Annotated in this window: 53 protein-coding genes (1 of these 53 running past the window's edge); 15 read left to right on the forward strand and 38 right to left on the reverse strand. The window is 67.7% G+C overall.

What is annotated here, in order from left to right:
* Positions 1–779 (reverse strand): RDD family protein (locus tag E3O49_RS08680; RefSeq protein ID WP_174235694.1); only part of this gene is annotated, 779 nt, incomplete at its 3' end.
* 22 nt (positions 780–801) lie between these two features.
* Positions 802–1290, reverse strand: a complete 489-nt coding sequence (locus E3O49_RS08685; RefSeq protein ID WP_134403189.1) for a DUF6121 family protein — start codon at positions 1288–1290, stop codon at positions 802–804.
* Positions 1291–1443: 153 nt separating this feature from the next.
* On the opposite strand from E3O49_RS08685, the gene E3O49_RS08690 reads away from it, so the two are divergent.
* Entirely contained in the window at positions 1444–2652 is a 1209-nt protein-coding gene (locus E3O49_RS08690; RefSeq protein WP_134403188.1) for a type IIL restriction-modification enzyme MmeI, read from the forward strand.
* A 66-nt stretch (positions 2653–2718) separates the two neighbouring features.
* Here the strand turns inward: E3O49_RS08690 and E3O49_RS08695 are convergent, their stop codons facing one another.
* From E3O49_RS08695 to rpoB, 18 genes are all read right to left on the reverse strand, one after another.
* Positions 2719–3693, reverse strand: a complete 975-nt coding sequence (locus E3O49_RS08695) for a tripartite tricarboxylate transporter TctB family protein (RefSeq protein WP_134403187.1) — start codon at positions 3691–3693, stop codon at positions 2719–2721.
* A 138-nt stretch (positions 3694–3831) separates the two neighbouring features.
* Positions 3832–4578, reverse strand: a complete 747-nt coding sequence (pilO, locus tag E3O49_RS08700; protein WP_134410427.1) for a type 4a pilus biogenesis protein PilO — start codon at positions 4576–4578, stop codon at positions 3832–3834.
* Positions 4579–4580: 2 nt separating this feature from the next.
* Positions 4581–5255, reverse strand: coding sequence for a hypothetical protein (locus E3O49_RS08705; RefSeq protein ID WP_134410425.1), 675 nt, complete (start codon positions 5253–5255; stop codon positions 4581–4583).
* Positions 5252–6301 carry a type IV pilus assembly protein PilM gene (gene pilM / locus E3O49_RS08710; protein ID WP_134451387.1) on the reverse strand — a complete coding sequence of 350 codons (1050 nt, stop codon included), beginning with the start codon at positions 6299–6301 and terminating at the stop codon, positions 5252–5254. The genes E3O49_RS08705 and pilM overlap by 4 nt, the downstream gene beginning before the upstream one ends.
* Positions 6302–6326: 25 nt before the next feature.
* Entirely contained in the window at positions 6327–7154 is an 828-nt protein-coding gene (locus tag E3O49_RS08715) for a prepilin peptidase (protein ID WP_134451389.1), read from the reverse strand.
* Complete coding sequence (locus E3O49_RS08720; protein ID WP_160141066.1) at positions 7154–8806, reverse strand: bactofilin family protein; 1653 nt, start codon at positions 8804–8806, stop codon at positions 7154–7156. Before E3O49_RS08720 ends, E3O49_RS08715 begins: the two co-directional genes overlap by 1 nt.
* Positions 8797–9384, reverse strand: coding sequence for a PilW family protein (locus tag E3O49_RS08725; RefSeq protein WP_160141067.1), 588 nt, complete (start codon positions 9382–9384; stop codon positions 8797–8799). Before E3O49_RS08725 ends, E3O49_RS08720 begins: the two co-directional genes overlap by 10 nt.
* Positions 9385–9392: 8 nt before the next feature.
* Positions 9393–9917, reverse strand: coding sequence for a type IV pilus modification PilV family protein (locus E3O49_RS16560; protein ID WP_160141068.1), 525 nt, complete (start codon positions 9915–9917; stop codon positions 9393–9395).
* A gap of 12 nt (positions 9918–9929) precedes the next feature.
* Positions 9930–10373: a competence type IV pilus major pilin ComGC gene (locus tag E3O49_RS08730; RefSeq protein ID WP_134451395.1), complete on the reverse strand. Its 444-nt coding sequence runs from the start codon at positions 10371–10373 to the stop codon at positions 9930–9932.
* A 134-nt stretch (positions 10374–10507) separates the two neighbouring features.
* Entirely contained in the window at positions 10508–11683 is a 1176-nt protein-coding gene (locus E3O49_RS08735) for a type II secretion system F family protein (protein ID WP_244285275.1), read from the reverse strand.
* Between the two features lie 54 nt (positions 11684–11737).
* Positions 11738–13114, reverse strand: coding sequence for a type IV pilus twitching motility protein PilT (locus tag E3O49_RS08740; protein ID WP_134451397.1), 1377 nt, complete (start codon positions 13112–13114; stop codon positions 11738–11740).
* Between the two features lie 19 nt (positions 13115–13133).
* A complete protein-coding gene (locus E3O49_RS08745; protein WP_134451399.1) occupies positions 13134–14804 on the reverse strand; it encodes a GspE/PulE family protein in 1671 nt (556 codons plus the stop codon).
* A 115-nt stretch (positions 14805–14919) separates the two neighbouring features.
* On the reverse strand, positions 14920–16347 hold the full coding sequence (locus E3O49_RS18810; RefSeq protein ID WP_255573539.1) for a sensor domain-containing diguanylate cyclase: 1428 nt from the start codon (positions 16345–16347) through the stop codon (positions 14920–14922).
* Complete coding sequence (locus tag E3O49_RS17100) at positions 16241–16873, reverse strand: FIST N-terminal domain-containing protein (protein ID WP_134451400.1); 633 nt, start codon at positions 16871–16873, stop codon at positions 16241–16243. The genes E3O49_RS18810 and E3O49_RS17100 overlap by 107 nt, the downstream gene beginning before the upstream one ends.
* A gap of 329 nt (positions 16874–17202) precedes the next feature.
* The gene (locus tag E3O49_RS08760) at positions 17203–20118 is read right to left on the reverse strand and encodes an EAL domain-containing protein (RefSeq protein ID WP_134402683.1); all 2916 of its coding nucleotides are present in this window, start codon (positions 20116–20118) and stop codon (positions 17203–17205) included.
* A 97-nt stretch (positions 20119–20215) separates the two neighbouring features.
* The gene (locus tag E3O49_RS08765) at positions 20216–20890 is read right to left on the reverse strand and encodes a hypothetical protein (RefSeq protein ID WP_134402684.1); all 675 of its coding nucleotides are present in this window, start codon (positions 20888–20890) and stop codon (positions 20216–20218) included.
* Positions 20891–21019: 129 nt separating this feature from the next.
* Complete coding sequence (locus E3O49_RS08770; RefSeq protein ID WP_134368344.1) at positions 21020–24916, reverse strand: DNA-directed RNA polymerase subunit beta'; 3897 nt, start codon at positions 24914–24916, stop codon at positions 21020–21022.
* 45 nt (positions 24917–24961) lie between these two features.
* Positions 24962–28456: a DNA-directed RNA polymerase subunit beta gene (rpoB, locus tag E3O49_RS08775; RefSeq protein WP_134368343.1), complete on the reverse strand. Its 3495-nt coding sequence runs from the start codon at positions 28454–28456 to the stop codon at positions 24962–24964.
* Positions 28457–28785: 329 nt separating this feature from the next.
* Here rpoB and E3O49_RS08780 point away from each other — a divergent pair, with 329 nt between their 5' ends.
* From E3O49_RS08780 to E3O49_RS08795, 4 genes are all read left to right on the forward strand, one after another.
* Positions 28786–29655 carry a spermidine synthase gene (locus E3O49_RS08780; protein WP_134368342.1) on the forward strand — a complete coding sequence of 290 codons (870 nt, stop codon included), beginning with the start codon at positions 28786–28788 and terminating at the stop codon, positions 29653–29655.
* Between the two features lie 383 nt (positions 29656–30038).
* A complete protein-coding gene (locus tag E3O49_RS08785; protein WP_241975878.1) occupies positions 30039–30623 on the forward strand; it encodes a hypothetical protein in 585 nt (194 codons plus the stop codon).
* A gap of 458 nt (positions 30624–31081) precedes the next feature.
* Positions 31082–32053 carry a PQQ-dependent sugar dehydrogenase gene (locus E3O49_RS08790; protein ID WP_244285276.1) on the forward strand — a complete coding sequence of 324 codons (972 nt, stop codon included), beginning with the start codon at positions 31082–31084 and terminating at the stop codon, positions 32051–32053.
* Positions 32053–32547, forward strand: coding sequence for a SprT-like domain-containing protein (locus E3O49_RS08795; protein ID WP_134368341.1), 495 nt, complete (start codon positions 32053–32055; stop codon positions 32545–32547). The genes E3O49_RS08790 and E3O49_RS08795 overlap by 1 nt, the downstream gene beginning before the upstream one ends.
* Positions 32548–32684: 137 nt before the next feature.
* Here E3O49_RS08795 and E3O49_RS08800 read toward each other — a convergent pair whose 3' ends face one another.
* From E3O49_RS08800 to E3O49_RS08815, 4 genes are all read right to left on the reverse strand, one after another.
* Positions 32685–32987, reverse strand: coding sequence for a DUF427 domain-containing protein (locus tag E3O49_RS08800; protein WP_134368340.1), 303 nt, complete (start codon positions 32985–32987; stop codon positions 32685–32687).
* 77 nt (positions 32988–33064) lie between these two features.
* Positions 33065–33643, reverse strand: coding sequence for a 2-phosphosulfolactate phosphatase (locus E3O49_RS08805; RefSeq protein WP_134402685.1), 579 nt, complete (start codon positions 33641–33643; stop codon positions 33065–33067).
* Between the two features lie 134 nt (positions 33644–33777).
* The gene (locus E3O49_RS08810; RefSeq protein WP_134368338.1) at positions 33778–35043 is read right to left on the reverse strand and encodes a hypothetical protein; all 1266 of its coding nucleotides are present in this window, start codon (positions 35041–35043) and stop codon (positions 33778–33780) included.
* 505 nt (positions 35044–35548) lie between these two features.
* Complete coding sequence (locus E3O49_RS08815; RefSeq protein WP_241975916.1) at positions 35549–35977, reverse strand: EVE domain-containing protein; 429 nt, start codon at positions 35975–35977, stop codon at positions 35549–35551.
* A gap of 43 nt (positions 35978–36020) precedes the next feature.
* Between E3O49_RS08815 and E3O49_RS08820 the strand changes: the two genes are divergently transcribed.
* The 4 genes from E3O49_RS08820 to E3O49_RS08835 all read left to right on the forward strand — a co-directional run bounded on the left by E3O49_RS08820 (position 36021) and on the right by E3O49_RS08835 (position 40212).
* Complete coding sequence (locus tag E3O49_RS08820; protein ID WP_179954739.1) at positions 36021–36719, forward strand: hypothetical protein; 699 nt, start codon at positions 36021–36023, stop codon at positions 36717–36719.
* Positions 36716–37396 carry a DUF1684 domain-containing protein gene (locus E3O49_RS08825; protein WP_134368336.1) on the forward strand — a complete coding sequence of 227 codons (681 nt, stop codon included), beginning with the start codon at positions 36716–36718 and terminating at the stop codon, positions 37394–37396. The genes E3O49_RS08820 and E3O49_RS08825 overlap by 4 nt, the downstream gene beginning before the upstream one ends.
* A 236-nt stretch (positions 37397–37632) precedes the next feature.
* Positions 37633–39348: a DEAD/DEAH box helicase gene (locus E3O49_RS08830; protein ID WP_134451402.1), complete on the forward strand. Its 1716-nt coding sequence runs from the start codon at positions 37633–37635 to the stop codon at positions 39346–39348.
* Between the two features lie 330 nt (positions 39349–39678).
* Positions 39679–40212, forward strand: a complete 534-nt coding sequence (locus E3O49_RS08835) for a GNAT family N-acetyltransferase (RefSeq protein ID WP_134366782.1) — start codon at positions 39679–39681, stop codon at positions 40210–40212.
* A 104-nt stretch (positions 40213–40316) separates the two neighbouring features.
* Here the strand turns inward: E3O49_RS08835 and E3O49_RS08840 are convergent, their stop codons facing one another.
* Positions 40317–40904, reverse strand: coding sequence for an NUDIX hydrolase family protein (locus tag E3O49_RS08840; RefSeq protein WP_134366783.1), 588 nt, complete (start codon positions 40902–40904; stop codon positions 40317–40319).
* A 69-nt stretch (positions 40905–40973) separates the two neighbouring features.
* Entirely contained in the window at positions 40974–41099 is a 126-nt protein-coding gene (locus tag E3O49_RS18815) for a hypothetical protein (protein ID WP_255572818.1), read from the reverse strand.
* On the opposite strand from E3O49_RS18815, the gene E3O49_RS08845 reads away from it, so the two are divergent.
* Positions 41098–41859: an alpha/beta hydrolase gene (locus E3O49_RS08845; RefSeq protein ID WP_134366784.1), complete on the forward strand. Its 762-nt coding sequence runs from the start codon at positions 41098–41100 to the stop codon at positions 41857–41859. The two genes, E3O49_RS18815 and E3O49_RS08845, sit on opposite strands and share 2 nt — an antisense overlap.
* 169 nt (positions 41860–42028) lie before the next feature.
* Here E3O49_RS08845 and E3O49_RS08850 read toward each other — a convergent pair whose 3' ends face one another.
* Positions 42029–42466 carry a DUF5997 family protein gene (locus E3O49_RS08850; RefSeq protein WP_134366785.1) on the reverse strand — a complete coding sequence of 146 codons (438 nt, stop codon included), beginning with the start codon at positions 42464–42466 and terminating at the stop codon, positions 42029–42031.
* Between the two features lie 97 nt (positions 42467–42563).
* Between E3O49_RS08850 and E3O49_RS08855 the strand changes: the two genes are divergently transcribed.
* Together E3O49_RS08855 and E3O49_RS08860 are read left to right on the forward strand one after the other, a co-directional pair.
* Positions 42564–43355, forward strand: a complete 792-nt coding sequence (locus E3O49_RS08855; RefSeq protein ID WP_160141070.1) for a LysR substrate-binding domain-containing protein — start codon at positions 42564–42566, stop codon at positions 43353–43355.
* A 130-nt stretch (positions 43356–43485) separates the two neighbouring features.
* The gene (locus E3O49_RS08860) at positions 43486–44712 is read left to right on the forward strand and encodes a GAF domain-containing protein (RefSeq protein WP_134366787.1); all 1227 of its coding nucleotides are present in this window, start codon (positions 43486–43488) and stop codon (positions 44710–44712) included.
* Between the two features lie 5 nt (positions 44713–44717).
* Here the strand turns inward: E3O49_RS08860 and E3O49_RS08865 are convergent, their stop codons facing one another.
* From E3O49_RS08865 to E3O49_RS08880, 4 genes are read right to left on the reverse strand one after another with little or no spacing between them, the layout of a single operon-like run.
* On the reverse strand, positions 44718–45413 hold the full coding sequence (locus E3O49_RS08865) for a GyrI-like domain-containing protein (protein ID WP_134366788.1): 696 nt from the start codon (positions 45411–45413) through the stop codon (positions 44718–44720).
* Positions 45410–45841, reverse strand: coding sequence for a VOC family protein (locus tag E3O49_RS08870; protein WP_134366789.1), 432 nt, complete (start codon positions 45839–45841; stop codon positions 45410–45412). The genes E3O49_RS08865 and E3O49_RS08870 overlap by 4 nt, the downstream gene beginning before the upstream one ends.
* 49 nt (positions 45842–45890) lie before the next feature.
* Positions 45891–46718, reverse strand: a complete 828-nt coding sequence (locus E3O49_RS08875; RefSeq protein ID WP_134366790.1) for an ABC transporter permease — start codon at positions 46716–46718, stop codon at positions 45891–45893.
* Positions 46715–47710 carry an ATP-binding cassette domain-containing protein gene (locus E3O49_RS08880; RefSeq protein WP_134366791.1) on the reverse strand — a complete coding sequence of 332 codons (996 nt, stop codon included), beginning with the start codon at positions 47708–47710 and terminating at the stop codon, positions 46715–46717. Before E3O49_RS08880 ends, E3O49_RS08875 begins: the two co-directional genes overlap by 4 nt.
* A 174-nt stretch (positions 47711–47884) precedes the next feature.
* Between E3O49_RS08880 and E3O49_RS08885 the strand changes: the two genes are divergently transcribed.
* Complete coding sequence (locus E3O49_RS08885) at positions 47885–48535, forward strand: potassium channel family protein (protein WP_134366792.1); 651 nt, start codon at positions 47885–47887, stop codon at positions 48533–48535.
* A gap of 132 nt (positions 48536–48667) precedes the next feature.
* On the opposite strand, the gene E3O49_RS08890 is transcribed toward E3O49_RS08885, so the two are convergent.
* Positions 48668–49528, reverse strand: a complete 861-nt coding sequence (locus tag E3O49_RS08890) for a transglutaminase-like domain-containing protein (protein WP_134366793.1) — start codon at positions 49526–49528, stop codon at positions 48668–48670.
* Positions 49529–49617: 89 nt separating this feature from the next.
* Here E3O49_RS08890 and E3O49_RS08895 point away from each other — a divergent pair, with 89 nt between their 5' ends.
* Positions 49618–50166, forward strand: coding sequence for a pyridoxamine 5'-phosphate oxidase family protein (locus tag E3O49_RS08895; protein ID WP_134366794.1), 549 nt, complete (start codon positions 49618–49620; stop codon positions 50164–50166).
* Positions 50167–50202: 36 nt separating this feature from the next.
* Here E3O49_RS08895 and E3O49_RS08900 read toward each other — a convergent pair whose 3' ends face one another.
* Entirely contained in the window at positions 50203–51177 is a 975-nt protein-coding gene (locus E3O49_RS08900; protein WP_134366795.1) for an FKBP-type peptidyl-prolyl cis-trans isomerase, read from the reverse strand.
* A gap of 120 nt (positions 51178–51297) precedes the next feature.
* Complete coding sequence (locus E3O49_RS08905; RefSeq protein ID WP_134366796.1) at positions 51298–53103, reverse strand: MinD/ParA family ATP-binding protein; 1806 nt, start codon at positions 53101–53103, stop codon at positions 51298–51300.
* Positions 53104–53338: 235 nt separating this feature from the next.
* Here E3O49_RS08905 and E3O49_RS08910 point away from each other — a divergent pair, with 235 nt between their 5' ends.
* Positions 53339–53551, forward strand: coding sequence for a hypothetical protein (locus tag E3O49_RS08910; protein WP_134366797.1), 213 nt, complete (start codon positions 53339–53341; stop codon positions 53549–53551).
* Between the two features lie 55 nt (positions 53552–53606).
* Here E3O49_RS08910 and E3O49_RS08915 read toward each other — a convergent pair whose 3' ends face one another.
* The 4 genes from E3O49_RS08915 to E3O49_RS08930 form a co-directional block, all read right to left on the reverse strand.
* Entirely contained in the window at positions 53607–53804 is a 198-nt protein-coding gene (locus E3O49_RS08915; protein WP_134366798.1) for a hypothetical protein, read from the reverse strand.
* Between the two features lie 248 nt (positions 53805–54052).
* On the reverse strand, positions 54053–55702 hold the full coding sequence (locus E3O49_RS08920) for an AMP-binding protein (RefSeq protein ID WP_241978605.1): 1650 nt from the start codon (positions 55700–55702) through the stop codon (positions 54053–54055).
* A 120-nt stretch (positions 55703–55822) separates the two neighbouring features.
* Positions 55823–56983 (reverse strand): acyl-CoA dehydrogenase family protein, encoded by a 1161-nt coding sequence (locus E3O49_RS08925; protein WP_134366852.1) that lies wholly within the window; start codon positions 56981–56983, stop codon positions 55823–55825.
* Positions 56984–57036: 53 nt separating this feature from the next.
* Positions 57037–57671, reverse strand: partial view of a 3-hydroxyacyl-CoA dehydrogenase NAD-binding domain-containing protein gene (locus E3O49_RS08930; protein WP_134366799.1) — the end only. Its footprint extends 1555 nt past the window's final position; only the last 635 of its 2190 coding nucleotides appear in the window; its start codon lies beyond the right edge, outside the window; it ends in the stop codon at positions 57037–57039.

Consider the following 57671-nt stretch of genomic DNA (forward strand, 5'->3'; position numbering starts at 1 on the left):
GGGGCCGGCGCCACGGGAGCGGACGGCTCGGCGGCGGGCCCCGCGACGACTCCCGACCGGGAGCGCTGGCCGGGCACGAAGGCCGCAGCGGCGCCCGCGGCGTCGTCCGTGCGGGTGGCGAGCGAGGGCATCCGTGTGTGGGCCGCGGCCGGGGCGGCGGTGACGGCCTTGCGGGCGTGGCGCAGCTGCTTGGTATTGACCGGGTCGAGGCCCGCGCGCACGTCGAGGAGCCAGGTGCCGCCGATGACGTCGAGCCAGCCCCGGCCGCGGCGCTCCTTGTCCCAGAGCGGGGAGAGCAGGAGCGGCACGGCGCCCAGCACCGGGATCACGAGGGCGGCGGCCAGGAACACGGCGGCGCGCAGCACGATGCGCCGGAAGCCGGGGCGGCCGAAGCCGGCGACGCTGACCGAGCGGAGGCCGAAGATGGCCTTGCCGACGGTGATGCCTTTTCTGCCGTGCAGGATGAGCTGCACCAGCACAGAAGCAAGTACCAGCCCCTGGCTGACCCCGAACCCGACGGCGGCGGCGCCGAAGGCCGGGTGGTCCCGGAGCCAGTAAGTGGTCAGGCCCAGGGGCAGCCGGCTCCAGACCGGAACCGTGGCTAGCACGCCCGGAACGAAGAGCGCGAGCCAGATGGCGAAGTCGATGGCGAACGCGAGGGACCGGCGCATCGGCGACGCGGGGATCAGCCCGAGTGCGGCCGCGTACTCCTGGTCGGGGCGTCCGTCGGGGCGGAGCCCGACGGCATCCGTTTCGTCATTGTCGAGGGTGACGCTCACAGCTACCCCCCCCGGTGCGGCTTCAGTCATCGCGGCGCTCCCACGGCCACAGCGGGCGGCCGCGTTCAGGCATCCGTGAGGCCAGGACCATCGAATAGACCAGAGTGACGATGAATCCGATAATGCCGGCGGTCGCCGCGAACGGGCCGAGCAGCACGGAGCCCGCGAAGGCGATGCTGTCGGCCGGGAGCCCGGCGTTCAGGGCGAAGAGAATGGTGCCGACGAGCACGAAAGCGGCGAACGCGGCGAACCCGGTGCCGAGGGCGTAGCCGACGGCGATGCGCTGGTTCTCGGGCCGGCTGCGGAGGCCGAGCAGGAGCATGAGGAGGAACACCACCAGCGACGCGGCGGCGGTCATGCTGGGGCCGACGAGAAGCCCGGCATTCGGGTCGGTGATGACGTCGCGGTTGGTGAGCAGGCTGATCATGCCGAAGGCGGCGACGACGAGCGCAGCGTAGAGTACCGCCGCGAAGACCGCGACGACCGTCGCATACTTCTGGTAATCCCGCATTGCTCCCCCTGCCTGCGCCTTGTGCGAGTTTAGTGGGACGGCGCGGATCGCGTGTGCGTTTTGGTGCAGACGCGCGCGGTTGCCGCGGCGTAGTCTTTCCCCTGATGGCACCGCGGTCGTTGCGGGTGCCCCTGGCCGGGCGGAGAACAAGACGTGAACCTGTTCCGTCGGGCGAAAGCCCTGCTCAGCACCGATGAACCCTCGGCCGCGACGATTACCGTCGCCCAGCCTCCGACCATCGCGCAGCCTCAGGCGCCCGACGCAGCACCGCGCCATCTGCTGGTGCCCGCGGAGGCGGCCGGCGATGCCGAGTCTGACGCGTTGCGGCACCGGGCCGCCAACGCTCTGGTCGGCAAGCACCTCAAGCGGCCCGAACCTGCGGCGGTCGATCCGACCCCACCGGCGCCCGCGGCCGAGCCCTCGCTCGAGTCCACGCTCACGCCCGAGCCCGAGCCCGAGTGGCGTCCCGTCGCCCTGGCCGCCAACCGCGGCAAGTTCTTCCAGAGCCCGACTCCGGTCGGCAAGGGATTCATCCTCGAGCGCGAGGAAGCCAAGGCAGTCCTGAACGATTGGTCCATTCCGTATTCCGACGTGGTGCGGCCCTACCTGACCAGCGAAGACCTGGCCGAGGATCCCCGCCAGCAGTCGGGGCGATGGATCATCGACTTCGGTCAGCGCGAACTGGACGAGGCAGGGCGCTATCCGCGCGCGCTCGAGATCGTTGAGCAACGGGTAAAACCCGAGCGCGACACGAACGCAGACGAGAGCTTCCGAACCCGCTGGTGGCTTTTCGGCCGCCCCCGACTGCCCATGCGGGCCGCGCTCGATCCGCTGAAACGCTACGCGGTGCTCGGATCACTCGGCAGACGGATGATCGTGGCGTGGGCGCATCCGTGGATCGTGGCCAGCAACTCGACCATGATCTTCGCCGGGGACGACGACTACAGCATGGGCATTCTGCTCTCGGGCGCCTACGACACCTGGGCCCGCGCCGGCACGCTGGAGGGCGACCTGCGCAACACGCCGACGGCGGCCCTGGCGACGTTCCCCTGGCCCGACCCGGTCGATGCCCGCCAGCGGGAGGCCGTCTCGACGGCCTGCGTCACGCTGTACCGGCGGCGGAGTGAGCTCTGCCGGGAACGCGAGGTCGGCCTAACCAGGCTGTACAGCCTGGGCTGGCCCGAGGCCAACCCGGATCTCGCGAAGTTGCACCGACGCCTCGACGAAGCGGTGGCCGACGCCTATGGCTGGGATCCGTCGATCGCGGCCGACCAGGCTCGGATTCTGGAGCGCCTGCTGGAGCTGAATCGCGAAGTGGCGGAGGGGCGACGCCCCTACTCGCCCTTCCCCGCGGCCGGCTGACACGGCCTTTTAAAAGCGTGCGGCGCTCCCCCTGACGGTGGAGCGCCGCACACTGCGAGGCCTGAGTTAGTTGGAGCGGATGCCCTGCGGTCCCTCGGCGAGAACGCGGTCGTACTCTGCCTTGGTGGCGGCGTTGCGGGTGGTGACACTGCGGCCGTTACGGGCGATCCAGGCGCCGGCCCAGATCGGCACCTCGCGGGCGACTACGGCGGCGGCGATGGCGCCCGGGTTCAGCCACTGCTGGCTGATGAAGCGCGCGGCCTCGTCGGGGGTGAAGAGCCAGGCCTGCACGCTCAGCAGCGCTGCGCCGATGTAGGAGAAGTAGACGACGACGGCCACGAGGAAACCGAAGAGCACGTAGGCCCACCAGCCGCCGCGGTTGACCAGCAGCACCAGCAGCGCGAAGGCCACGAAGAAGAAGATGACCGGAACGTAGAAGATGGGCAGCACGATGAAGTCGGTGAACTTCGCGGCGGTGTCGGAGAGGGAAAGGCTGCCGATGCCGGACAGTGCGAACGCGATCAGCGAGTACAGCACGGCGAAGATGCCGGTGGAGAGCAGCGCGATCAACAGGCCGACGCCGCGGTTGCTCTTGTATTTCGGGGGCGTAGGAGCCTGGATGTAGACGGGCGGCGTAACGGTCGTGTTCGCGGGCGCGTAAGTCGCGTTGGCGGTCTCGCTCCGGTTCGCGACCGGCTCGAGCCGCTGGGTCTCGGCGGTGGTGTTGGCCGCCGGGGCCACCGTGGCGGCGGGCACGTAGGCGTCGCGCTTGTCGGCTTCGCGCTTCTCGGCGTCGTTGAGCTCGTTCGGCTCGCGGGCATCCTGTGCTGCGGGGGCGTCGTAGGAGATCGGCTCGCCAACGGGCCGTGCGGGGAAGGATGCTGTCGGCTCGGCAGAGTCGGAGTAGTCGGCCGACCCGGCGTGGGAGCCGGTGCCGGTGTAGTCCGGGGCATCCGTTCGCTCGGTGTGGTCGGTGTGATCGACCGAGTCAGGCTCGTGGTCGGGCTTGCGGTTGCCCTCAGGGGACGTTGTGTCGCTCATGGTGCGCTCCTTGTGGTTGGCCGTGTCGATCAGCCACAACCTTAGCAATGCAGGGCCCCCGGTCGAGGGAGGCTCGACTCAAGACATATGAAATGGGTCGAGCTTCCCGCCTCCTGGTGCGGCGGCGGCCGGGGCGCACTACCCCGCAGGAGTCTGAGTGGCAGCAGTCGCTGTGTCAGTGGTTGGATTCAGTAGCACGTAGATGAAGGCGGTGATGTTGCCCGTCACCTTGCCGGAATCCGCTGGCGTCGACGTATTGAACGTGGTCACCATGACCAGGCGCTTGCCCTTCTGGAGGCCATCAACGAAACTCACAACGTCGTCATAGGCGCCATCGACGGAGAGAGAAATCGGAACAGCAACGAAGTTCTCAGCGGTTACCAGAGGATTGACCACGGGCGCGGGCACTGCGGAAGCAATGGCGGCCTCGGCCGCCGCACTTGCGGCCGCCGCCGCGTCAACCGGAGCAGGCGTCGCTGTGCCGCCTGACGGCGCGTCGGCGGCCGGGGCCGCCTCCACGGCCGGTGCGACCACCATCGGCACATAAGGCTGCGCGTCGCTCACGGTGATCGAGGAGAGCGTGACACCATGCACCCCAGCGATGGTGTCCAGTTGCCCCACGAAGTCGGGCATATCCGGGCCGTTCGGCACGGCCTGTCGGAGACTGGACAGCTCTGACCGCAGCTCGTCGATGCTCTCGTACTGCTTCTTGAGGGTGACCAGCTGCGCTTCGAAGGCGGTGTTCTGTGCCTCCACCGCGACCCGATCAGCCCGGGCAGCCCGGGCCTCACCGATTTTGGGAGAGATACCGAGCATCCAGCCCAGTGCCGCTACAACGCCGATCGCGAGCGCCGCCCCGAGGAGCCACAGCCTGTTCGTATTCACGGCTACTTCTCCTCTGTGGTGGTGCTATCGGCGAAACGGTTCGAGTACGCGCCTTCGTTGATGTGAAGGGTGAGGTCCACCTGATAGGTGCCCGTTTCTGAGCGTTTGATCGAGCCGGGGGAACCATCGGCATAGCCTGGAAGCGACTTCAATTCCGTGAGCCATTCAGGCACTGTGGGCAGGCTCGGGCTTGTCATCGTGAGCATAATCGTGGCAATCCGCGCTGCCTGCAGGGGCGCCGTAGGCTGCTCGAACAGCACGAGCGGCGATGCGGCTTTGATGTCCACCGTGTCGATGGTCACATCAGACGGCAGCACAGCACGGATCTCCTCCAGATAGGTCTTCCAGTCGACTTCCGTCGAGGCCCCAACCTGGCGTGCGGCGATGGACAAGTCGACATCATCCTGAATCTGTCGCACTTCGATGTATTGCGTCTGTTCGGCCAGCAACCCGGTCGTGCGCTGTTGGGCCTCCGCAAGTTGCTCCTGTCCGATGGTTGCCTGCCAGGAGGCCAGCGCCACGCCGGCACTCACCAGCACGACGGCCGCGACGACCCCCAGGCCGAGGGCCCTGCGGAGCGCCTTGCTTTTCTGCCTGGACTTGACCACCGGAGGCAGTAGGTCGACCCGAGGTTCCCCCCCGAGGATCAGTTCTTCGCTAGCGGGCGTGCGGCTCATGCTTTGCTCCCCAGGGCCAGTCCAAGCGCGACCAGGAATGCGCCCTTCGTTTGTTTCAGTGCGCTTGCGTCGACGCCACGCGCGAGTTCGGCAGACCCTGTAGATTCTGGCGCCACGATCGGCAGCCGCGTCATCTCACCGAGCGCGTCGGAGAACCCGACCAATTGGGAGCCTCCCCCGGTGAGGATGATTCTTGTCACCGTCTGGTGATTTCGCGTGTTGACGAAGTAGTTGACCGTGTTTCGCAGGCTGTTCAGTAGTTCGGTGGTGACTTCGCGGATGATGGTGACTGCGGCGTGGTCCTCCGGAGGTGCCCCCGTGGGGGACAAACCGAGGCGGACTTTGAGCTCCTTGGCCTCTTCCGCAGCGACGGCAAGGCGGACGGAAAGCGCTTGGGTGAGGTCGTCACCGCCGGTCGGGATGAGACGGACGAATTGGGGCACACCGGCAATCGAGATGACGACGCTCGTGGTGCCCGCACCAACGTCGATTTGCACGACTGCGCCCTCCGTGTTCACACCGCGGCCTATGGCGCGGGTGAGGGCGAACGGGATCAGGTCCACCTCGACCGGCGTCAGCCCAGCCAGTTCGGCGGCCAGCACATTCCCCAGGACTGCTTCCTTGACCGCTGCGATGAGCAGACCGTTGATCTGAGGGCCGTTTCCTCCCTCACTCTCGGAGATCGGGTAGAAGTCGAGCAGGGCGTCACCCACCGGTACGGGCAGCATGTCCTGCACCTGGAACGGCAGCGCTTCCCTGATGAGTTTCATCGAAGCCTTGGGCACGGTGAGATCTCGAGCGAGAACTCGGTGGTTACCCATGCCGAGGACGACATTCTTGCTCTTGAAACCGCCACTTGCCCAGAGCTGCTTGATAGCGGCGGCCACGGTGTTCGGTTCGACAACCTCACCGCGACTGACCGCTCCTTCAGGGAGCACCACCTCGTGGAAGCGCACGAGAGTGGGCTTTGCTTTACCAGAGTCGCTCACCTCAACTGCACGCACGGCGGCGCTTCCGATGTCGATTCCTACGACGCTGGTCGCCATGTGCTCTCTCCCGCTAGTTGTATCGTCATGCCAAGCCGAACAGGGACAGATACCAGGCGGCAATCGTGCCCCCAAGAAAAATACCCAACCACGCTCCGGCCAGCATCCACGGACCGAACGGTATTCCGCTCTTCCGGGTTGCCCTGCGGGTCACGACCAGACCCAGACTAAACAGTCCGCCCAGCACGAACGCGCTGAACGCGCCGACGGAGAGCGGAGCCCATCCGAGCCACCCGAGGTACATGCCCAGGAGGCCCGCCAGTTTGACGTCGCCGAGTCCCATGCCTCCGGGGTAGGCAAGCGCGAGCAGGAGGTAGACGATGAACAGTGCCACCGCGCCGATGAGTGAAGGTAGCAAACGCTCCGGAGTTCCCCCGAGCAGGGAGCTCCCAGTGAGCAGCACGGCCCCAACCACATAGGCCGGCAAGATTATCCGGTTGGGCAGCGTGTGGGTATCCATGTCGATCAAGGCCAGCGCCACACTGACCGCAGCGAGGTAAAGATACGCCACCAGCGCGACCATGAGGCCCGAGGTCTTCGCTGACGAGCTTGTTGCATCCGGAGCCGACAATATCCACCAAGCGACAATCGCGAAGAATACAGCCGTGCCCAGTTCAACCAGCGGATAGCGCACAGAGATCGCAGCAGCACAATCGCGGCATTTTCCTCGCAACAACAGCCAGGAAAGCACCGGAACGTTGTCCCACGGCCGGATCCGTGCACCGCAGGTGCCGCACGCACTCGGCGGCGCGACGATCGATCGCCCTGCGGGCAGACGGAAGATGACCACGTTCAGGAACGACCCGATCAGGGACCCGAAGACGCCCGTGAGTCCGGCCAATACACCAACCATCAGCTCAGGTCTCGAAAGCTCAGCCTGCTGCCCAGATGCGCTGGAATCGGCGGGATCGGGACCAGCCCACCAAGGTTCATCCCCGGCATTCCCACCGGGGCGAAGTTCATCTGCGCCTGTTGGTTGAATTGAACCTGAGCGCCATACAACTGGCCGCGCCAGTTGTTGCGGTCGATCACGATGTTGCACGGTGTGTAAACCATCACCGACATGCTCGCAACGGTGTCCGTCTCATTGTTGAGCCGGATGTCGCCCAGAGTGGGTTTGCCCGCCGGCCGGACGCACGTCGGGTCGGAGTTGACAAGGTCATCCGGCACGATGAGCCAGAATTTGCGATTCCCTCCCACACCCGTCAACTTCAGCTTGTCAATGTTGAATCCTTTGCCGATGATGGCCACGTTCGCGTTCAGGTCGATCGGGTTCACGTTGTTCTCAGTGGTGATGCCATCAGGGCAGTTGAGGGCATTCACAACGGTTGGCACGACGATGGATGATAGCCAGGCGGCTTCGCTGTTCTTCACTGAGCAGCTGGCGGGGGCGCCGGCCCATTCCATTTGCGCATATCCCTGGGCCTTCCAGGTCGATGTCTGAAACCAGGCGGTCGACGCCGCGTAAGCGTAGGGGTACGGCACGTCGACCCAGTGCGGGATCACCGGGGCCGGCGGTGGAGTGAGCCCGCCGACACCGGTTCGCACTACGCCCTGAACAGCACCCGTAGCCACCGAGGCGGTACCGCTGGAGAGCAGGTCCCCCAAGATCGTTGACCCTGCACTGATTGTTGCACTAGTCGTTCCCGTCCCAGCAACGATGATCGACTTCTTGACGGTGCTGCTCGACACGGCGGTGTTTCCGCCTGCCCAAATGCTGCCGTTGACGGTTCCGCCGGCCGTGACAGTCCCGGCAGCGATCACGTCACCGGAGACTGTACCTCCGGTGAGCTTGACATTGCCCGAGGCATGCACGGACCCGGCGACGTCGCAATTGTTGAGGATGATGTTTCCGTTACCGGCGATCACGCTGCCGGCGATTCCCCCGTTGGTCTTGCAGTCGATGTCAATGTCGCCCGTGCCGATCTGGACATCCGCCAGAATACTGTCAGTGATGATCGGATCGACGAGCCCGAACTGGTTATGCGTCGCCGCGAAGGTTTCCGCGTAGATCGCGGCTCCGGTGGAGACAATCTCCGGAACCCCGGGGTAGGCGGGGATGTACTGGTACACGGCCTCGACCTGCCTCGAGTTCCCCGAGGTGGCTCCGGCAATTCCCTGCGCCTGCGCGTCGCCTGTCGACTTGATCTTCACCTGCGATGTCGTAGGCGACGGGCAACCTCGCACCCAATTGGTCCCGGACGGTAACCAGATCGTGGCGGTGTATTTCGGGATGTCTCCAGGCAGCGACTGGTACAGGTTGCCGACGGCCTGACAGCTCCCCGAGGTGAGGAGGCCCACGGCGGCCATGTCGACTCCAGCTTCCGCCGCCGCCCTTGCCTGCACAGAAGCTTTGCTGGCCGTGGTCACACCGAGCGCATTGATGGTGGCTGCGGTGATGGTTAGCCCGATCACTAGAGTGACTGCCATTACGCCGATCACGGCCATCAGTGCACTGCCGCGATCGTCGGGGTAACTTGTGCGTGTTTGTGGCGTCAGAAGCATGGGAGGCTCACATCCGGTCCGGACGCCGGCAAGGGCTGCCGACTGGTTGAGGAGGTGCTTATGCGCACTGGTTTCTTACCCGGGCCTGTGCTTACATCGAGACCGAGGTCCACTCTGCGGCCGTTCAGGGGATTCTTTCTGAACACCGGTGAGCCAGAAACGGGGGCCATGCCGTCTCCGAGCAGCGTCCAGGTTGCGATGTCTCCGGCGGCAGTCGGAATGATCCCTGCCGAGGTCGTCGTGCGAACCTGACCGTCCTTGTACGACCAAGCCTGGCAGCGCCAAGTTTGCTCCGCCCCCGACCCGGCCGTCCGCACTATGAGCAGCTCCGGGATTGCGTTGAGCGGGCTGGTCCAGATGGCACTTGCATTGCGCACGCCCTGCCCGACAGATCTGGAGACAAGTTGGCCGGAGTTGCTCGCCTGGGTTGCGTCACTCACCGTCCGCTCGGTCGCCAAGGAATTAATGAGCAGCCCTCCCACAATCAGGAGCACGATGACCGCGAGCACCATGTAGATGAGCAGCTCGATCAGGGTGAAGCCGGCATTGAAGGCCCTAGTGCGCGTGTACTTGTTCACCGGGACGGTCACGGCGCTGTCACGAGGATTCGTGTCGATGCGGAGATTGGCGGGATCGACGATCCGACCACAGAGACGGACACGCTTACGGCTACCGTCCCGGGATAGGTCGACGCGGGGCAGTCCACCGAGCGGCCGGGCGCATAGGTCACGCCTCGAGCGTCGGTGACAGTCCCCAGCGGAGACTCGTCCTCGTAGATATTGAGAGCTGCGCATGTGCTGCCCGCCGCGCGGGCCAGCTCCATCTGCTTGTTGACTAGCTGGGTCGCTGTGGCGATTGTCGAATTGCGGACGGTCGTCTTCATCGAGGTAACAAGGAGAGGCAGGAAAGCAACGGACAGGAGGCCCAGAAGCAGCATCGAGATCACGATTTCGATCAAGCCAAATCCGCTTTCGCTCAGATTGGACTCCTGCAGATTGGACTCCTGTCGTCGGGTAGTCGTCTTCATACGCCCGGCTTCCTTCTGCTGTCCTTGCACGTGAATTGGATGCGGCGATGGAGCACCGGACTCCGGTGCTCCATCGCCCTTCATGCGGCGAACGTATTAAGGGGCAGCAACGATCGCGCCAGCGGAACTACAGGTCTTCTTGGCCACGGCCGCACCTGTGTCAGTGATGGCCGCCCAGTGGCCCTTCGTGGCTGCGTTGTCGGAGCCAGAAATGCAGAACGACTTCTTGTCTGAGGTCCACGTGAGCTCGACCGGGATATCAGCGCTGGCCGTGAAATCGACGGCGGCGGTCATCGCAAATCCGGGGGCCGTGCCGGTTACGAGCTGGGCCACAACGGCTGTCTTGGCGTTGGTGATCTGCGCCAGGGTCGCCTTGTCCTTGGCGGTGTCCTGCTGGCCGAGGAAGATCGGGATGGCGACCGCGGCGAGGACGCCGATGATGAGGACGACGACGAGAAGCTCGATCAGGGTGAAGCCCTTTTCCTTCTGGCCGAGTTCTGAGCGCTTGCGGGCAAGCGCCGCCGTGATGCTTTTGATCATGTGAGAGTCCTTTGCTGGGGGTGTGCTGGGAAAGGCTTTTGCGTTGCCTGCATTGAGCCTATGGTTCGCGACATAGGCCTGTAGCCCACATATGGGGGGATTTCCCGACCCGCGCACCCCCAATGTGAGGGTCGTCACTTGATGTATTGGAAGATGCTGAACATCGGCATGTAGAGCGCGACGATCATCCCGCCCACCACCACGCCGATGAAAGCAATCATCAGCGGTTCGATCAGGGCGGTCAGTTGCTCCGCCGTGGCCTGCACTTCTTGATCGTAGAAGTCAGCGATCTTGCTGAGCATCGTCTCCAGGGCGCCGGCGTCCTCGCCCACAGCGATCATTTGCGTCACCATTGCTGGGAAGATGGGTTCGAGGCTGAGCGGGCCTGCGATCGACTTGCCCTGGCGCACTGATTCCTGCACCTTGCGCAGGGCCGATTCGATCACCCAGTTGCCTGAGGTCTCGCCAACGATGTTGAGCGACTGGAGAATCGGAACGCCGGCCCCGATCATCGTCGCGAAGTTGCGAGTGAAACGAGCGATCGCCAGTTTCGTCATGAGCGGGCCGAACACCGGTAGCTTCAGCTTGAGCGGGTCGACGACCTTACGCACGCGTTCGGTGTTCTTGTTCTTGCCCCACCACACGGCGAAGGCGGTTCCCCCGACAACGAGCACCGGCAGCAGCCACACCATCGCCTTGGAGAGCACCACTAGGACCATGGTGGGCGCAGGCAGCTCCCCGCCGAAGCCCTTGAACATCTTCTCGAAAACCGGAACTATGAAGGTGAGCATGCCGATGACGGCGACCACGGCCATGATCAGCACGATCGTCGGATAGGCCATCGCCGACTTGATGGTGTCGCGCAGCTTCCCTTCGGACTCGAAGTTGCCGGCCACCGAGTTGAGCGAACTCTCGAGGAAGCCGCCGGTCTCGCCCGCCTTGACCAGGTTGATCATGATCGGCGGAAACACGGTGGAATGCTTACCCATGGACTCGGAGAGCGAGATACCGGTCTCCACGTCGTTGCGGATAGACGTGAGTATTCTCGCAAGTTCCTTATTCTCGGTCTGCTCAGAGAGGATGTTGAGAGTACGCAGTAACGACAGGCCGGCTGAGGTCATGGTCGCCATCTGGCGGCTCATGATGGCGAGGTCCTTGAGCCCAACTCCCTTGCCAAAGCCGGGAATCTTGATTTCCGTGCTCAGGCCGGTGCCCACCTCTACCTCAGCGACGGATATCGGGGCCACCCCCATGGTGCGCAGTCGCTGCATGGCCGCGACCTCGGACGCGGCATCCAGACGCCCCTTCACGACCTTGCCGGCGGCGTTGCGGCCCTTGTACGCGAAGGCAAGACTGCTGGGCAACTACTTGCCCTTCTGGGAGAAGGAGTCGCCGAAGTCGATGCCGCCCGCCATCGGATCGGAGTGGTCAACGCGGCGAATGAGCTGCGACAGCCCCTCGAGGTCCTGCGCCTTCTCCTCCGCCGAAGCGCGTGTGATCTGGCCTTCGTTGACGAGGTCGGCGAGGTGCTGATCCATGGTGTGCATACCCAGAGCGCGACCGGCCTGCATGGAGGACGCAATCTGATACGTCTTGCCCTCGCGGATGAGGTTCGCAACGGCCGAAGTTGTCACCAGCACCTCGGTGGCCACGACTCGCCCCCCGCCGACCTTCCTGACCAGGGTCTGACACACCACCCCCTGCAGGGTGGCGGCGAGCTGAGCACGCACCTGACCCTGCTGGTGCGGCGGGAACACGTCGATGACACGGTCAATGGTCTGGGCCGCGGACTGCGTGTGCAGTGTGGCGAAGACGAGGTGACCGGTTTCGGCAGCCGTCAGGGCCACGGAGATGGTCTCCAGGTCGCGCAGCTCGCCGATCAGGATCACGTCGGGGTCCTGCCGCAGCACGTGCTTCAGCGCCGAGGCGAAGCTCTTCGTGTCGTGACCGACCTCGCGCTGATTCACCAGCGATTTCTGGTGCTTGTGCAGGAACTCGATCGGGTCTTCCACGGTGACGATGTGGTCGGCGCGGGTGCGGTTCACCAGGTCGATCAGTGCGGCCAGGGTGGTCGACTTGCCCGAGCCGGTGGGGCCGGTCACCAGCACGAGCCCGCGGGGGAGCTTGGCAAACTGGCCGACGGTCTCGGGGATGCCGAGTTCCTTCAGCGGCTTGATCTCGCGCGGGATTAGTCGGAACGCGCCGCCGATGGAGTTGCGCTGGTAGTAGTAATTGACGCGGAAGCGCGCGCCGCCGGCGGTGTAGGCGAAGTCGAGCTCGAGCTCTTCCTCGAACTGTGCCCGCTGCTTGGGCGAGAGGATGCTGTAGAGCGCCGAGGTGACCTTGTCACCCATCCATTTACTCGAGCCCTCGATCGGTCGAAGGCCACCATCGACGCGGATGCTGGGGGGCGCGCCGACCGTGATGTGCAGGTCGGAGGCGTTGAGGTCGAGAACCTCGGCCAGTGCATTGAGCAAGTCGAGGTCGGAGACGTTGTTGTCGATGGTCCTGGTGCGCACCCGACGCCCGCTGTCTTCGACCGGTAGGGTCGACGGCGCGACCGGGCGCACAGCGGTGTCGACCGGCTGGGCCGTTTCAACGGCGTCGAGCTCGACGGTCGCGGCGTCGGCGGCCGGTGATGCTACCGGTGCGGCTGAACGCCGGTCGGCATCGCCGAGGGTCCAGCTGCTGTCGGCCGCGCCCGGGGGCGTCACCGGGATTTCATAAATGGGCTGGCTCATGCAGATATCCCCTTTTGCACTATGCGACCACTCGCAAGATTTCTTCGATCGATGTCAAACCCATTTGAGCCTTGGCCCAGCCGTCTTCGCGGAGCGTGATCATGCCCTGCTCGCGTGCGACCCGGCCGATTTCGGCGCTGGACGCATGGGCGACGGCGAGGTGCTCGATCTCCTCGGTCACCGTCATCACCTCGTGCACGGCCAGGCGGCCGCGGTAACCGGTCTTCGAGCAGTGCGAGCAGCCGACAGCCTCGTAGATCGTGGGCAACGGCCGGTCCGGGTTGAACGAGAAACGCAGCCGGGTCAGGTATTCCGCGGTCAGGGCGGCCGGCTTTTTGCACTTGTCGCAGAGGCGACGGGCCAGACGTTGGGCGACGACGCAGTCGAGGGCAGAGCCCACCAGGAACGGCTCGATGCCCATCTCGGTGAGGCGGGTGATCGCGCTGGGCGCGTCGTTGGTGTGCAGGGTGGACAGCACGAGGTGGCCGGTCAACGAGGCCTCGATGGCGATCTGCGCGGTCTCGTGGTCGCGGATCTCACCCAGCAGCACGACATCCGGGTCGCTTCGCAGAATTGAACGCAGCGCGCTCGCGAAGGTGAGGCCGGCCTTGGGGTTCACCTGCACCTGGTTGATGCCCGCCATGCGGTACTCGACCGGGTCTTCGACCGTGATCACGTTGATCTCGGGGCGGGCGACCGCGCCGAGGGTCGTGTACAGCGTGGTGGACTTGCCCGAGCCGGTTGGGCCCGTGATCAGAATCATGCCGTAGGGCTTGGAATAGGAGGTCTTGTAGGCCTCGAAGTTGTACTCCAGCAGGGCCAGGGCGCGCACATCGAGGGTGGTGCTCGAGTTGTCGAGAATACGCATGACGACCTTCTCGCCCCACACGGTGGGCAGGGTCGCCACGCGCAGGTCGATCTGGCGGCCGGCGTGACGCACGGTCATGCGGCCGTCCTGCGGTTTGCGCCGCTCGGCGATGTCGATGTCGCTCATGATCTTGAGCCGGGAGATCACGCCGGCCTGGATGCTCTTGGGCGCGGTCTGCATCTCGTGCAGCACGCCGTCGATGCGGTAGCGCACCCGCAGGCTGTGCTCGCCGGGCTCGATGTGGATGTCCGAGGCGAGGTCCTGGATGGCCTGGCTGACCAGCAGGTTCACGAACCGCACGATCGGGGCGTCGTCGTCGATCGAATCCGAGACGCCGAACGAGGAACTCTCGGTGGCCGCGTTCTCTTCTTCGAGGGTGGAGGTCAGGTCGCTGAGCTCGTCGTCGGCACGGTGGTAGCGGGTGATGGCGGCGAGCAGGTCGCTGCGCTCGGCGACGACCTGGGTGACGCGCATCCGTGAGGCTTCGCGCACGTCGTCGACGGCGAAGACGTTGCCGGGATCGACCATCGCGAGGATCAGACGGCCGTCGTCGACGGCGATCGGGATGACTTCGTGGCGCTTGCAGACGGCAACAGGCACGAGGGCCACGGCCAGGCGGTCGACCGGATAGTCGGCCAGCTCGACGAACGGCAGGTTCGCCTGCTGGGCGCGGGCCCGGGCGAACTGCACCTCGGTGATGACGCCCCTTGCGACGAGGGCGCGCACCGCACTTTCGTCGGCGGGATCGCCGGCCATGAGGTGGTCGAGCTCTTCGATCGGGAGTAGGCCGTGCAGGATCAGGATCTCGGTGAGGCTTGCCACTCGATCCTCTCGAACAGGCTCAGGTATATAGGGATAACGCTATCGCCGGGCCGGCGGTCGGGCCAGACCCACTTTGAGGGGGTAGCGGCACGAAAAACGGCTCGTTCTAGTGATCCTACCGGCCCGATTGCGCCTGATTGCGCCTGGCGGCCTTGGCCGTATACAGCGCGCCGTCGGCCGCGGCGATCAGGGCGTCGCTGGAGCGGCCGTCCGCCGGGAAAGTGGCGACGCCGAACGATGCCGTGACGCGGATGCGGCCGTCCCCGTGCTCCACGGTCAAATTCGCCAGGGCGCTCCGCAGCTGTTCGGCGCGTTCCAGGGCGCCCTCGCTGGCCAGGCCGGGGAGCACCATCAGAAAATCCTCAGCACCGTAGCGGTAGAAGATATCGCTGGCCCGGGCGTGCTGTTTCATCAGCTCGCCGAAGGCCCGCAGCACCTCGTCCCCGGCCTGGTGCCCGTAGCGGTCGTTCACCCTTTTGAAGTGATCGAGGTCGCACATGATCACGCTGACGGGCTCGCCCGAGCGCTCGGCCAGAACCAGCTCGCGGGCGAAGGATGCGTCGAGGAAGCGCCGGTTGTAGAGGCCGGTCAGCGAATCGTGAGTCGACTCCTCGCGGAGCTGCTCCTGCAGCACGAGGATTTCGCGCTCGGCCGCGGCCCGGGTGGAGATGTCGAGAACCATGCTGATCAGCATCCGTCTGCCGCCGACCTGCATCACCTTGCTGTGGCACTCCGCGTCGAGCACCTCGCCGTTCTTGCGCAGCCCACGGAACACGAAGTCGGTGCGGTCGATCGCCCCGGTCAGCCGCCGACGGAGATTGTCTGCGACGAACTCACGATCGTTTGGAACGGTGAGCTCTAGCGGGCCGCGCTCCCGGATTTCCGGTTCGGAGTAGCCGAACATGTCGGCGAACCGTGAATTGGAGTAGGTGAACCGGCCGTCTTCGATCAGCACGATCCCGACCAGCGACTGACCGACCAGCCCGCGAAACTTCGCCTCGACCTTGCGCAGGATGCAATCGCACCCCATCACCAGCTGAGGTCGGCCGATCGCCGTCTCGATCTCGACGAACGTGTCCTCCAGCTTCTCCGCGAGGCCCACGCCGCGGGCCGCGCGCAGAACCAAGCCCTCCTCGATCGCGCAGTAGAAGGTGAGGCTTCCGTCGGCGTTGGCCGATCGGATGGCGCGCAAGTATTTGGTTCCCGCGATCATGACGACCATCGGGCATTCTGCGTAGTGCTGGACGGTCAGTTCCGCCACCGGCACCCCCACCAGCTGCGCGTAGGCCTCCGCCGCCGGCCGCCCGTCGATTTCGTACACGACCCGGCGGTCGGCATCCGCTCTCGTGACGACGACCCGGTCGTCGGTCGGAACAAAATGGTCGGTCTTGAACGTGCGGAAAGGCAGCATCGTGCTGATCAGGACCAGAACCGCACTACCGGTTCGGAACGCGCCGTCTGCACAGACGCGGGTCTCGGTGAACTGCATGCCGTCGCCCGACGAACCGCCGAGCACGGGAATTCGACCCAGCCCGTTCTGCACGGCGCGGCTGACCTTTTCTGCGCGCACGGACAGGCCCATCGATCAACAGGTTCGCGAAGGTGTTGCTGCCGCCGGCCAGCGGCTCGGCGCGGTCAAGTTGGCGCAGAAGGTGCTGCGTGAGGTTCTGGGCCTGGGCCGGTTCAAACTGGTGAAGCTGGTTCTGGGCGCCGCTGACAACCTTGAAGCTGCCCGGGGGGAAGCTCGCTCCGGTGATGCTGTGGTCCAGATAGCCGGACGGGCCGATTTCACCCGCGGTCGTGCAGCCGACCACTTGCACGCCGACGAAGAGCCGCTGCAGTTCGGAGGCCATCAGGTCGAGGTCATACTGCACCGAACAGAAGAACATCACCAGCGCGGTGTCGGGTTGGGCGACGCCGGCGTGGAATTCGCGGGCGGCTTGCCGGGTGTCAGACGCGGTGAACTGCGCCCGGCGGATCCCCGGCGCGGCCTGCGTTCCCGTCGTGCCGTTCGACCAGTCGGAACCCTCGAAGCCGGACAGTACCTGGGCTTCGCTGACGCTCATCATGGTTCCTGTCGCAAGGGCGGCCGGCTTCACCGCCTGACCCGAATTTATCAGTCGGGCCCCGCTCCGCCTGGACCGCGGACGGGGGTGCTTGTCCCCCTAAATGAGGACCGCGCCGGTACCCCTGCCCGGCAAAAACCCCCTCCTGCCCGATCCCCACCAAGACGCCTGATCTTGGACGCCTGACCCGTCCGATCAGGTTCCTGGCTGGTCTCAAGGCAGACTCGAACCCGAGAGTTCCCGTTCCGGTCGAGAGTGACCGCTACAGCGGGCACTCTCGACCGGAACGGGAACAGTCACCGGCGGGGCGGCAGGCGGGGCGGCAGCCACGGCTAGTGGACGAACTGCACCATGGGCTGCACGGAGGGAGCCGGCTTGGAGAACAGGTAGCCCTGGCCGAAGCGACAGCCCATGGCTTTCAGCAGGTCGCGCTGGTTCGTCGTCTCGATTCCCTCCGCGACGACATCCACATGCAGAGAATCCGCCAGACGCAGGATGCCCTCCACGATCGCGCGATCGTGCTGTGAGCGTTCGAGATCGCGAATGAACGTCAGGTCGATCTTCAACAGGTCCACGGTGAACGCCCGCAGGTGGGTGAACGAGGAGTAGCCGGTTCCGAAATCGTCGATGGCCAGCCGCACCCCCAGTCCGCGCAGTTCCTGGAAGGTCTTCGCGGCCGAGTCGATCGCTTCGAGCACAGCGCTCTCGGTCAGCTCCAGCCATAACTGCTCGGGCGGCAGGCCCGACTCGTCCAGCGCGCGCTTCACGACCTGGCCGAAGTCATCCTGCACGAATTGCCGGGCCGAGACGTTGACGCTGACCGCCATCCCCCGCTCCAGCGCGTTCGCCGCGCGGCAGGCCTGGCCGAGCACCTCGGTGCCGATCTGCTTGATCAGCCCGACCTCCTCCGCGATCGCAATGAAATCGCCCGGCTGGATCACACCGCGCGCGGGTCGGCGCCAGCGCGCCAGGGCCTCCGTCGCCACGACCGTGTTCTGCTGCAGGTCGACGATCGGCTGGTACCACGTCTCGATTTCGCCCAGTTCGACCGCGTCGCGCAGCGCCAGCTCAGAGTCGAGTCGCTGGTGGATGCGAGTGCGCAGGTCGTCGTCGAAGATCTCGTAGCGTGCGCGCCCTCGACCCTTCGCCAGGTACATCGCCTGGTCCGCGTTGTGCAGCAGCGTCTCGGCATCGTCCTGGCCGAGACCGAAGGCGATGCCGATGCTCGCATCGACGGATGCGGTCTGCTCGCCCACCGCGATCGGGATCGCGATGGCCCTCTGGATCGTCTCCGCGATCTTCTCCACGTCAGCGCCGCTGCCGACGTCCGGGCAGATCACCACGAACTCGTCTCCCCCGATGCGGGAGACCGTGTCGGTGGAGCGGACACTCTGCCGCAGACGGATGCCAACCTCGGTCAGCACCGCGTCGCCGGCCTGATGGCCGAGGCTGTCATTGACGAACTTGAACCGGTCCAGGTCGAGGAACAGCACCGCGACCCCCAAACCCCGGCGCGACGCCTGCAGCAGAGCCTGGTTCAGCCGGTCCAGCAGGAGCAGCCGGTTGGGCAGGTTCGTCAGCGGGTCGTGGAAGGCCAGGTGTTCCACCCGGGCTTCGGCGAGACGACGGGCCGTGATGTCCTCCAGCTGGTACAGCAGCTGCCCGGTCTCCTCGCTTTCTTGAATCTCGGCGATACTCACCTTGACCCAGGTCTCCTCGGCGTCGGCACGTCGCATCCGTCGGTCCAGACGCTGACGGGTGGACGGAGCGTTGACCGCGCCGTCGACCAGCTGCCCGGCTTCGCCGCCCTCGTCGCCGTCGCCACCGACTTCGACACCCAGGAAGATCGCCTCGATCGGCTCGTTCACGACCGGGGAGGACCGACCGGCCAGGTCGAGAAGTCGCCGGTTGGCCTCCAATACCGTGCCGTCGAGCGACACGATGGCCGTTCCCAGCGGCGAGGAGTCGAAAGCGGCCTCGAACCTTGCACTGGCTGCGGACGCGGCATTCTCTGCCATCCGCAGCGCGGTCACGTCGGTGACAGTGGCGAGGTGCCCGATCACTCCCCCCGCGTCCCGGATCGGCGCGGTACTCACCTGAACCCAGTTCACCTGCCCGGTCGGGGTGTAAAAACGCAGGCTGGTCTCGTAGGGCGCGCCCTCGCCCGCGGCGACCTGCCACTCCCGCAGCACCCGGTCAGTGTCGTCGGGGTGGATGGCCGACGCCCAGCCGTCGCTGCGTGACTGGCTCTTGGTGAGCCCGCTCAGAGCCAGCCACCGGTCGTTGGCGTCGACCAGGCCGCCCGCCGCGTTCAGTTGCACGATGCCGACCGGGGCGATCTTGATGAGTGCGTGCAGCGTGTCGGCTGTTTCCGCGAGCTGGTGCGTGCGGCTCTCGACCGTCGCCTCCAGGGTGTGGTTGGCCTCGGCCAGAGCCTGCATCGCGCCGTCACGCTGCCGGTCGAGTTCGAGCAGCCGCCGGGCCGCCACCCAGACCAGCGCGCAACTCAGCAACGTCATGCTCATGATCAGCAGGGCCACGCCGAACGCCGAGCCGAACCAGCCTTCACGCTCGGCCCACAACCGGAGCCAGCCGAGCAGGAATGGCCCGAAGACCAGGAACGGGATCACCTGGCGGAGCAGGCGCCCCGCGCTCCCGCGGTCGCGGAGGAGACCGGACAGCCCGAGAGACGGGCGCTGCAGCATGATGGATACCGACAGCACGGCCAGGGCCAGTGCCGTGGGCAGGGCCATGCTCGTCAGGCCGGCGACGGTATAGAGCGAAGACACCCCGTAGGCATACCCGAGTACCGCGACCAGGCTGACCCCGAGCGCGGCCAGCACGAGGGTGAGCATCACGGTGGTGCGCTCGAACCGGCTGGCGACGACGGATGCCCCGAGCAGCAGCAGGGACATCGCCGTCGCGGGCGCCATCCGGGCGGCCTGGCCACCGAAATCGATCCCCGGCAGGAGCACGTCAATGCCGAGGGAGGCGCCGAGAATGTACTCCGCGAGGGTGAGGCCGCCGATCAACCCGACCGCCAGGCCCAGGCCGAGAACCGCCCGCCGTCGATCGAGTGCGAGCACGGCGACGGCGAGCAAAACGAACGCCAACGCCGGCATGGGCTTCATGGTCCAGAGCCCCGCGACGGAATCGGGCACGGTGGCGACGCCCAGATACCAGCCCACGAGAACGATGAGCCCGAGGACTCCGACCGAGGCTGCACCGACCCGGCTGATTACACGCATCCGCACATTGTCCCTCTGATCCCGACACGCCGGATGTCGGTTGATGCCTTTATCTTACTGGGATCGGGGCCGGAAACGCGACGCGGGTTTGACGGCTCTACGCGCCGGCCCAGATGTTGGCGACCATGTCGTGGGTGTAACCGTCGGGACCCGCGTTCACATACCGGGTGGCCAGCCAGATGCCGTCCCGCAGGAAGTGCGACTCCCCCTGGGTGCCGCCCGCATTCACCCCTTCGACGATGCACCGCATCCCGCCGAGTTCCTCGTAGCAGTTCATGCCCGCGGCGACCAGCCGCGCCTGGACGGCCGCGCTCTGCTCGGGCGTCACCCAGACCAGGTTCGTGCTGACACCGGTGCCGGATCCGCCGGCCGCGCTCCCCCAGACGCAGGTGAGCTTGTCCGCCGAACCGTCGATCAGGGCGCCGAGTTCGGGGTCGTCCGTGCCGCGGCGCACGCCGGCGTCGGCGCCTTTCACCCAGGCCGGGTTGAGCACGAGATCGCCGAAGGCCGCCACCATGGCGGGGCTGTACAACGCCTCGCAGGACGACGGATGCGGCCCGGTCGTGATCGGCGCGGGTGGCGCCACCGCCACCGGGGTGGGCGTGGACGTGGGGTGCGGTCGCCCGGCCGAATCCTCTGACCTGGCCTCACCGGACAGGTAGACGATGACTCCGACCAGCGGGACGATCACCAGGATGCCGATCGCGGCCAGAAGCGCGCGCCGCCGTCCGCTGCCTGTGCCGGAACCGTACATCGGACTTTCAGCACCCATGCGAGACCCCCCCCTGACTTTTGCGATCAGCCTAGCCGGAACCGAGGACACGACAACGGGGTCCGGCGGGTTAAAGCCGGATGGCCCCCTGCCGAAGCAGGGGGCCATCCGTGGAACCTGAACTAGTGGCTAGTTGTAGGTGCCGGGGGTGAAGTCATCCGACGAGAAGCTCTCGAAGTCGACGAAGCTCAGGTCACCCTCGTTGAACGCGGCATCATCGGTGAAGATGCGGTTCGGGTAACGCTCAGCCTTAGCTTCATCCGTTGCCTCGACGGTGACGTCGCGGTAACGGGGGAGGCCGGTGCCGGCCGGGATCAGCTTTCCGATGATCACGTTCTCCTTGAGGCCCATCAGCGGGTCGCTCTTGCCTTCCATGGCCGCCTGGGTCAAAACCCGGGTGGTTTCCTGGAAGGAAGCGGCCGACAGCCAGGACTCGGTTGCCAGCGAAGCCTTGGTGATACCCATGACTTCCTGACGAGCCGAGGCCGTCTTCTTGCCCTCGGTGAGCGCGGTGCGGTTGAGGTCGTTGTACTTCAACCGGTCGACGAGCTCGCCCGGGAGCAGGCCGGTGTCGCCGTGTTCGACGACGGTCACCTTGCGGAGCATCTGGCGAACGATGACCTCAATGTGCTTGTCGTGAATCGGCACGCCCTGCGAACGGTAGACATCCTGCACGCCGCCGACGATGTGCTTCTGCACGGCGCGGACACCCTTGACCCGGAGAACTTCCTTCGGGTCGACGGCGCCGATGATGATCTGCGTGCCGAGCTCGACGTGCTGGCCATCCTCCACGAGGAGGGTGGAGCGCTTGAGCACCGGGTAGGCAATCGGCTCATCGCCGTTGTCGGGGGTCAGGATCACCTTGCGGCTGCGGTCCGTGTCTTCGATGGTGATGCGACCGGCGGTGTCGACGATCGGCGACGCACCCTTGGGGGTACGAGCCTCAAACAGTTCCTGCACGCGAGGCAGACCCTGGGTGATGTCGTCGGCGGATGCCGATCCACCGGTGTGGAAGGTACGCATGGTGAGCTGCGTGCCGGGCTCACCGATGGACTGTGCGGCGATGATACCGACGGCCTCACCGATGTCGACGAGCAGCCCGGTGGCGAGTGAACGGCCGTAGCAGACCGCACAGACACCGACGGCCGACTCGCAGGTCAGCACCGAGCGCACCTTGATGTTCTCGACACCGGCCTCGACCAGCTTCTGGATCATCACGTCGCCCACGTCGGCGCCGGCTTCGGCCACAACTTCGCCCTTGGCGTTGACCGCCGGGGTGGCGAGGCTGCGAGCGTAGACCGCGTTCTCCACGTTGGGGTGACGAACGAGCTCACCCATCGGGTTGATCTCGGCGATCGGCAGCTCGAGGCCCTTGGTCGTTCCACAGTCGTCTTCACGGATGATGACATCCTGCGAGACGTCCACGAGACGACGGGTCAGGTACCCCGAGTCAGCGGTACGCAGAGCCGTGTCGGCCAGACCCTTACGAGCACCGTGAGTAGCAATGAAGTACTCGGCGACGGACAGGCCTTCGCGGTAGCTCGAGATGATCGGGCGAGGGATGATCTCACCCTTCGGGTTGTTGACCAGGCCTCGCATACCGGCGATGTTTCGCACCTGCAGCCAGTTACCACGAGCACCCGACGTCACCATGCGGTTGATGGTGTTGTCCTTCGGGAAGTTCGCCTGCATGGCCGTGGCTACGTCTTCGGTCGCCTTCGTCCAGATCTGAATGAGCTCCTGGCGACGCTCGAGGTCAGTCGTGAGACCCTTCTCGAACTGCGACTGAACCTTGGCGGCCTGCTTCTCGTAGCCGGCAACGATCTGCGGCTTGTTCGGCGGGGTCAGGATGTCGCTGAGCGCCACGGTCACACCGGAGCGGGTAGCCCAGTAGAAACCGGCGTCCTTGACGCGGTCCAGCGTCGCGGCAACCTCCACCTTCGGGTACCGCTCGGCGAGGTCGTTGACGATCGCCGAGAGGCTGCCCTTGTCGGCGACCTTTTCGAAGTACGGGTAGTCGACCGGCATGGCCTCGTTGAAGATGGCCCGGCCGAGCGTCGTGGTGACCAGGGTGACACCGACAGCTTGACCGCCCACGAGTTCGACGCCGTCAGGCTGCGTGCCCTCTTCGAAGTACTTGTCGGCCAGGCGAATGCGCACCTTGGCGTTGAGGTCGAGCGACTTCTGGTCGAAAGCAAGGATCGCTTCCGCAACGGAGGAGAACGCGCGGCCCTCGCCGATGACGCCTTCCTTGAGCGTGGTCAGGTGGTGCAGACCGATGATCATGTCCTGGGTGGGCAGGGTCACCGGGCGGCCGTCTGACGGCTTGAGGATGTTGTTCGAGGCGAGCATCAGGATGCGCGCTTCGGCCTGGGCTTCCATCGACAGCGGCAGGTGGACTGCCATCTGGTCACCGTCGAAGTCGGCGTTGAACGCGGCACAGACGAGGGGGTGCAGCTGGATGGCCTTACCCTCCACGAGCTGAGGCTCGAACGCCTGGATACCCAGACGGTGCAGCGTGGGCGCACGGTTGAGCAGCACGGGGCGTTCGCGGATGATCTCCTCGAGCACGTCCCAGACCTGCGGGCGTGAACGTTCGACCATGCGCTTGGCCGCCTTGATGTTCTGAGCGTGGCTCAGGTCGATCAGGCGCTTGATCACGAACGGCTTGAACAGCTCGAGTGCCATCTGCTTGGGCAGACCACACTGGTGCAGCTTGAGCTGCGGGCCGACGACGATGACCGAACGGCCGGAGTAGTCGACGCGCTTGCCGAGCAGGTTCTGACGGAAACGACCCTGCTTGCCCTTGAGCATGTCGCTCAGGGACTTGAGGGCGCGGTTACCGGTACCCGTGACGGGGCGACCACGCCGACCGTTGTCGAACAGTGCGTCAACGGCCTCCTGCAGCATCCGCTTCTCGTTGTTCACGATGATCTCGGGGGCACCGAGGTCAAGCAGACGACGCAGGCGGTTGTTGCGGTTGATCACACGACGGTAGAGGTCGTTGAGGTCGCTCGTCGCGAAGCGGCCACCGTCGAGCTGCACCATCGGGCGCAGTTCGGGCGGGATCACGGGGACGACGTCGAGAACCATCGCGGCCGGCGAGTTGCCGGTGATAATGAACGCGTTGACCACGCGGAGGCGCTTGATCGCACGGATCTTCTTCTGGCCCTTGCCCTCCGCGATCTGCAGGTGCAGGTTTTCGCTTTCGGTGACCAGGTCGAAGGCCAGCAGGCGCTTCTTGATGGCTTCGGCGCCCATGTAGGCCTCGAAGTACATGCCGAAGCGGTCCTGCAGCTCGTGGAAGACCGAGTCCTCAGGCTTGAGGTCGCCGACCTTGAGGGTGCGGAAGTCTTCCCACACGCGCTCAAGGTGAGCGATCTGCTCGTCGAGAGACTTGCGGACCTGGCTCATCTCCTTTTCGGCGGCGTCCTTGGTGCGCTTCTTCTGGTCGCTCTTGGCGCCTTCGGCCTCCAGTGCGGCGAGGTCGGTCTCCAGTCGCTGCAGACGGTCGGCGATCCGGGAATCGCGCTGACCCTCGATGGTCTTGATCTCGAGGCGGAGCTCGTTCTCAAGGCCGGGCATGTCCTGGTGGCGGCCGTCTTCGTCAACCGTGATGACCATGTACGCGGCGAAGTAGATGACCTTTTCGAGGTCCTTCGGAGCCATGTCCAGCAGGTAGCCGAGACGCGAGGGGACACCCTTGAAATACCAGATGTGGGTGACCGGGGCGGCGAGCTCGATGTGGCCCATGCGCTCACGGCGCACCGACGACTTCGTGACCTCTACGCCACAACGCTCACAAACGATGCCTTTGAAGCGCACTCGCTTGTACTTTCCGCACGAGCATTCCCAGTCCCGTGACGGGCCGAAGATCTGCTCGCCGAACAGGCCGTCTTTTTCCGGCTTGAGCGTGCGGTAGTTGATGGTTTCGGGCTTCTTGACCTCACCGTGAGACCAGCGACGGATGTCGTCGGCGGTCGCAAGGCCAATGCGAAGCTCGTCAAATGTGGTTACGTCGAGCAATTTCTCTCCTTGGAAAGTATTCGAAGTGTTCGTCATCGGCCGGGCCTAGATGTCGTCGATCGAGGACGACTCAAACCGGGTGGAAATGTTGATGCCGAGTTCTTCCGCAGCGCGGAACACCTCGTCATCCGTGTCGCGCAGGCTGACGGCGGTTCCGTCGGAAGACAGCACCTCCACGTTCAGGCACAGCGACTGCATTTCCTTGATCAGAACCTTGAAGCTCTCCGGGATGCCGGGCTCCTGGATGTTCTCGCCCTTGACGATGGCCTCGTAGACCTTCACGCGGCCGAGGATATCGTCAGACTTGATCGTCAGGAGTTCCTGCAGTGCGTAAGCGGCTCCATATGCTTCGAGCGCCCACACCTCCATCTCACCGAAACGCTGTCCACCGAACTGCGCCTTACCACCCAGCGGCTGCTGCGTGATCATGGAGTAGGGGCCGGTGGAACGGGCGTGGATCTTGTCATCGACAAGGTGGTGGAGCTTCAGGATGTACATGTAGCCCACGGAGACCGGGTTCGGGAACGGCTCGCCGGAGCGGCCGTCGAAGAGCTGGGTCTTGCCGGTGGAGTCGATCAGGCGGTCGCCGTCACGGGTCTTGGTCGTGGAGTTCAGCAGACCCTCGATCTCGACCTCGAGCGCGCCGTCGAACACCGGGGTCGCGACCTTGGTGTTCGGGGCTGCACTGTGAGCGGCCTCGGGCAGACGGCCGGCCCACTTGGGCTTGCCTTCCACCTGCCAGCCCTGCTTGGCGATCCAGCCCAGGTGGGTTTCCAGGACCTGGCCGAAGTTCATTCGACCGGGGATGCCCAGCGGGTTGAGGATGATGTCGACCGGGGTTCCGTCGGCGAGGAACGGCATGTCCTCGATCGGCAGGATGCGGGAAATAACACCCTTGTTGCCGTGACGGCCGGCGAGCTTGTCACCCTCGGTGATCTTGCGCTTCTGCGCGATGAAGACGGCAACGCGCTGGTTGACGCCCGAGCCGAGCTCGTCGTCGCCATCCTGCGAGTCGAACACCTTGACACCGATGATGGTGCCGCGCTCACCGTGGGGAACCTTCAGCGAGGTGTCGCGAACTTCGCGGCTCTTCTCGTTGAAGATGGCGCGCAGCAGGCGCTCCTCGGCGGACAGCTCGGTCTCGCCCTTGGGCGTGACCTTGCCGACGAGGATGTCGCCGGGGCGAACCTCGGCACCGATCCGGATGATGCCGCGCTCGTCGAGGTCGGCGAGCAGGTCGGGCGACACGTTGGGCAGGTCGCGAGTGATCTCTTCCTTGCCCAGCTTGGTGTCGCGAGCGTCAACCTCGTATTCCTCGATGTGAATCGAGGAGAGTGTGTCGTCCTTGACCAGGTTCTGGCTCAGGATGATCGCGTCCTCGAAGTTGTAACCCTCCCACGGCATGAACGCGACGAGCAGGTTCTTGCCGAGCGCGAGCTCGCCGTTCTCGGTGGCGGGGCCGTCGGCGATGACTTCGCCGACTTCGATCCGCTCGCCGGCGGTGACGATCACGCGGTGGTTGTAGCTCGTGCCCTGGTTCGAGCGGGCGAACTTGCGCAGGTAGTACTCCTGCGTTCCACCCTCGTCGAGCTGGATGGTGACGACGTCGGCCGAAACCTCCATCACCACGCCGGCCTTGTCGGCGGTGAGCACGTCACCGGCGTCGATGGCCGCGAAGACCTCCATGCCGGTACCGACGAGCGGGCTCTCGCTCATCAGGAGCGGGACGGCCTGACGCTGCATGTTGGCACCCATGAGGGCGCGGTTCGCATCGTCGTGCTCGAGGAACGGGATGAGCGAGGTGGCGACGGACACCATCTGGCGAGGCGAAACATCCATGTAGCCGATGTCTTCCGCGGGGAAGAGGTCAACCTCTCCACCCTTCTTGCGGGCGAGAACACGGGCATCAGCGAAGCGCCAGTCCTTGGTGAGCGGCGCGTTCGCCTGGGCGACGATGAACTCGTCTTCTTCGCTGGCCGTCAGGTAGTCGATCTGGTCGTTGAGGACCACTCCATCGACGACGCGGCGGTACGGGGTCTCAATGAAACCGAAGGCGTTGATCCGCGCGAACGAGGCGAGCGAACCGATCAGGCCGATGTTCGGGCCTTCCGGGGTCTCAATGGGGCACATCCGGCCGTAGTGCGAGGGGTGAACGTCTCGCACCTCGACGCCGGCGCGGTCACGGGACAGACCACCCGGGCCCAGCGCGGACAGGCGACGCTTGTGCGTCAGTCCGGCGAGCGGGTTGTTCTGGTCCATGAACTGCGACAGCTGCGAGGTACCGAAGAACTCCTTGATCGCGGCGACGACGGGGCGCACGTTGATCAGGGTCTGCGGGGTGATCGCTTCGATGTCCTGCGTGGTCATGCGCTCGCGAACGACGCGCTCCATGCGGGACAGGCCGGTGCGGACCTGGTTCTGGATGAGCTCGCCGACGGCACGGATGCGACGGTTACCGAAGTGGTCGATGTCGTCGATGTCGATGCGGATGTCGGTGGGCTTGCCGTCGCGGATCCCGGCGATCGTGGTCTGGTTGTCGTGCAGCGCAACCAGGTACTTGATCGTGGCCAGGATATCCTTGAGCGTCAGCACGGAGTCGCCGAGCGGCGCTTCGAGGCCGAGCTTGCGGTTGATCTTGTAACGACCGACCTTGGCCAGGTCGTAGCGCTTGGAGTTGAAGAAGAAGTTGTCGAGGAGCGCGCGGGCGGCCTCGGCGGCAACCTGTTCGCCCGGACGCAGCTTGCGGTAGATGTCCTTGAGGGCTTCTTCCTTGGTCAGGATGTTGTCCTTCTCAAGGGTGAGCTCGATGGACGCGAAGCCCTTGAACTCTTCGAGGATCTCTTCGCTCGTGAGGCCGAGGGCCTTGAGGAAGACAGTCACCGACTGCTTGCGCTTGCGGTCGATGCGAACGCCGACCTGGTCGCGCTTGTCGATCTCGAATTCGAGCCAGGCGCCGCGGCTCGGGATGACGCGAGCGGAGTAGATGTCCTTGTCGGACGTCTTCTCCTGCTGGCGGTCGAAGTACACGCCGGGCGAGCGGACGAGCTGCGAGACGACGACTCGCTCGGTGCCGTTGATCACGAAGGTGCCCTTGGGGGTCATCAGCGGGAAGTCACCCATGAACACGGTCTGGGTCTTGATCTCACCGGTGAGGTGGTTCATGAACTCAGCGTTCACATAGAGGGGTGCGGAGTAGGTCTTACCCTTTTCCTTGCACTCGTCAATGGTGTACTTCTCCGGCTCGAGCTCCGGGTTGGTGAACGACAGCTGCATCGTTTCGCCGAGGTCCTCGATCGGGGAGATCTCTTCGAAGATCTCGTCGAGGCCGGTGCGGGTCGGCAGGTCCTGACGACCGGCCGCCTGGCCTTCAGCAATGCGCTGTTTCCATTTGTCGTTGCCAACGAGCCAATCGAAGCTCTCGGTCTGCAAAGCGAGCAGGTCCGGAACAGTCAGATTGTCGGTGATCTTCGCGAACGAAAGACGCCCAGCGGCGCGTCCGTTCTTGGGTGAATTGGTGGTTGCGTTGCGCGCAGCAGCCAAGGAAATAACCTCCGTAGACCCCGTCAGGTCTAGTCACTGTTAGAAATGAATACCGAGTACCAGTAATGAATACTGAGTACGAACTCCTCAGACCCTCTGTGTTCAAAAGTTCTGGAACGAGGTATGCGTCAAGGTGGCTTGAGCACGCAAAGCCGACCGCAATATGAAGGCATTAATTTGTCTGGGAGCGCAAAGGTCAAGTGTATGCGGCTTATACCCCTGTTGTCCACCGAATTCTTGACCGTCTGCAAATTCTCAGGTATAAGTCGGGTCCCACCGCGGGGCGACCTCCGTGCCCGCCGCGGCCGGGGAGGGCGCAAACTGGAGGGATGAGCAGGCCTGCAGCAGAGCATCCGTCGATCACCCTGAAACTGAGCGGTCACCACGCCGTGATCGAACCCGACCGGTTCACCCCGGGCAGCTTCAACCTGATCGTGGACGGCACCCCGCAGTCGAACGTGAACCTGGACAACCCCGGCGACCTGTTCTTCGAGTACGTGCAGCGGATCGGCCACGTGATCGACCTGATCGGCGACGTGGGCGAGCCGATCACGGCCGTGCACCTCGGCGCCGGCGCGCTGACGCTGCCGCGATATGTGGAGGCCACCCGCCCCGGTTCGCGGCAGCAGGTGGTGGAGCTGGAGAGCGACCTGATCGACTTCGTGCGGGCGGAGCTGCCCTGGGACAAGCGCGCGAACCTGCGGGTGCGCCACGGCGACGCGCGCGAGGTGCTGGCCAAGCTGCCGGCCGGGCTGCACGGCGCGGTCGACCTGGTCGTCGTCGACATCTTCTCCGGGGCGCGCACCCCGGCCCACGTCACCAGCCGGGAGTTCTACAAGCTGGCCGCTCCCCTGCTCAGCCCGCGCGGGGTGCTCGTCGTGAACGCCGCCGACGGGCCCGGACTGCCGTTCGCGCGCTCGCAGGCCGCGACGCTGTCGGCCGTGTTCGCCCACGTGCTCGCCCTCGCCGAGACGCAGGTGCTCAAGGGGCGCCGGTTCGGCAACATCGTCTTCGTGGCCGCCCACACGCCGATCGACACGACCTGGGTGCAGCGGCTGCTCGCCGGCGGGCCGCACCCGTCGAAGGTGGTCGAGGGCGCCGAGCTCGCGCAGTTCATGGCCACCGCCATGGTGACGACGGATGCGACGGCGACCCCGTCCCCGCTGCCCGGCCGCACGGTCTTCCAGGTCGGCAACTGAGCCGCCGCCTCGTCGCGCGTGATGGGCGTGATGGGCGTCATGGGCGTGATGGGCGTGATGGGCGTCATGGTGGCTAATTCAGGAGATCTCGCGGAGGCGGGCTTCGGGCATCCGTCTTTGCGCGGCCCTGCAACTTGTCCAACGGGTATTTCCTGAGTTAGCCACAGCTGGCGGGTGGATATCCCCTCAACGGGTGCCTGACCTAGCTCGGCAGGGGGCTCCCGGCGGCTTGGGGCTAACTCAGGAGATCCTGCGGGAGCCGACTCCGGGCATCCGTTTCTATGCGGCGCGGCGGGCTGCCGGGCCGGTATCTCCTGAGTTGGCCACAACTGGCGGGCGGATATCCCCTGAACGGGGACCGGCCTCGCCCGGCCGGGGTTAGTGTGGACGGGACCACGTTCCTCCCGCGGCAGCTGCCGCCTTCGCCTCAGGACCACACCCTGCCCATCATCACTGGCTACGACGCCGTCACCCTGCGTGAAAAAGTCGACCTCCATGCCGCCGAACTGCGCCTCGACGAGCTCGGGGCCCTGCGCAGCCAGTCCGCCCTCAACGAGAAGGTCACGCTGCTGCGGCTGATCGGCCGGCTCGACGAGGCCTGGGACATCGCCAGCACGGCCCTGCGCCAGGCCCGGTTCACCGGGTCGCGGGAAGAACTCGCGAACTGCCGCATCCGTCGTGCGCAGGTGCAGCAGTTCATGGGCAAGCTCGACGAGGCGGCCGCCGAGCTGACCCACTGCGTTCTCGAATCCGAGACGCACGAGTGGACCGCCGTGGCCGCGTCCGCCCGGGAGAACCGGGGCAAGGTCTACTTCGAACAGGGCGAACTCGAGGCGGCTATGGCCGACTTCACGGCGGCGGTGTTCCTGCAGGAGAAGGCGGGCGCCACCCCCGCACTGCTGGAGAGCGCCCTGATCGCGGTTGCCGTGGTCGAGTCGTACATCGCCGAGGGCACCGCGCGCAGCTGACTCCGGCGCCCCGCACCCGCACCCGGCACCCCGGCACCCCGAACGTAACTCCTGCAATTTGTGCGCGCCAGTTGTGCCGAAGCCGGAATCACGCGGCCCACGCCGGCACCCCGAACGGTTTTGCAGGAGTTATGCACGGGAACGGTGCCCGACCCGCAGCCGAAATCCGGGGCATGCCGGAACGTGCAGAGGACAGCACAGGACACCCGGCGCGAAACGAGGTAGGACATGAACGGGCGGATGCGTCCCGGCGGCCGAGGGCGGATGGTCGCCATCGCCGTGGGCCTGGCGCTGGTGCTCGGCGCGGTGCCGCTGCTCAGCGCCTGCACGTCAGGCGCTCCGGCGCCAGCGAGACCCCGGCCCGACCTGATCCGTCGCAAACGGGGTCGCCTGCCGGCGGCAGCGGCGGCACCAGCGGCACCAGCGTGCCGCCGGTTCGCCCGGTCGGGGACCCCGTCGTGATCGCGTCCGGGCTCGAGGCGCCGTGGTCGATCCTGCGCCTGCCCGACGGGAGCACCCTGATCAGCGAGCGTGACACGGCGCTCGTTCGTGAGCTCCTGCCCGACGGCACCCTGCGGGACGCCGGACGGGTCGCCGATGTGCGACCGCAGGGCGAAGGCGGCCTGCTCGGCCTCGCCGCCCTGGCCGACTCGGCCGCACCGGGCGGGACCGGCTGGGTCTACGCCTACGCCACGACCGCCGACGACAACCAGATCGTGCGGATGCCGCTCCTCGGCGCCGCGGGCAGCCACACCCTCGGCGACCCGGAACCGGTGCTCCGCGGCATCCCGAAGGCCGGCAACCACAACGGCGGCCGGCTCGGATTCGGACCGGACGGCCTGCTCTACGCCACCGCCGGGGACGCCGGGAACACCGCCAACGCGCAGAACCTGAGCTCGGTCGGCGGCAAGATCCTGCGCATGACGCCGACCGGTGGCGTACCGGCCGGCAACCCGTTCGGCACCCTCGTCTACTCCTACGGTCACCGCAATCCGCAGGGCATCGCCTGGGACAGCACCGGGGCCCTCTGGGCCAGCGAGTTCGGCCAGAACACCTGGGACGAACTGAACCGCATCGTTCCCGGCGGCAACTACGGCTGGCCCACCGTCGAGGGGAGGGGCACCGGCCAGGCCAATGATTCCGGCTTCATCGACCCGGTCGAGCAGTGGCCCACCAGCGAGGCCAGCCCCAGCGGCCTGGCCGTCGTCAACGACACCCTCTTCATGGCGGCTCTCCGCGGCGAGCGCCTCTGGCGCATCGTTCCCTCCACAGGCGAGGTCGACGACTGGTTCGCAGGCAGCTTCGGGCGACTGCGTGATGTGGTGTCCGGCCCCAATGGCACACTGTGGTTCGTGAGTAATAACACGGATGGCCGCGGCACACCCTCCCCCGGCGACGACAGGCTCTACCAGGTGAGGGTGGCGCCCTGATGGCCGACCTCGACCGAGTGCGACACTGGGCCGACGCCCTCATCGCCCTGCACCTCGACCCCACCTGGTCGTTCGCGTTCGACAACGCGAAGAAGCGGGCCGGCCTCTGCAACTTCACCGCCCGGCGCATCACCGTGTCCCGGTACCTGGCCGCGCGTTACGAGGATGACGAGGTGCACCAGATCCTGCTGCACGAGGTGGCACACGCCCTCGCGGGGCCCCGCGCCGGCCACGGCCCGAAGTGGAAACTGACCGCGTTCAACCTCGGCTACGACGGCAAGCGCACGCACGACGGGGAGATCGCCGACGAGCTCGCGCCCTGGGTCGGCACCTGCCCGGCCGGGCACGTGCACTACCGCTACCGCCAGCCGACCCGCGCCTTCGCCTGTGGGCTGTGCGGGCGCGGGTTCGACCGGGCGTTCCTGATCAACTGGACCCGGCGCGAGATCACCGCGGTGGCCCGGAGACGCGCCGCGGCCGCCACCGGCAGCTGAGGTGGCCAACACCGGCAGTGCGTTGGAACCCGGGGCGGCACCGAAGGCCGCAGCCCGAGAGCCTCGAGCCGCGCGCCACCCGCCGAGCAACCGCCCGGCGCATCACGGGCGACTCTGAGACCGCTACTCAGCGACCGCTACTCGGAGACCCGGACTTCCTTCCAGAAGGCGATGTAGTTGCTGTAGTCCTGGCCGACCCGGGCGAAGGAGGCCGCCGGCGGGGCCGGGTAGCTGAACGCGCGGTCCTGAAGCAGGGTCTCGCCGTCCAGGACACTGAAGTACTGGCACTCGCCCTTCCAGGAGCAGGTGTACCGGGTCGGGCTCTTCACGAGCAGGTCCGCATTCACGCTCGTCGGCGGGAAGTACCAGGTGCCCTCGATCTTGAGCAGGTCGGACTGGGGTGCTTCGGCGACTACGACGCCGTTGAGTACTGCCTGCATGGGAGCTGCTCCTTCGATTCGAGGCGACCGTTCCGGACGGGATTCCGGACGGGATTCCGGTCGTGCTGGAGCAAACCTCAGACGGGGAAGGCGAATTCCCGCACCCGGGAGATTCCCGGCCGGCCGGCTCCGGCATCCGTCGTCGACAGGTCTGGCGCGAGCGCGGCCTGCACCTCGGCCTGGCGCCCGTCTGCGGCGAGCGCCAGGCCGGTTTCGGAGGCGGTGACGAGGTGGCGCACGGCCCGCTGGAGGCCGGAGAACGCGGCGGACGCGGCGGCCGCCTCGGGTGAGCAGTGGTCGATGCCGAGCGCGGACAGGGCGTCGATCACGGCCCCGGCGACCAGGAAGTCCTCCACCGCGAACCGGCCGCCGCCATCGGCGCGGCGCCCGCCCACGGCGATCACGGCGACGGCGAACCGGTCGCCCTTCTCGGTCTGGCGGGCGAGCACCCACTCGGCGACCCGGGAACTGGTGTCGAGGTTCGCCGTGATGACCTGGTGCGCGGCCAGCGACACCGTGGGGCCGGCCTCACCCGGTGCGGGCGGCAGGGCGTCGGCCAGCACGACCACATCCGCCGCACCGGCGAGGGCCTCGAATCCGGCCAGGCCGACGTCGAACCGAACCTGGTACTTCTGCTGGGGCTGGGCGTTGATCACGCCACAAGGGTAGCGGGGCGCGGGGGTCCGGGGCGCGGGGGTCCGGGGGTCCGGGGGTCCGGGGCGCGGGGCGCGCGGGTCCGGGGCACAGGGGCCCGCGGCGCACGGCGCGGTTGCGCAGCGGGCAGAGCGCGCTACAGGGTGTCGAAACGGGCGAGCGCGTCGGCATCCGTCGCATGGGTCATCGCGCGGCGGGCGGTGTCCAGGGCGGCGACCGGGTCGGCCTCCGCGGTGGCCAGGCTCAACTGCCGTTCCGCCTCGGCGAGGCGGGTGCGGGCGGGCGACCCGACGCGTCCGGGGTGCGCGGCGATGAAGTCGCGGGTGACCCTGATCTGGCTGCGGGCGGCCAGGAGCGCGCCGATCAGCGCCCCGCGGGCGTTCTCCAGCCGCAACTGGCGGTTGCGGGCCTCGGAGCGGGTCACGTCCAGGCCGCCGATCGCTTCCCGCAGCCGAGCCAGGTCGGCCGCCGGATCGCTCAGGCGCGACGGATGCCGGAGCTCGCCGACCACCCGGTCGGACACCGCGATCACACGGTTGAGTTCGGTGCGCGCCTCGGTCTCCTCGTGGGTGTCCCGCAGCCGGCGCGCCTCGGCCAGCTCGGCGTCGGCATCCACGAGGGCCCGGGTCAGCGAGGCGAAGCCGATATGCAGCTGGTCCTCGCCGGTTTCGATCGCGTCGAGGAGCTTGCCGGCGCGGTAGAGACCGTGCTCGGCCTCGCGCAACTGGTCGCCCACGGGTTCGGAGGAGGCCCGGTCGAGCCGCGCGGCGGCGGCATCCGTGGCCAGCCTGGCCTCGTCCAGGGCGGCCTGCGCACGCACCACATTGCCGCTGATCGGGGCGAGGGCCGATGGGGCATAGGTCGCGCCGAGCCGTTTGAGGCTGGCCTCCCCGGCCTTGACCCGCTCGGCGACCCGGGTGAGGCGCCGGCGCAGCTGATCGAGCAGGTGGGGCGCGTCACGTTCGAGGCCGCGGCGGCTGGAGAAGTCGCGGTCCTGCTCGGTCAGTCGCTTCGTGGCCTCGTCGGCGAGCACGATGATCTGCTCGGTCCAGTGGCGGCGTTCGCTCTCGCTCTCCGGCTCGCTGTCGTCGAGTTTCTGTTGCAGGGCGAAGGCGTCGCGCACCTGCCGGCGGGAGGCGTCGTGCGCCGCGGCGAAGTCATGGGTGGCGTTCTGCCCGAACTGCGCCTCCGCGAAACCGAGTTCGTCGGCGGTGGCCTGGACCACGTCGTCCGCGCGAACCAGCGCGATGGAGGCCGCCCGCACCCGCCCGTCCGCCAGGGAGCGGTCTTCCCGGGCGTGCGTCCGGCCGCGGCGGCGGGCAAGCGCCCCCAGCAGCACCACGATCGCGCCCGCCCCGCCGAAGACGACCGCCGAAGGCACCCACCACAACTCGCCTGTCATGCTCGAAGTCTAATCAACGGATGCCGGCGCGACAGGGCGGCCTCACTGGCACTCTGCTCTGAAAATCGCCGATCCCGCCGACAATCGCCGGCGCACCGGGCCGCGTCGGCGCATCCGTGCGGCCGCACACCCGGCGGCTCCGTGCGGCCGCACACCCGGTGCCTCGTGGCCACTCGTCGCCGCTCGCGCCCACTCGCCCCCCACCCGCGCCCCACCCGCGCCGAAGTCGCCACTTCCGGTCGACTTCGACAGGTGTGTGCGGCGAACTCGACCGCAAGTGGCGAACTCGGCGAAGGTGGACCGGGACGAACTGGCGCGCGGAGTGCGAGCGAACGCGGCAGGCAGGCGCGGGACCCGGCGCATCCGTGCGGCTACACCCGGCGACCCGCGCCGAAGTCGCCACTTCCGGTCGACTTCGACAGGTGTGTGCGGCGAACTCGACCGCAAGTGGCGAACTCGGCGAAGTATGGCGCGGGTGAGTGCGGCACGAGGATAGCTGGGGCGGTTACAGGCGGCGCATCTGCCGCCGGATCACGTCGTAGTCGTGCCGGGAGAGCTGCAGCAGGCCCCGCCGCAGCCGGTAGCCCCAGTTCGGATCGTCGCGGGTGAACTCGAGCACCGAGAGCAGCGGCCGGATCGAGGTGGCGATGGCATCCGGGTCGTAGTCGACGCGGCGGCGCCACGGCCGGTAGGAGGTGGGGGCGGCGGACTCGCCCTGGTGCACGAGCCCCGGGGCGATGCGCCCGATGGCGGTGAACTCGCGGAGCCGGTCGCCGTCGAGGTCGGTTTTCGGCGAGTAGTAGACCATCCCGTCGGACTCGCCCATGTCTTCGAGCGCCGCACGCGCGCTGTGGCGGGCCTGCACGAGCCCCACCGAGACGGCGCGCAGCACGTGTTCGCGTGACGCGACGCCCAGCCAGTATCGAATTGCCACCCTCTTAGTTGTACTGCATGCCGAAGCACAACAGACTGGGGTCATGCGCGTTCTTCTGAAAGAGATTCTCGACTGTTCCCCGGATGCCGCCTGGCGCGCCCTGCGGAGCCCCGCCGTGTTCCGGGAGGTGAGCTCCCCCGTGGTGAGCGTCGAATCCCTCGAGGCGGACGGCTTCCCCACGGCCTGGGAACCGGGTGAACACCCGGTCAGCATGACAGCGCTCGGCCTGGTGCCGATGGGTGACCAGGTGATCCGCCTGGCGATGGCGACGACCCGCCCGGACGGGGTGCGCATTCTGCGCGACACCGGGCGCGGCGTGTCCGGCGCCCTGGCCGCGGTCACGCTGTGGGACCACCGGATGGCCGTGGCCCCCGACCCGGCCGGCACCGGCAAGACCCTCTTCCGCGACCAGCTGATCTTCCGCACCGGCGCCCTCACCGTCGCCAGCTGGCCGGTGTTCTGGGCCCTGTGGCAGTGGCGGATGCGCCAGCTGAAGCGCCTCGCGCCGACCTGGCAGCTCGACCTCGGCGTCGATGTGCAGCCGTCCCCCGAGCAGGCCGGGCAGGCCTCGGCCGGGCAGGCCCCGGCCGGGCAGGCCCCGGACGGGCAGGCCCCGGACGGGCAGGCCCCGGCCGGGCAGACCCCGGCCGGGCAGACCCCGGCCGGGCAGACCCCGGCCGAGCAGACCCCGGCCGAGCAGGCCCCGGACGACTCGGTCCCCGACACCGGCGTGACCCAGTGAGCACCACCCTCGGCGCCCTGCAGGTGGCCGACTGGCGCCGGCGGGTGTTCGGGCTGTACGCCGGCGTGCGCCAGATCAGCGCGCACGACCCGGCCGCCGGCCACGAGCTGTGGCGAAGCGGTCGCGACGACCTGTTCGCGGGACATCCGTCGTCGCCTCTGCTGCCCGACGACCGAGCGGTCTTCACCGGGCTGCCGGTCGCCGCGTACGACCCCGACTGGCGGTTCGAGGTGGAGGTGCACCGGGCGGAACAGCCGGTGCACATCGCCGTCGACACCGGTACGGACGGCAAGGTGCCGTTCGACCTGGTCGGCTCGGTGCGGCTGCCCTACCTGGGCGCGATCGACCTGTGGCGGCTCTCCTGCTACGGCGGCGGGCTGTTCCTGCCGTTCCGGGACGGGCTGGCCGGCAAGCCGGGTGGGACCTACGGCGGCGGCCGCTACCTTCTCGACACCGTGAAGGGGGCCGACCTCGGGGCCGGCGCCGACGACAACACCCTCATCCTCGACTTCAATTTCGCCTACAACCCGTCCTGCGCGTACGACCCGATGTGGGCCTGTCCCCTGCCCCAGGCCGGCAATATCGTGACCGCTGAGGTGCCCGTCGGGGAGCTCTCCCCGGGTGAGGAACGCCACCCGGCGCAGCTGCACAGCCGGGCGTTCGACCCGGAGGCTTGACAGCATCCGCTAGACTGAAGGCTTGCGAGTGCGTAGTTGCGCTCGCTGCGTCGTAGAACGCCCTCTTCTTATTGCGGCCACCCACTCGTGGGCCGGCCGGATTTTTCGAATGAAACCTTCTTACGGCGAACGGATGTGCCCATCGGCACCTTCGCCATGTGAATCCTCTTTGGTCTCCGAGTTACCGCCCTTGCGGAACGGATACCGGGGGAATCTGATGCCCGAAAGGCACCACTTTGTCTGAAATTTCGTCCTTTAGCGCGCTTGGCGTGCCGGCCCCTCTCGTCTCCGTCCTGACGAGTCAGGGTATCGACAGCCCCTTCCCGATCCAGATCGACACCCTGCCCGACACCCTCAACGGTCGCGACGTTCTCGGCCGCGGCAAGACCGGCTCGGGCAAGACGCTCGCGTTCGCGCTGCCCATGGTGTCGCGCCTTGGCGGCAAGCTCGCCGGCGGCAAGCGCCGCCCCGGTCGTCCGCTGGGCCTGATCCTCGCCCCGACCCGCGAGCTGGCCACGCAGATCACCAACGCACTCACCCCGCTGGCCGAGGCCTACGGCCTCAACACGACCACCATCTTCGGCGGCGTCTCGCAGGGCCGCCAGGTCTCCGCGCTCAAGGCGGGCGTCGACATCGTCGTGGCCTGCCCCGGCCGCCTCGAAGACCTGATGAAGCAGGGCTTTATCAGCCTGGACGCCGTCGAGATCACCGTGCTCGACGAGGCCGACCACATGGCCGACCTGGGCTTCCTGCCCGTCGTCACGCGCATCATGGACAAGACGCCCAGCAGCGGCCAGCGCCTGCTGTTCTCGGCCACGCTCGACAACGGCGTGGACAAGATCGTGCGCCGCTTCCTGCACAACGAGGTCATGCACTCGGTCGACGAGGCCAACAGCCACGTCTCCGCGATGACCCACCACGTGTTCGAGATCGACGGCGTCGAATCGAAGAAGGCGCTCGTCGAGAAGCTGGCCAGCGGTTCCGGCCGCCGGATCCTCTTCATGCGCACCAAGCACCAGGCCAAGAAGCTCGCCAAGTCGCTCACCGACGCCGGGATCCCCTCCGTCGACCTGCACGGCAACCTCTCGCAGGTGGCTCGTGACCGCAACCTCGCGGCGTTCAGCGCCGGCGACGTGAAGGTGCTCGTCGCCACGGATGTCGCGGCCCGCGGCGTGCACGTCGACGACATCGAACTCGTCATCCACGTCGACCCGCCGGCCGAGCACAAGGCGTACCTGCACCGCTCGGGCCGCACCGCCCGCGCCGGCAGCGCCGGTGACGTTGTGACCCTGGTCCTCCCCGAGCAGCGTCGCGACACCGACGCACTCCTCCGCAAGGCCGCCATCAAGGTGTCCCCGCAGCGCGTGACCGCGAGCTCCCCGGCCGTGGACGCCCTCGTCGGCGACGTCGCCGCCTACGTCAAGCCGGTCCCCCGCGTCGAGCAGCCGCAGGGCCAGTCCCAGGGCGGCCGTTCGCAGGGCGCCAACGCCCAGCGCAAGCGCGTCAACCGCGACGAGCGTGACGGCGGCGGACGCGGCGGCCAGGGCAACGGCCGTGGCGGACGCGGCGGCGATGCCGCGCCGGCCGGCGGAGCGCGCCAGGAGCGTTCGGGCCGCCCCGCGGCATCCGGTCACAGCCACGCCCCCGCGGGCAACGGCGGCGGCCAGGGTCGTTCGGCTCAGGGCTCCGGTCGCTCCGGCGGCCTGCAGGTCGGCGGCCTCGTCCGCGGTGCCGGTTCCACCGGAGGCGCACGCCGCTCGGCTCCGCGCCGCGCGCAGGGNCCCCCGCGGGCAACGGCGGCGGCCAGGGTCGTTCGGCTCAGGGCTCCGGTCGCTCCGGCGGCCTGCAGGTCGGCGGCCTCGTCCGCGGTGCCGGTTCCACCGGAGGCGCACGCCGCTCGGCTCCGCGCCGCGCGCAGGGCTAACCCCTCAGCACCACGTCTTGCCGTCTGAACGGGCCGGTCTCTCACGAGGCCGGCCCGTTTTGCGTTGCCGGAGTGGCAGTTGAGACGATTGTGCACCCCGCCGCAGCAGTGCTGCCACACTTCAGCGACAGGGTCGCCCCTCCCCCTCGTGGCTAACTCAGGAGAAACGTGACGGCGCCGGATGCTCGGCCCGGAATCACGCGGCCATCCGCCGGTTGCGCACCTGCCCGCCGCGGATCTCCTGAGTTGGCCACGGCAGCAGGCGACCGCGACGGGAGCCGGCGCGCGTTCTGCGGCGTGATCAGGCCGTGACCCCGGGGTGTAATTCAGCACCGCGTCGCTGGGTTAGTCTCGGGTCATGGTCACCACTGCAGTCATCCGTCCTGTCGAAGAAGCGGACGCCGAAAGCCTCGGCCGCGTGCACGCCACCTGCTGGCACGAAACCTACGACCAGCTGCTCAGCACGGCCGCCCTCGAGCAGCTGCAGCCGGCCCGTCTCGCCGCGATGTGGCGCAGGTTCAGCTCCCAGGGGCCGCAGTACCGGCAGGTCGCCGCCCTCGTCGACGGCGAGATCGTGGGATTCGCGGGCAGCGGCCCGGCCCGCGACACCGACAAGCCGGCGCCGCAGGAGCTCTACTTCATCTACCTGCTCGATGCGTATCACGGCACCGGCATCGGCCAGCAGCTCTTCGACGCCGTCGTCGACGAGGGCCCGTCCTACCTATGGGTCGCCGAAGTGAACCCCCGCGCGCACTCGTTCTACAAGCGCAACGGCTACGCCGCCGACGGCCACGACCAGGACCAGGAAGTCCTCGGCGAAGAATTGCACGAGGTGCGTCTGGTGCGTCCCCGGTCGCTCGCTCGCCGGCTCTCGCTCGTCACGTCCGAGTAGTCCCGCAGACGAGTAGCCCGGTTTCGGGCTCCCGCTGAGGGAGCCCGAAGCCCGCGCTGCGTCCCGTTCTGGCACACCGGCCCGAGCTGGTGCGGCAGCCCGATCTAGCGGAGCTGTCCGACCGAGGCCAGCGCCATCCGCAGCAGGGCGCCGCGACCGCCCTCCATCTCCGCTGCCACGGCGTCCGAGGCTGCCTCCCGGGGCGTCATCCAGGTCAGTTCGAGGGCGTCCTGGCGCGGGTCGCAGGTGCCGGTGACCGGAACGACGTAGGCCATCGAGACCGCGTGCTGGCGGTCATCCGTGAACGCGGTGATGCCCGGCATCGGAAAGTATTCGGCGACCGTGAACGGCACCGGGCTCACCGGCAGCTGGGGGAAGGCCATCGGCCCGAGGTCCTTCTCGAGGTGACGGAAGAGCGCGTCACGCAGGGTCTCGCCGTAGAGGACCCGGCCGGACACCAGCATCCGGGTCATCTCGCCGGTCGACCGCGCGCGGAGGAGCACGCCGACCTCGACGACCTGGCCGAGACCGTCGACCCGCACGGGCACGGCCTCGATGTAGAGGATCGGCAGCCGACGACGCACCTCGGCCAGCTCGACGTCGCTCAGCCAGCCCTGGTTGGTGCTCGGCGGCGGAGCGTCCTCGGGGCCAGGCGTCCAGTCCGGATCAGGGTCAGGGGTGCGCACGCTCATGAAGCCATTCTGTACTACGCCGCGACCGGATGCCGATTTGCGGCCGCCCGGGGTCGTGACACCGACACGTCAGCGACCTTCGCGGGCGACGGATGCCGCCGGGCGGCCCTGATCGCGGTGCCGAAAACCGCACCGCAATGGAAGGATTGACTGGTCGACGGTCACGATGTCGACCTCGAGCAGGAGGACCGCCATGGACCAGTACGATCAGAGCAGCGACAGAACCGGCGCCGGCAACGACGACACCGCCAACGCCGAGAGCCCCGGCGCCACCGGGGATGCCCGCACGGTCCGCGCCGAACCGATCAACCCGGACGCCGTGCTGTGGTCCGCGTCAGCTGCCGACCGGGCCGGGCGACCGCTGCTGCTCATCCTGCACGGTTACGGCTCGCATGAGGGAGACCTCTTCTCCCTCGCCCCGCACCTGCCGCTGCATCCGGTCATCGCCGCTTTGCGCGCCCCGCTGGCGGCCGGACCGGGCTGGGCCTGGTTCCCGATCGGAGCGGCGGGGGCCAAGGTCAACCCCGGCTCGCCGAGCGCCGACGCCCTGGAGGCGGCGGCCGCCGGAGTGCTCGAATGGCTGGACACCCTGCCGGAGCAGCCGTCATCCGTGGGCCTGCTCGGTTTCTCGCAGGGCGGCGCGATGGCGCTTCAGCTGCTGCGCCAGGCCCCCGACCGGTTCGACTTCGCGGTGCAATTGAGCGGCTTCGTGGGGCGCAGCACGCATACGGGCGACGAACGCCTCGCCGAACGCCGCCTGCCGGTGTTCTGGGGTCGCGGCACGGCGGACCCGGTCATCCCTCAGGATGCGATCGACCGCACGCAGGCCTGGCTGCCCGGCCACTCGACGCTCACCGAGCGCATCTATGAGGGCCTCGAACACTCCATCTCCGAGGCCGAGCTCGGCGAGATCGTCACGTTCCTGCGCGCACAGTACGCCGCGCCGGCCGCCTAGACGCGCCGGGACCGCGGCATCCGTTCGCCCGAACGAATTCGACGGAGATTTTGGCCAAAAAGGGCTCAAACGGGCGAAAAACGGTTCGCAGCGCGAAAATCTCCGTCGAATTGGTTAGACGGCGCGCCGATCAGAACAGGCCGGGCCGACAGGGGCCGGGCCGAGCGGGCTAGCGGCCGCGGCCGGCCTTCTCGTTCTGGGCCGCCTGGCGGGCGACGTGCGCGATCTTGCGTGCGCGCTCGGCGTCGCGGTCCTTGACGCGGATCTGTTCTTCGCGCACCTCGAACTGGGTGGCCCGCTCGGTGACCAGCCAGGTCGGCGGCTGCTGCAGCAGGGCCAGGATCTCGGCGCTCGTGAGCGGCTCGGTCACGTCGCCGCGGACGAGGCCGGAGATCGACACGCCCAGCTTGGCGGCGACGACCTGCTTGGGGTGCGGGCCGTTGGCGCGCAGGTCCAGCAACCAGGCGGGCGGGTTCGCCTCCAGCGCGGCCAGCTCGGTGCGCGAGATGGGTGCGGCCTGGAAATCCTCGGGTGCTGCTTCGAGCAGAATCCCGAGCTTCTGGGCCGCCGTGGAGGGCTTCATGGTCTGGGTCTTCTTCTCGGTCATCAGTCAAGCGTATAGCCTGAGAAGACCCGTATAGCCGTAAGAGCCTGTCGTTCCGGCGGAAGACACGATACGAGAGCCAGAAAGTATGAGGATGCCGGTGACCTTTTCCATTGCCTTCACCGCCGGTGTGACCCCCACCAAATGGACCCGGATCTGGGCCGATCGCAGGCCCGACCAGCCCCTTGAGGTCTTCCGCACCGACCCGTCCGAACAGGATGCGGTGCTGCGCGACGGCCGGGCCCAGGTGAGCCTGGTGCGCCTGCCCGTCGACGAAACCGACCTGAGCCTGATCGCCCTCTACCGTGAGATCCCCGTGGTCGTCGCGGCGAAAGACCATTTCATCGCCGACGCCGACAGCGTCGTCGTGGCCGACCTCGCCGACGATCACCTGCTCCAGGACCCGGACGCCGTGCCCGAATGGCGCGATGTCGCCACCGAGGTGCGCGACGGCACCCGCCGCCCCCTGCCGAAGATGCGCGACCTGGACGACACCATGGAGCAGGTCGCTGCGGGCGTCGGCATCGTCATCCTGCCCCATTCGCTGGCGCGACTGCACAGCCGCAAGGATGTCGTGTCCCGCCCGGTCGAGGACGTCTCGGAGAGCCAGGTGTCCCTGGCCTGGCTGACCCGGGAGACCACCGAAGACGTTGAGGAGTTCATCGGCATCGTGCGCGGCCGCACCCGGGACAGCTCGAGGGTCGACACCGTGCCGGCCGGCGCCGAAAAGGTGCGGAAGGAAAAGAAGACCGACAAGGCCAAGGCGGCCGCGAAGGCCGTGCGGGTGGCCGCCGCGAAGGCCAAGCCCGTCACCAAGAAGGCCACCAGCGTGACCGGGCGCACCCGCAACACGCCGAGCCCCCGGGCCGGCAAGCGCCGCGGCGGCCGCTGACCCGCACGACCCCAAGCACGGAACCGCCGACCGCGGCCAAACCAGGTCACCGCAAACCACACACCTGAGATAGGCTCAGCCATCTGCCCTCAGTGCAGGCTGAAGACCCATTTCAGGCCAAGGAGCACGAGTGCCCGAACTCATCCGGTGGGTGTTGGTCCCGCTCATGCGTGCGTGGTCCGCGGCCACGACTCGCGACTACGCGGGCATCCCGCGTCCGACGGATGGCCAGCGCGCCCACTCCCCCGGAATCAACAGCGATCGCATCCTGATCTTCGGCAGCGGCCCCGCAGTCGGCTGGGGGGTGCTCAGTCACGACGTCGCCCTGCCCGGGTCGCTCGCGCGAGCCCTGTCCGCCCGCACCGGCCGGGGTACGGATGTCGATGTGGTCCCGAACCCGCACGTCACCATCCGAACGGCCCGGGCCGAACTCGACGGGCTGGGGCTCTGGCGGTACGACGCCATCGTCGTGAGCCTGGGCACGAGCGACGCCGTCAGCCTGATTCCCGCGCGGGTGTGGCAGCGGGAATTGACGGCGCTGCTGGACCGGATCGAACTGGAATCCTCGCTCACGACGAGGATCTTCGTGCTCGGCGTGCAGCCGATCCGGTCGATAGCCGCCTTCGATTCCCCCCTCGGCGCCGTGGCTGAGAAGAATGCCCGGTCCCAGAACGACATCAGTGCCTGGGTCTGCTCCCAACGCCCCCAGGCCCACTTCGTGCCGATGACGGCCAACCTGGCCGTGACGCCCGGGCGGGTGCGTACTGCGGCGCATTACAGCCGGTGGGCCGAACTCCTCGCCGCACGGATGGGGCCATCCCTCGACGCCGAACACCTCGAGGTCGACACGTCCGGCAACGGCCGTTCGAAGGCCCGTGACGCCGAGCAGCGCTCACCCGATCCGGGTCGCGCGATCGACCGGCTCGGCATTCTGGAAGGAGACCCGGACGCCAGGCTCGACCGGATCGTGGCCATCGCGAAGAGATCGTACGGCACCGCATCGGCCGCGCTCACCTTCATCGACGGCGACCGGCTCTGGGACAAGACGAACATCGGCCGGGCCCCGCGGGTCTTTCCGCTGGCAGGGTCGATCACGGCCATCGCGGTGAGCGAGCCCGGAGCGACGGTCGTGCCCGACGCTCAGGCGGAGGAGAGGTTTCGCGACCATCCCCTCGTGACGGGCGCCCCGCAGACCCGCTTCTACGCCGGGTTCCCGATCGAGGCAGACACCGGCGAGCGGATCGGCGTGCTCAGCGTGTTCGACCCGGAGCCCCGGCCCGCCGCCGACATCGACATCGTCCTGCTGCGCGAACTCGCCCTCCTGATCCAGGCGGAGCTGGGGCGCCTGCCGGACTAGCCGTGTCACACCGGGGCGACCGGCTGCCTGAGTACGGTCCGGAGCTTGGCGGGCTCGGTTCGGCGCGGGTCGCCGAGGTAGAGCTCGTGGTGCCGGCCGTTCATCCGCAGCCCGTGCTCGGCCAGGAACTCCCCGTGCAGGCCGGCGAGCGTGGGCGCCTCATCGGCGTAGGACCCGAGATGCAGCAGCTGCGCGCACAGGCCTTCGTCGAGGGCCTCCACCCGCACGCTCGCAAGGGCGGGCAGCTTCTTCTTCGCCCGGACCACCGCGATGGCGTCGGCGATGAAGGCATCCGTCACCCAGTCCGGCTGGCTGATCAGCATGGTCCACTGCCATCTCGCCTTCTCGCCGGCCGTGAAGACGGATGCGTCGTCGGCGTACCAGAGGCCCTCGAGCGGTGCCACGACCAGGTCCTGGCCGAGGGTGCGACGGCCGGCGAACTTGATCGCGTAGGCGACCGCGTAGAGCGCCTCGACGGCCTCGGCATAGGCGGGCGCGGTGGCCGGGTCGCCGCTGCCGTCGGCCGCGATGAAGCGCTGCGCGGGCACCTCGATCAGCTCCCAGTCGCGATTCGCGGGGGCGTAGAACGGCTTCAGCACGCGTTTCACGTCCCACGGGCCCGCCCCGGCCGGCGCGGTGTTGCGGGGCGAGCGCAGCTGTCCGGTGCGGCGGTCGGTGCGAAACGGCACTTCGCCGCTCATTCTGCGGTCCCACCCGACGCTGCGGCATCCTGCGGCGCCGCGTTCTGCGGCGCCGCGTTCTGCAACACCGAGAGGATGTTGCCGGCCGGGTCGGTGAACCAGGCGACCTTCGGGTCCCCGTTCCGGGAGACGCCCGCCGCGTCCTGGTCCATCCCCTCGTAGCGTTCGAATGCGACTCCCCGGGCCGTGAGCTCGGCCACCGCGGCGTCGATGTCCTCCACCACGAAGTTGAGGATGGTGAAGACGGCCGGCACGTGGTCCGGCTTCGGGTAGACGATCACCTCGGCCCCGCCGGGCAGGCGCAGGCGCAGCGGGCCCATGGCGTCATCCGTCACCTCGAGCCCGAGCGTCTCACCGTAGAAGCGGCGTGCGGCCGCCAGCTCGGGAACGGCGAATCCGCCGAACGCGTGCACGATTCCAATACTCATGTCAGGACTCCAGTCATCGAGGGCGGCCGGATGTCGGCCGGATGCGGCATCAGCGGGAGCTGATCGAGGCGAACTTGCGGATGCACAGCGGCACGAAAACGACCAGCATGACCGTGACCCCGATCAGGACCGTGGTGATCGGGTTCTGCAGGGTCCAGATGTCGGGAACCGGGGCGGTGCCCTCGTTGCCGAACAGCTCCCGGGCCGCCTGCACGAGCGCGGACACCGGGTTCCACTCGGCGAAGATGCGCAGCGGGTCGGGCAGGGTATCGCTGGGGACGAAGGCGACCGAGACGAAGGTCAGGGGGAACAGGATCAGGAAGGACGCGTTGTTGATCACCTCCGGTGACTTCACGCTCATGCCGAGCAGCGCCATCACCCAGCTGAAGGAGTAGCTGAACAGCAGCAGCAGCCCGACCCCGGCGAAGAACTCCGCCGGGGACGAATTCACCCGCCAACCGACGAAGAGCCCGGTGGCCATCATGATCACCATCGAGATCGTGTTCAGCAGCAGGTCGCCGTTGGTGCGTCCGATCAGCACGGCGGACGAGCTCATCGGCAGGCTGCGGAACCTGTCGATGATTCCCTCCTTGAGGTCCTGCGCCATCGCGGAGCCGGAGAAGGTCGACCCGAACACGACGGTCTGCGCGAAGATGCCGGCCATCAGGAACTGCACGTAGTCGGTGCCCTGCACGGAGATCGCGCCGCCGTAGACCTGGCTGAACAGCAGCACGAACATGATCGGCTGGATCACCGCGAAGACGAGCACGTCCGGGGACCGCTTGATCTTGATCAGGTTGCGCTTGGTCACCGTCCAGCCGTCGGAGTACCAGAGGGCGAGCGGGTTCCAGGCCGCCAGGCTGCCGGCGGCGCTCATTTCGACTTCTCCAATTCGCCGTCCTCCGCCGCGTCGGCGGCCCGGTCGGCCTTGTGCCCGGTGAGCTTCAGGAACACGTCGTCGAGGGTGGGCCGGCGCATCCCGGCGTCGTGCAGACGGATGTTGGCGGCGCCCAGTTCGGACAGGACATGCTTCAGCGCGTGGGGCCCGTCGATCACCGCGACCTCGAGTCCGCGGCCGTCGCTGGTCGACGTCGGCACACCCGCGCCGTACCGGGCCAGGATCTCCCGGGCCGCGGGGCCATCGTCACCCTCGACCAGGGCCAGCTCGAGCCGGTGCCCGCCGATCTGGGCCTTGAGCTGGTCCGAGGTCCCTTCGGCGATCACCCGGCCGTCATCGATCACGACGATGTCGTCGGCGAGCTGATCGGCCTCTTCGAGGTACTGGGTGGTCAGCAGAACCGTGGTGCCGTCGGCGACCAGACGCTTGATCACAGCCCAGAGCGCGATCCGGCTGCGCGGGTCGAGCCCGGTGGTCGGCTCGTCGAGGAACAGCACCTTCGGGTTGATCACCAGCGCGCCGGCCAGGTCGATCCGCCGGCGCATGCCGCCGGAGAACCCCTTGACCGGGCGGTTCCCGGCCGCGGTGAGTTCGAACAGGTCGATCAGTTCCTGGGCGCGACGCCGGGACGCGGTACCGCCGAGGTGATAGAGCCGGCCGACCATTTCGAGGTTCTCGAAACCAGTCAGGTTCTCGTCGACGGCCGCGTACTGGCCCGAGACGCCGATGATGCGCCGCACGGACTTCGGGTCGGCGGCCACGTCGATGCCGTCGACAAAGGCGGTGCCGGCATCCGGTCGAATCAGGGTGGTCAGCATCTTCACGACCGTGGTCTTGCCGGCGCCGTTGGGCCCCAGCAGCGCCTTCACGCTGCCGCGGGGCACGGACAGGTCCAGTCCGGCGAGCGCCCGCACGGGCCCGGACTTGGAACGGTAGGTCTTGGTCAGGCCAGTGGCCTCGATGATGGTCATTCGGTTGATCCCTGCCTGGTCGGGGGCGACACACGAGGTGGAAACGCGGTGAACCACAGACTCAACATTTTAACCACCCGCACCGGCTTCGACAATGACCGATCCGGGCAATAAACGGATGCGACGGCGGTCGCCGCCCGCGCGCACCGGCACCCCCGTGACTATGGTGTGCTCATGGATCAGGCGCGCTGGGACAGGCTCGTGCAGTGGCCGCTGCTCGCCGCATCCGTGCTCTTCCTGCTCAGCTACAGTTGGCGCGTGCTGGCCGACCTCGACGGCCCCCGGTACACGCTCACGTTCGCCATTCTGGTGCTCGCCTGGCTGGTGTTCCTGGCCGACTACCTGGTCAACCTCTATCTGGCGCCGCAGCGCGGACGCTGGTTCATCACCCATCTGTTCGACCTGCTGGTGGTCTTCCTGCCGGTCCTCCGGCCGCTTCGCCTGCTCAGACTGGTCACGATGCTGCCGGTGTTCCAGAAAACCCCGGGCTCGGCCGTTCGGTCCCGGGTCGGCCTCTACCTGGTCGGGGCGTCCAGCCTGCTGATCTGCATGGGCGCGCTGGCGGTGCTCGACGCGGAGCGGGCCTCGCCCCGCGCGAACATCACCACCATCGGCGATTCCGTCTGGTGGGCGTTCGTCACCGTGTCGACGATGGGCTACGGAGACTACTTTCCCGTCACCGGTGTCGGAAGGCTCATCACGGTGGGGCTGATGCTCGGCGGCGTCACGCTGGTCGGTGTGATCACGGCGACCCTGGCCTCCTGGATCATCGACCGCATCGCCGCCGTCGGCCAGGACCAGCGGTCCCGAGCGGGCAAGCACTAACCAATTCGACGGAGATTTTGAGTTAAAACCACGTTTCCGGCCGGTTTGGGCCCGATTCCGGCAAAATCTCCGTCGAATTCGTTCCGCGACGATGGTCTGGCGGCAGCGGCAGCGGCCCGAAGGCGGGTACGACTAGCGCAGCCGCACGAGTTCCGTCAGGTCGTCCCTCGGCAGCTCGTCGACCACGGCCGACACCGCCATCGAGTGCAGGAGCACCCCGCCGCCGATGGTGGTGAGAAACGCCGTGTCTGCGGCGTCGCGGCCCGTCGCGATCCGCACCAGCGACTGCCGGGGCGCCAGCAGGGTCGCGTCGACCACCTGCCAGGCGTCGTCGACGAAGGCCTCGGCCACGGCGCGGAAGTCCATTGGCGCCAACCCGGGCGCGTAGACGGAGACCAGCCGAGCGGGCACGTCGCGCGCCCGCAGCAGCGCCACGACCAGGTGGGCGTAGTCCCGGCAGACGCCCCGGCGGGCCAGCAGGGTGCGCACGGCGCCATCGGTCGGCAGTCTGGCCCCGGGCACGTAGCTGAGCTTCTGCCCGACCCACGACGTCACCCCGTGCAGCAGGTCGGCCCCCTCGAGCCCGGCGAATTCGGCGTGGGCGGTGGGACCGAGGCTGTCGGACTCGCAGTAGCGGCTCGGCCGCAGGTACCGCACCAGGTCGATGTCGGCCCCTGGCGACGGATGCGCCGGGCCGGCCAGGTCAGCGTGGTAATCCACCTCGACGGGGCCCGCTGCCACCTCGGCCAGATGCAGGCGGGTGCCGTGCTCGTCGGTGACCTCCCGAACCGGCACCTCGGCGCCACCCTGCATGACACTGAGGAGCTCGACCCGGTCGGCAGCGGCACCGGCAGCGTCGGCCGCACCGGCCGCACCGGCCGCGCCGACTGATTCCCGCGATGCGGTCGGGCCGCCCGCCACGGCGATGGACAACACGAGGCGTGCGGGCGCCAGGGCCTCGAGCGAGAGGTGCGCGGCCACGGTGCGTTTCATGCCTCGATCCTGACACGGCGCCGTGCGTGACGGCCACTCCGCGGCCGCAGCCACTGGCGAGGTGCCCGGCGCGGGGCCACACTGGCCGCATGCTGGGTGAACTGAACGAGCCTGAGATCGACGCTGTGCTGCGCCAGGCCGTGGTCGGCCGAATCGGCTGCCACGCCGAGGGCTGCACCTATATCGTGCCGATCTCCTACGCCTACGACGGTGACGCCGTGTACGGCCACAGCGCATCCGGAAGCAAGGTGCAGATGATGCGGGCGAACCCGTCGGTCTGCTTCGAGGTCGAGGAGGTCGACGATCTCGCGAACTGGCGCAGCGTGATCGGCTGGGGCAGCTATGAGGAATTGACCGGTGAGGATGCCGCGGCCGGGATGCGGGTGCTGCTGACCCGGTTCGCGCCGCTGGTCACGAGCGTCACCGCCGAGCCGCACCTGGGCCCGGACGGCACCGTTCTGCCGGGCCCGGCACCGGAGCCGAAATCGGTGCCCAAACCGGGGCCCGGGCCCCGGCCGAAGCCGGGTCCCGGGACATCCGTGCTGCCCCCGGACCACGCCGCCGCGGGGTCATCCCCGCACGCCGTGATCTACCGGATCCGGCTGACCGAGAAGACCGGCCGGTTCGAGAAGGCCTGAGTTCGAGAAGGCCCGAGTCGGAGAAACCCGCGGGGCCTACGCCTTGCCCGCGGCGAGGATATCGACGACGAACACGAGCGTGTCGGTGCCCGTGATCCCGGCCTGGGTCTGTCCCGCATCACCGTAGCCGAGCGCCGGCGGGATGATGATGACGACCTGGGAACCGACCGTCTGGCCGACGAGGCCCTGGGCGAACCCGGGAACGACGCTGCTCAGTGACATCGGGGTCGGTCCGCCCTTGCCCCAGGACTGGTCGAACACCTTGCCGCTGGACCAGACGACGCCCGAGTACTGCACGGTCACGGTCGCCCCCTCCGCGACCTTGCGGCCGTCGCCCTTCTTCAGCACCTCGGTCTTCAGGTCGGCTGGGGCGTCGGCCTTGGGGATGGTCACGGTCGGGGCGCCGTCCTTGGCCAGCGCCACGGTCGGGAAGCCGTCCTGGGGCTTCTGGTCCTTGCCGCTGGCGCGGGTCGGGATCTGGCCCTTGACGTCGATGACGAAGATGATGTTGTCCTTGGCGCCGACCTTGAGGTCCGCGTTTCCGGCACCGCCGAAGGCGTCAGCCGGCGGCGAAACGACGGCGACACGCGCTCCGTAGTTGGAGCAGGCCACGCCCTTGATGATGGCCGGAAAGACGCCCGACTTCTCGTCGAGGGTGATGGAGGCGCCGGCGGCGTCACCGTAGCCGCCGGCGTTCATCTTCTCGCCCGTGGTCGCGTTGTAGACCGCGAAAGCGAGTTCGACGACGTCGCCGGTCTTCACGGCGCCACCCTTGCCCTCGGTGATGACGCTGCGTTCGGTGGTCTTCGTGCTCAACGGCTTCGAGAATTTCACCGTGGGTTCCGCGTTGGCCTTCCCGGCGACCTTGACGGAATCCGAGACCTTCCCGGAATCGGTGCAGGAGATCGACGACGCGCCGGCCGCCTTGTCGGTCGAGGGAGAGGCGCTGCAGCCCGCGAGCGCGAGAACGGCGACGGTGGCAACGGAGATGAGGGCAGGAAGTTTACGCACGCTGATCTTTCTATTCGTCAAAGCCTGGTGTGGCTGGATTGAGGCGGGTTGGAACAGCCGCCCAACGCCGGGCCTTCGCCAGTATGCCGGAACGACATCTGTACCGGCTGAGTCCCCGGGTCAGAGGCCCTCGGCGATCGCCGCGGTGGCGAGGAGCCACGCCTCCCTGGTGCGAGGGTCGAGAGCGTCGATGTTGAGCGATCCGCCGGCGACGAGGGCGGCGTCATAGGGAACGTCGACCACCGCGCGGGTCAGCTGGCTGAAGTGGTCGTGCAGCCGTTTGGACAACTGGTGGTCCGCCGTCTTGGCCGGCGACGCGAGGATGGTGACCGCCTGCGCGACCTTGTCGGCGTGGCCCTTCTGTCGCAGCCCGTCCAGCAGGGCGGCCGCCCCGTAGGCGGTGTCCTCGCGGATCGTCGAGACGACGACGAGCTGGTCGGCCGTTTCGACGGCCGCTTCCCAGTTGGAGGCCCGCATGTTGTTGCCGGTGTCGATGATGAGCACGCGGTAGAACCGGCTCAGGGCAGCGTGCAGTTTGCCGAAGGCCACGTCGTCGATGCTGGCCGCTCCGGCCGGATCGAGGTCGGAGGCGAGGGCGTCGAACCGGGCATCGCCCTGGTTGCGCACGTAGTTGTCGAGGTCGCCGACGCGGGCGGAGCTCGAATAGGCGAAGTTGTCCAGGTCGCGCAGCAGGTCGACGGCGGTGTTGGTGTGCGAAGCGGTCTGTGCCCGCACACCGAGTGTGCCCATGGTCTCGTTGTTGTCCCAGGCGAGCGTGTACCCACCGCGATGGATGCCGAAGGTCGCCGCGATCAGGAGAGTGGCCGTCGTCTTGTGCGCGCCGCCCTTGGGGTTGAGCACGACGATGGTGCGCGGACCGACCAGCCGGCGCTGCACCGAGGCCACGGCGGCGCGGTGCGCCATCTCCGCGCCTCCCGGAGCCGGGGACACCACGCCGCCGGTCAGGCGGCGAACCGTTCCCTGCCAGCCCAGAATCGCCGGGCCGGCCACCATCGCCGGACGGGAGTTCATGAAATCGGAGAGATTGGGGCCCGCCTCGTCGCCGGAGACGCCATTCGAGGAAGCCGGGGCAGCCGGGGCAGCCGGCACCAGCCCGATGAAGGCCGAGGCAGAGCGGGGAACGCTGTGCGCGTCGGCCTCGGAGCCGAGGTCGAGGTCTGAGTCGAGGTCTGAGTCGAGGTCCGAGTCCTTGAGGTCCGAATCCAGGTCGGTCGACGGATCGAACATGAGGTTCTCGAACGGCTGGACCATGACGGATTCGAACGGGTCGGCCGGTCGGGCCGGCACGAAGTCCGCCTGGGAGGCCTCGAGCACGACAGCATCCAGGGGCGCCGGCTCGGAGCCGGTCAGGTCGCGGTCGGGCGCGTCGGCGTCGGTCTCGTGAGCGTCCGTCGCGTCAGTATCCGTCGCGTCAGCATCCGTCGGGAACCCGTCACTCGCACCGAGGGTGTCGGCCTCGAGGAACAGGGCCTCGATGTCGGCGTGGGGCGTGGCGTTCGCCATGTCGGCACGGTACGGTTCCGGCGAGGCAACCACGTCGATCACCATGGTCCCGGTCGGCTCGGCCGGATCGGCCGGATCGGCCGCGGGAGCAGGCGGGTTGGTGACCCCGAACGAGCGGGCGGCGGCGGCCGCGGGCTTCGGGATGAAGGCGCCGTCGGATTCCACGTCCCCGTCAGGGTGCACGATCAGTGGCGACTGGCCCTGCTCGTCCTCGGCGGTCAGGCGCACCGGACGGCCGACCTTGAGGGCGGCATCCGTGACCCGGTTGATGATCTCCTCGCGAACGCCGGCCTCGTCGGCGGCGACGATGTGCTGGCTCACGCCATCGATGGTGAGGTCCCCCGTGCCGTCGCTGCGGATCATCGCGCGGATGCGCGGGAGTTCGGATACGTTCTGCTTCATTTCGGCCTAATTTCCGTCGAGCTCAGCTCATCAGCGTGAGCACGTCGAAGATCCATCGAGCGTGCCGCCCCCAGCCTAACGGGGCAAGACGTGCTACCCCTCGTTCGGGCGGCGGTGCGGCCCGAGCCCGACAAACGATTCCCAGCTGGTTGGCATCCTGCGAAAGCATCACGAAATCAAGGATTTGTGCCCCGGACTCTTGCCGGGACCGCCGGTCGTGGCTCACCCTTAAGTGATGAAAGACACCGACTGGGTTTCGATCGCGTACTGCCGGGACTGCGGGGTCTACGGCACGGCCACCATCCGCGATGACCACAATTTCGTCTGGCCGGAGATCGTGCACGAAACCGACTGCCAGCTCGCTCGACACGGGGACATCAAGGAGATGCACTCGTGGTCCCCCAGTGCCCGGCCCGCCGCCGCGGCACCCTCCGGCCTGCTGGCCTGAGCCTCGCCGGTCCCGGCCGGGTCCCGGTTCGCCGGGAACCGAAGCCGGGAAAGCGTCAGGCGGCGTGCGGAGCCTGGCCGGTGTATCCGGACCAGCGAATGGCGTTCCGGCCGGCCCGGGTGGCGTGGGTGTCGTCGTGGCCGTTCTGGCGCCGGCACTCGACCAGGTCGTTCGCCGGGGTGATGTGCGGGTCACGGCACGAGTTCGCATAGCTGGTGTAATCGGTTTCGAGAAGGAGTTCGTCGTCGGTCATGGCTGCGTGTTTCCTGGTTCTGCCGCTGCGTTTCCGCTTCGGTGGTTCTGGTGGTTCACCCGGTTTTCAGCGGGCCAGTCGTCACTCCGCGCTGGTGATCCTGCTCCGTGCAGGGCCGTGCGAGGCTGGTTCTGTTTTTGACAGCGTACGGGGGTGAGTCGCGATTGCCAGCACGAACCCGAGCATTGGTCACTTCCGTTACCGAATTGGTGGCGGCGGCCCGATCAGACCGTCGCGACGGATGCGCTCTACTGCTCCAGCTCGAGGTGCAGGTCGCGCAGCATCATCTTCATGACCTTGCCCGTGGCCGTGCGGGGCAGCGTCTCGACGAACTGCACGTCGTCGGGAACCTTGAAGCTCGCGATCAGGTAGCGCGTGTGCGTCAGCAGGTCGACGGCCGTGGCGGCGTGGTCGGGCCGGAGCACCACGTAGGCCTTGGGACGCTCGCCCCACTTCTCATGCGGGATGCCTACCACGGCCACGTCGAGCACGGTCGGGTGCGAGAGCATCGCATTCTCCACCTCGATCGAGGAGATGTTCTCACCGCCGGAGATGATGATGTCCTTGGCCCGGTCCCGCAGCTCGAGGTAGCCGTCGGGGTGCATCACGCCCAGGTCACCGGTGTGGAACCAGCCGCCCCGGAACGCCTCGGCGGTCGCCTGCGGATCCCGGTAGTAGCCGAGCATGACGTTGTTGCCGCGCAGCACGATCTCCCCGATCGTGACCCCGTCCTTCGGCACGTCGACCATGAACTCGTCGACCACCCGGGCGCTCTCGGCCTGCAGCATCCCGACGCCCTGGCGCGAGATCCTTCGGGCACGCTCATCGGCGGGCAGGTCGTCCCACTCCGGCTGGTATTCGCAGATCGTGTACGGCCCGTAGACCTCGGTCAGCCCGTACACGTGCACGACGTTCACCCTCAGCCGCTCCAGCTGCTCGATCACACTGGGCGCGGGCGGCGCCCCGGCCGTGGTGATGCTGAGCGGCCGGTCCAGCTCGTGCGCCTGGGGGGCGTTCGCGATCAGGCTGCACACCGTGGGGGCGCCGCAGAGATTGGTGATGCCGAGCGTGTCGATGGCGCCCCACACGCTGTCGGCGCGCACGGCGCGCAGGCACACGTGGGTCGCCCCGGCCGCGGTGACAGCCCAGGGCGTGCACCAGCCGTTGCAGTGGAACATCGGCAGGGTCCACAGGTACACGGATGCGCTCGTGAACGAATTGTGGAAGACCTCGCCGAACGAGTTGAGGTAGGCACCGCGGTGCGAGTACACAACCCCCTTGGGCTTGCCGGTCGTGCCGGACGTGTAGTTGATGGTGAGCGGCGCCCGCTCGTCGTCGACGTCCCAGCGCAGCGGCCGGGCATCCGTCAGGGCGGCGGCGTCGCCGTCGGCCAGGAAGGACTCGAGGGTCTGCTGGCCGAAGTCCAGCCCGCTCGCGGCGAGACCGAATTCGGCGTCGGCCATCTCGATCACGCCGCGAAGGAACTTCGAGGACGGCCGGGCGTCGCCGACCGTGGCGGCCAGCTCGGCGTCGACGAACAAGAGTGACGCCTCGGAGTGTTTGAGCACGTACTCGATCTCGGGCCGGGCCAGCCGGGAGTTGAGGGCCACCAGGATTCCGCCGGCCAGGGGCACGGCGAAGTGCGCGATCAGCATCTCCGGCACGTTCGGGGCCAGGAACACGACCCGGTCACCCGGTGCGATGCGGGCACGGATGCCCCGCGCCATCCGTTCGGCCGCCGCCTTGAACTCGGTGTAGCTGTAGCGGCGGCTGCCGTAGAGGATGGCGTCCTTGTTCGGGTAGACCTCCGCCGACCGCTGCAGGAATCGCAGCGGGGTGAGCGGGGAATCGTTGGCTAGCCCGGCTGCGGGCTCGAGCGTCGTCATCTGTTCAAACATGGGGACTCCCTTGTCCGTCGTTTGGTGCGCGTGTCGTGCGAGAGATTCGTGCCGGCAGAGCGAAATCGGCAGAGCAAATCGCCGAGCGAAGTGCGGTGAAGTGCGGTGAAGCGCGGTGAATCAGCGGAAGGCGCTGATCCCGGTGAGGTCGCGCCCGATCAGGAGGGACTGCACGCTTTCGGTGCCCTCATAGGTGTGAATGGACTCGATGTCGGCCAGGTGCCGGATGACGTGGTTCTCCAGCAGGATGCCGTTGCCGCCGAGCATGTCGCGGGCGATGGCCGCGATCTCCCGCGCGGCGCGGGTGTTGTGGTACTTCGCCAGCGACGCCTGGATCGGCCGCAGCGTGCCGGCGGCGTCGAGTTCGGCGAGGCGCAGGCAGTGCAGCTGCATCGACGTGAGCTGGGACAGCATGATGGTCAGGCGCTCCTGCACCAGTTGGAAGCCGGCGAGCGGCTTGCCGAACTGGATGCGCTGGGTCGAGTAGTTCAGGGCCGCCTCGAAGACGGCGGTCGCGTGGCCGAGAGCGGACCACGCCACCCCCAGCCGTGTCGCGAACAGCACCGCGGAGGCATCCTTGAACGTGCGGGAACCGGGCAGGACGGCGTCGAGCGGCACCCGCACGTCGTCGAACCAGATCCGGGCCTGATGGATGGCGCGCAGCGATCCCTTTCCGGTGATCGCCTCCGCGCGATAGCCGGGGGTGTCCTGCTCGACCAGGAAACCGCGCACGTTACCGTCGTCGTCCCTGGCCCAGACGACGGTCACGTCGCCGACCGAGCCGTTGCCGATCCACTTCTTCTCTCCGTTGATGACCCACTCGTCGCCGTCGCGGTGCGCCGTGGTCTCCAGGCCCACCGAGTCGGAGCCGTGGTCCGGCTCGGTCAGGGCGAAGGCCCCGAGTTTCTCGGCTCGGGCGAGCGGCACCAGCCACTGTTCCTTCTGCGCATCGCTGCCGAACAGGGCGATGCTGCGCAGGGCCAGTCCGCCCTGGACCGCGACCACCGTGCCCATCGAGCCGTCGCCGCGGGAGATCTCCATGTTGACGAGGCCGGCGGCGAGCGGCGACATCTCGGTCAGGCCCGGGCCCTCGACCCCGTCGGTGAGCAGGTCGAGTTCGCCGAGCCGGCGGGCCAGGTGGATCGGGTATTCGGCCTTGTCCCAGGCCTCGGTCAGTTCGTCCAGCGTCTCCGTGGCGAACGTGCGGGCGCGGTCCCAGAAGGCCCGGTCGGCGGCGGGCACGTCGGCGAACACACCGTAGTAGTCGGTGTCGAGGGGCATGGAGACGTCGTAGTCGGGCACGGTTTCCCTTTCGTGGAGGACAGGCGAGGGGTTCAGCGGGTGGCCACGGTGGCCACCCCGGCCGGGTGGAAGAGGACGCCGTGCGCGGACATCGAGGCCCCCGACCGGTCGAGCAGCGGGGTCAGCCCGCCGGTGTGGTGCGGGTAGTTGGCCCCGAGGATCATGCAGGCGTCGATGTCGGCGGCCGTCTGCACGGTGCCCTCGGCGAGCATCCGCCCGGCTTCGTCGGCGAGGCCGTGCAGCAGGTGCCGGCGCACGTCCGCCTGGCTGCCGGGCACGACCGGACGTGCGTCGACGGGCGGCAGGATCTCCGCGACGGCCGCGGCGGCCGCCGGCGTGAGCACGCCGTCGGGGCCGACGTAGCTGGGCAGCGAGAGCTGCACGATCCGGCGCAGGCTCGGGCTGACCGTGAACCGGTCGGCGAAGCCCTGCTCCATGGTGTCGAGAATGTGCAGCTGCACGGCCGGTCCGATGTGACGGATGAGGGCGAGCGGCGTCATCGGGAAGCCGTCGCCGACGAGGGCGGTGTCCACGAGTTGCGCGTCCGCACCGGCATCGATCAGGGCGAGCGCGTCGCTGAACCAGCGGGTGATCAGGCGGTTGACGACGAACCCGGACGAGTCGGCCACGAGCACGGCCGTCTTGCCCAAGCGGCCGGCGAGGGTGA

The organism is Cryobacterium shii (genome assembly GCF_004402595.1).
GTDB lineage: Bacteria > Actinomycetota > Actinomycetes > Actinomycetales > Microbacteriaceae > Cryobacterium > Cryobacterium shii.

What these genes read in the sequence shown, in the direction of transcription:
- E3O49_RS08800 (WP_134368340.1), bottom strand. Translation starts at nt 32,987, where the DNA reads ATGCAGGCAGTACTCAACGGCGTCGTAGTCGCCGAAGCACCCCAGTCC.
- pilM (WP_134451387.1), bottom strand. Translation starts at nt 6,301, where the DNA reads ATGGCGACCAGCGTCGTAGGAATCGACATCGGAAGCGCCGCCGTGCGT.
- E3O49_RS08685 (WP_134403189.1), bottom strand. Translation starts at nt 1,290, where the DNA reads ATGCGGGATTACCAGAAGTATGCGACGGTCGTCGCGGTCTTCGCGGCG.
- E3O49_RS08880 (WP_134366791.1), bottom strand. Translation starts at nt 47,710, where the DNA reads ATGACCATCATCGAGGCCACTGGCCTGACCAAGACCTACCGTTCCAAG.
- E3O49_RS08780 (WP_134368342.1), top strand. Translation starts at nt 28,786, where the DNA reads ATGAGCAGGCCTGCAGCAGAGCATCCGTCGATCACCCTGAAACTGAGC.
- E3O49_RS18815 (WP_255572818.1), bottom strand. Translation starts at nt 41,099, where the DNA reads ATGGCGGTCCTCCTGCTCGAGGTCGACATCGTGACCGTCGACCAGTCA.
- E3O49_RS08890 (WP_134366793.1), bottom strand. Translation starts at nt 49,528, where the DNA reads ATGAAACGCACCGTGGCCGCGCACCTCTCGCTCGAGGCCCTGGCGCCC.
- E3O49_RS08820 (WP_179954739.1), top strand. Translation starts at nt 36,021, where the DNA reads ATGCGCGTTCTTCTGAAAGAGATTCTCGACTGTTCCCCGGATGCCGCC.
- E3O49_RS08850 (WP_134366785.1), bottom strand. Translation starts at nt 42,466, where the DNA reads ATGACCGAGAAGAAGACCCAGACCATGAAGCCCTCCACGGCGGCCCAG.
- E3O49_RS08885 (WP_134366792.1), top strand. Translation starts at nt 47,885, where the DNA reads ATGGATCAGGCGCGCTGGGACAGGCTCGTGCAGTGGCCGCTGCTCGCC.
- E3O49_RS08765 (WP_134402684.1), bottom strand. Translation starts at nt 20,890, where the DNA reads ATGGGTGCTGAAAGTCCGATGTACGGTTCCGGCACAGGCAGCGGACGG.
- E3O49_RS08695 (WP_134403187.1), bottom strand. Translation starts at nt 3,693, where the DNA reads ATGAGCGACACAACGTCCCCTGAGGGCAACCGCAAGCCCGACCACGAG.
- E3O49_RS17100 (WP_134451400.1), bottom strand. Translation starts at nt 16,873, where the DNA reads ATGATGAGCGTCAGCGAAGCCCAGGTACTGTCCGGCTTCGAGGGTTCC.
- E3O49_RS08915 (WP_134366798.1), bottom strand. Translation starts at nt 53,804, where the DNA reads ATGACCGACGACGAACTCCTTCTCGAAACCGATTACACCAGCTATGCG.
- E3O49_RS08705 (WP_134410425.1), bottom strand. Translation starts at nt 5,255, where the DNA reads ATGAGCCGCACGCCCGCTAGCGAAGAACTGATCCTCGGGGGGGAACCT.
- E3O49_RS08925 (WP_134366852.1), bottom strand. Translation starts at nt 56,983, where the DNA reads ATGCCCCTCGACACCGACTACTACGGTGTGTTCGCCGACGTGCCCGCC.
- E3O49_RS08905 (WP_134366796.1), bottom strand. Translation starts at nt 53,103, where the DNA reads ATGAAGCAGAACGTATCCGAACTCCCGCGCATCCGCGCGATGATCCGC.
- E3O49_RS08840 (WP_134366783.1), bottom strand. Translation starts at nt 40,904, where the DNA reads ATGAGCGTGCGCACCCCTGACCCTGATCCGGACTGGACGCCTGGCCCC.
- E3O49_RS16560 (WP_160141068.1), bottom strand. Translation starts at nt 9,917, where the DNA reads ATGAAGGGCGATGGAGCACCGGAGTCCGGTGCTCCATCGCCGCATCCA.
- E3O49_RS08795 (WP_134368341.1), top strand. Translation starts at nt 32,053, where the DNA reads ATGGCCGACCTCGACCGAGTGCGACACTGGGCCGACGCCCTCATCGCC.
- E3O49_RS08845 (WP_134366784.1), top strand. Translation starts at nt 41,098, where the DNA reads ATGGACCAGTACGATCAGAGCAGCGACAGAACCGGCGCCGGCAACGAC.
- E3O49_RS08810 (WP_134368338.1), bottom strand. Translation starts at nt 35,043, where the DNA reads ATGACAGGCGAGTTGTGGTGGGTGCCTTCGGCGGTCGTCTTCGGCGGG.
- E3O49_RS08730 (WP_134451395.1), bottom strand. Translation starts at nt 10,373, where the DNA reads ATGATCAAAAGCATCACGGCGGCGCTTGCCCGCAAGCGCTCAGAACTC.
- E3O49_RS08875 (WP_134366790.1), bottom strand. Translation starts at nt 46,718, where the DNA reads ATGAGCGCCGCCGGCAGCCTGGCGGCCTGGAACCCGCTCGCCCTCTGG.
- E3O49_RS08870 (WP_134366789.1), bottom strand. Translation starts at nt 45,841, where the DNA reads ATGAGTATTGGAATCGTGCACGCGTTCGGCGGATTCGCCGTTCCCGAG.
- E3O49_RS08835 (WP_134366782.1), top strand. Translation starts at nt 39,679, where the DNA reads ATGGTCACCACTGCAGTCATCCGTCCTGTCGAAGAAGCGGACGCCGAA.
- E3O49_RS08910 (WP_134366797.1), top strand. Translation starts at nt 53,339, where the DNA reads ATGAAAGACACCGACTGGGTTTCGATCGCGTACTGCCGGGACTGCGGG.
- E3O49_RS08760 (WP_134402683.1), bottom strand. Translation starts at nt 20,118, where the DNA reads ATGCGTGTAATCAGCCGGGTCGGTGCAGCCTCGGTCGGAGTCCTCGGG.
- E3O49_RS08920 (WP_241978605.1), bottom strand. Translation starts at nt 55,702, where the DNA reads ATGTTTGAACAGATGACGACGCTCGAGCCCGCAGCCGGGCTAGCCAAC.
- E3O49_RS08720 (WP_160141066.1), bottom strand. Translation starts at nt 8,806, where the DNA reads ATGCTTCTGACGCCACAAACACGCACAAGTTACCCCGACGATCGCGGC.
- E3O49_RS08715 (WP_134451389.1), bottom strand. Translation starts at nt 7,154, where the DNA reads ATGGTTGGTGTATTGGCCGGACTCACGGGCGTCTTCGGGTCCCTGATC.
- E3O49_RS08865 (WP_134366788.1), bottom strand. Translation starts at nt 45,413, where the DNA reads ATGAGCGGCGAAGTGCCGTTTCGCACCGACCGCCGCACCGGACAGCTG.
- E3O49_RS08895 (WP_134366794.1), top strand. Translation starts at nt 49,618, where the DNA reads ATGCTGGGTGAACTGAACGAGCCTGAGATCGACGCTGTGCTGCGCCAG.
- E3O49_RS08740 (WP_134451397.1), bottom strand. Translation starts at nt 13,114, where the DNA reads ATGAGCCAGCCCATTTATGAAATCCCGGTGACGCCCCCGGGCGCGGCC.